The sequence below is a fragment of the Rhodoferax sp. BLA1 genome (genome assembly GCF_013416775.1).
Classification (GTDB): Bacteria; Pseudomonadota; Gammaproteobacteria; order Burkholderiales; family Burkholderiaceae_C; genus Rhodoferax.
Genome location: NZ_SZVI01000002.1, coordinates 1 through 57,671, shown reverse-complemented (window position 1 = coordinate 57,671; position 57,671 = coordinate 1). Strand labels below are relative to the sequence as shown.

Below are 57,671 nucleotides of genomic sequence, written 5' to 3'. Positions count from 1 at the left end.
GCTGTGGTGCACCGCGCGGGCGCGAGCTTGATGTGCCGGGCCGCCAGGAGGCCGCAGACCACATCCACATCGGCATCGAGTGGCTGGCCAATGTCTCGTTTGGCCACATCACGACCGTGGGTGAACGCGTGATTGTGCTGGGGGGTGGCAACACCGCGATGGACTGCTGCCGCTCGGCCCGGCGCCTGGGTGGCAAGGATGTCAAGGTGGTGGTGCGCAGCGGCTTTGAGGAGATGAAAGCATCACCCTGGGAAAAGGAAGATGCGCAGCACGAAGGCATCCCGATCCTGAACTACCACGTGCCCAAGTCGGTGGAGCACGTGAATGGCAAGCTCACTGCCATGACCTTTGAGATCGTGCGCGCCGAGTACGACGCCAAAGGCCGGCGCAGCCTGGTGCCCACCGGTGAGCCCGATGTGCGGCTGGAATGTGACACCGTGCTGGTGGCGATTGGCCAGGAAAACGCCTTCCCCTGGATCGAGGCTGACTGCCGCATCGCCTTTGACAAATGGGGTTTGCCGGTGCTCGGTGAAGGCACCTTTCAGTCGACCCTGCCCAAGGTGTTTTTTGGCGGGGATGCGGCTTATGGCCCCAAGAACATCATCACCGCCGTGGCCCACGGCCACGAGGCAGCGGTGTCGATCGACCGGCTGCTCAACGGTGAGGACGTGACCCGTCGTCCACCACCCCGAACCCATTTGTTGTCGCAAAAAATGGGCATCCATGAGTGGAGTTACCACAACGATGTGTCCAACGACACACGTTTTGCCGTGCCCTGGGCCAAGGCCGACGTGGCCCTGTCCAGCATCAAACTGGAGGTGGAGCTGGGTTTTGATGCCGCCACCGCTTTCAAGGAAGCCAGCCGCTGCCTGAATTGCGACGTCCAGACGGTGTTCAACCGGGGCACCTGCATTGAGTGCGACGCCTGTGTGGACATCTGCCCGATGGACTGCATCAGCTTCACGACCAACGGTGACGAAGCCGAATTACGCACCCGGCTCAAGGCCCCGGCACGGCACACGGCGCAGGCGCTGTATGTCTCGGCCGAACTCAAGACCGGGCGCATTTTGGTCAAGGACGAAGACGTTTGCCTGCACTGCGGCCTGTGCGCCGAACGCTGCCCCACCGGGGCTTGGGACATGCAGAAGTTTTTGCTCAACACCACCCAAGCGGGGCCGCACTGTCGAGACAGCAAGCCAAAGCCCTCGACCAGCGCCGCCAAGGAAACAGCATGAAACGTATTGAAGCCATCAACGACTTCGTCATCAAGTTTGCCAACGTCAACGGCTCGGGTTCGGCTTCGGCCAACGAGTTATTTGCCAAGGCGGTGATGCGCATGGGTGTGCCGGTGAGTCCGCGCAACATCTTCCCGAGCAACATCCAGGGCATGCCGACTTGGTACGAGGCCCGCGTCTGTGAAAAGGGTTACCACGGCCGCCGTGGTGGCGTCGACATGATGGTGGCCATGAACCCGCAGACCTGGGACGCCGATGTGGCCGAGGTCGAGACCGGTGGTTATTTGTTCTACGACAGCACCCGCCCCCTGCCCGCCAGCAAGTTCCGCGACGACGTTTTCACCATCGGCGTGCCGCTGACCGACATCGCCAACGAGGCCTACAGCGAGCCACGCCAGCGCCAGCTGTTCAAGAACATCATTTATGTGGGTGCCCTCTCGGTGCTGCTGGATGTCGAAGCGGAAGTTTTCGAGAAACTGTTCGCCGAACAGTACAAGGGCAAGGAGCGCCTGCTCGAATCCAATGTGCAGGCCCTGCATCTGGGCCGCAACTACGTCAAGGCGCACCTGCAGGCGCCGCTGGGCATTCGGGTGCAACGCGCTGACAACGTGGGTGACCAGATCTTCACCGATGGCAACAGCGCAGCCGGGCTGGGCCTGGTGTACGGCGGCGCCACCGTGGCCGCCTGGTACCCGATCACACCATCGACTTCGGTGCCCGAGGCGTTCCAGAAGTATTGCAGCAAGTTCCGGGTGGACCCGGACACCGGCCAGCACAAGTTCGCCATCGTCCAGGCTGAGGATGAACTGGCCTCGATTGGCATGGTGGTGGGCGCTGGCTGGAACGGCGCGCGGGCCTTCACCGCCACCTCGGGCCCCGGTGTGTCGCTGATGACCGAGTTCATCGGTCTGGCCTACTTTGCCGAGATCCCGGTGACCATCATCAACGTACAACGGGGTGGCCCCAGCACCGGCATGCCCACGCGCACCCAGCAGTCTGATTTGCTCAGTTGTGCCTACGCCTCTCATGGCGACACCAAACACGTGTTGTTATTCCCGCAGGACCCGCACGAGTGTTTCACCCACAGCGCAGCCGCGTTGGACCTGGCCGAGCGCCTGCAGACGCCCATTTTTGTCATGTCCGACCTGGACATTGGCATGAACCAGCGCCTGTGCAAACCCTTCGTCTGGGACGATACCCAAGCCTATGACCGCGGCAAGATCATGAGTGCCGAAGAGCTCGAAGCGGGCAAACCCTTTGGCCGTTACCGCGATGTGGACGGCGACGGCATCCCCTGGCGCACCTTGCCCGGCACCCACCCCAGCAAGGGGGCATTTTTCACACGCGGTACCTCACGCAACCCGCAAGCCATGTACTCGGAAGCCGGTCCCGACTACATCTACAACATGGAGCGCTTGCTGCGCAAGTTCATCACCGCCGCCACCCTGGTGCCACAGCCGGTGTTTCGACCAGCGCAACAGCCCACCCGGCTGGGTGTCATCTACTACGGCTCCACCAGCCCGGCCATGCGCGAGGCGCTCGACGTGCTGGAGCGCAACGGTGTCTACGTGGACGCCATGCGCCTGTGCGCCTTTCCGTTCCCGGACTCGGTCTCCGAGTTCATTGCGGCCCATGACAAGGTGTTTGTGGCCGAACAGAACCGTGACGGCCAGATGCGCACCCTGCTGATCAACGAGCTGGAAATCAACCCGGCCAAGCTGGTCCGGGTGCTGCATTACGACGGAACACCGATCACCGCACGCTTCATCATCCGGACCATCCACGACAGCGTGGCCAAGGAGCTTGTATGACCTTTATTGCCAAACCCCGGCTGCATCACCCCACGCTGCACACCAACCAGGTTGGCTACACCCGGCGTGACTACGAGGGCCGCATCTCGACCCTGTGCGCTGGTTGTGGTCACGACTCGATCTCGGCGGCCATCATCCAGGCCTGCTGGGACCTCAACATTGAGCCACACCGCGTCGCCAAACTCTCGGGCATTGGCTGCAGCTCCAAAACGCCGGACTACTTTTTGGGTGCCTCACACGGCTTCAACACGGTGCATGGGCGCATGCCCAGTGTGCTCACCGGCGCCAACCTGGCCAACCGCGAGTTGTTGTACCTGGGCGTGTCGGGTGACGGTGACTCGGCCTCGATTGGCCTGGGGCAGTTTGCCAATGCCATGCGCCGTGGTGTACGCATGGCCTACATCGTTGAAAACAATGGTGTTTATGGCCTGACCAAGGGTCAGTTCTCGGCCACCGCCGACCGCGGCTCCAAGAGCAAGAAAGGTGTTGTCAACAGCGAAAGCCCGGTGGACCTGGTGGGCATTGCCCTGCAGCTGGGCGCCACCTATGTGGCGCGCAGTTTCTCGGGTGACAAGGCGCAGCTGGTGCCCCTGATCAAAGGCGCCATGGAACACGGTGGCGCTGCTTTTATCGACGTCATCAGCCCTTGCGTGACCTTCAACAACCACAGCGGCAGCACCAAGAGTTACGACTATGTGCGCCAGCACAACGAGGCCGTGAGCCGCATTGACTTCATGGAGCCAGGCCAAGAAATCACGACCGACTACCCACCCGGCGCACTGGTGGAAGTGGAACAACACGACGGCAGCCTGCTGCGCCTGCGCAAGTTGCACACCGACTACGACCCGACCGACCGGTACGCCGCCATGAGCTACATGCAGACCCATGCAGCCCTGGGCGAAATTTTGACCGGCCTGCTCTACATCGACCCGCTGGCTACCGATTTACACACCGCGCTCAACACCACGGCCCAGCCCCTCAACACCCTGAACGCGGCCCAGCTCAACCCGGGCCAAAAAGCGCTCGACAAGATCAACGCCGCACTGCGTTAAACACAGACCCCCACATCCCAGCCTCTTCAACATCCCACCCATCCAGCCGTCACAAGGAGCCCTCACCATGCCCGAACGCACTGTTTCCCAATCGATGGCGCAACGCCACGTCATCAGTGTTTTGCCAACGGCCACGGTGCATGCGGCGGCCTGCGTGATGATGCGCACCAACAGCAGCAGTGTGCTGGTGATTGACACCAACAAGACCATGCTGGGTATCGTGACCGAACGCGACATGATCAACCGGGTGCTGGCCAAGACCGTCGACCCGAGCCGCACCACCGTGGCCGAGGTCATGACCCGCAGCCCGCACTGCGTCAACCCCGAAACCAAGGTGGCCGACGCGGTGCTGATGATGATTGAGCGTGGTTTTAGGCACCTGCCGGTGGTCAGTACCGACGGTCACAAGATCCTGGGTGTGTTCTGCCTGCGTGACGCGCTGCCGCGCGAGGTCCACGCTGCCGTCAACCTGGCTGAATTCAACGAACAGGTGAATGACGCCCTGGGTTGAGCGGCGCCAGCACCTCGGGTTCAGGTGGCTTCAGGGTAGATGATTTTGTAATTAGGAAATGAGAATTCAGTAGTTCCAGTTTGAACGGTTGTCTCCCAGAATCCGCCTCATTGCATCAACGCAATGTTTTCTGAGGATCCCACCGTGAACCCAAGTCTCCGCTTTTCTCGACACATCTCCCGACCCATTTCCCGCCGTATTTTTAATCTTGCCGCTGCGGCCGTCCTGGTCACAGGCAGTCTGGTTGCCCAGGCGCAGCAAGCCGTCACCCTGCTCAACGTCTCTTACGACCCCACACGTGAACTTTATGTCGAGTTCAATGCCGCGTTTGCCAAGTACTGGAAAGCCAAGGCCGGCCAGGACGTGACCATCAAACAATCCCACGGTGGTTCGGGCAAGCAAGCGCGTTCCATCATCGACGGCCTGGACGCTGATGTGGCCACCCTGGCACTGGCCGGTGACACCGACGCACTGGTCAAACATGGTGGCTGGCTGGCGGCAGACTGGCAAAAGAAGCTGCCGCACAACTCCTCACCCTACACATCGACCATCGTGCTGGCGGTGCGCCAGGGCAACCCCAAAGGCATCAAGGATTGGGATGACCTGATCAAACCCGGTATCAGCGTGATCACGCCCAACCCCAAGACGTCCGGTGGTGCCCGCTGGAACTACCTGGCGGCCTGGGAGTTTGCCAAACGCAAATACGGCGGTGACGCCAAGGCCAAGGAATTTGTCGCCAAGTTATTTGCCAATGTGCCTATTCTGGACACCGGTGCGCGTGGTTCCACCATCACCTTTGCACAGCGTGGCCAGGGCGACGTGTTGATCGCCTGGGAAAACGAAGCCTACCTGCTGGAAAAGGAATTCGGCTCAAAGTTTGACATCGTGGCACCGTCTTTGAGCATCTTGGCCGAGCCTGCCGTGGCGGTGGTCGATAAAAACGTGGACAAGAAGGGCACCCGTGCCGTGGCGCAGGCCTATCTGGAGTACCTGTACACCGAAGAGGGCCAGGACATCGCGGGCAAGAATTTCTACCGCCCGGCCGTGTCGGAAAAAGCCAAAGCCAAATACGCGCACCAGTTTGCCAAACTCAACCTGTTCACGATTGACCAGGCCTTTGGTGGCTGGGCCAAGGCGGACAAGGAGCACTTTGCCGATGGCGGCAGTTTTGATCAGATTTACACCAAGAAATAAGCACCCAGGCCGCACACACCTGTTCGCTGTCACCTATCAGGGTCCCTTGAAAGAAGAACAAAGGCACACGGTGCGCGGGCGGGAGCGCAAGGCGGCGGCTGCAGGTATTTCTGGGCATCGACCCACCCCGCCAGCGTGAACTCATTGAACGGTCAGCACAGCGGTGGCATCCACCATTCCTGAGATCATCCAGCACATTAAGCACACCCCCGGTTTCGACCCGGTTGGCGCACGCATGCTGTGGCACTGGAACGATGGACTGAACCGCCTGAATCAGCACATCAGCATACCGGTGCCTGACATCAAGGCACTGACCATAGAGGTCGGCGTCGCGAAACCCACGCCGCCGCAAAAGTTTGCTGCGCCCAGGTATGGCGAGTCGCCGTTGTTGGCGACCAAGCGCAGGGCAAAGCCGGTGCGGCCATCTTGACGATGTTTGCATGTCGCGGCCACTCAATCGCAATACAGCTCGCACACCCATTTCAGCGCGGTTGGTTAGCTGATTCACCCCATTCACCGGCGCGAACGCGTACATTTGTATTCCAGAGGTTTTCCGCCCGTAGCTGATCTACAAGTTGCTGACGATCTTGCGGGCTTATCTGGCTGTCGTATACGTCGAAGTACATGAAGTCTACGGACACAAGTTCACTGTCATAGGGCGCTATGGCAATACCAATGATTTCCCTAGCTTCATTGAAATGCAGCAGTGCACCTTCAGAATAAAGGTGCAATAGGTACTGGCGGTACTGTCGATATTCAGAGTGCTCCTGCTGATCAGGAAAAAAAGGCAGAAAGACAAAGCAATAGAGTCGCTTTCGGCCAGGCTGTACGACAGTTCGGAAAAAGCGTTTGTGATCTGATGAGATGGCTCTGCCTTCACGTAGAGTTGCCCCGAGCGGGCTCCTTGCACGACGGTTTTCGCTTGCCATTACACGTAACACGCGCTCGTTGCCATCTGCACGTTGCGACTCTCTTCCGACAAAAAAGTGATCGGTGCTGCCATGAATCACATGAGATGCTTGGTACTCGATTAAGTCATCCCAGAGATAGCTGAGGGAAGCTGCAGTCGCGCGTGATGTATACGGGCCGGTCTTGCGGAATTTTTCCCAAGAACCTTCTTGCATTACGATGGTTGAGTCCGCTTCGAAGTCAGGAAAACTGTGCGCGCCCTCTAGACTGACATTGGAGATGTAGGCCGTAAGCAAATCCTCCTCGCCGGGAATGATGAACTCACATCCAGCCTTTCCAAGGAGGGCCTCCTTCTTGGCTAGGTAGTCGGTGAAATCAGCGACAGTGTCAAGCTCTTCCAGTAGCAGCGAGAGGGTAAGGTCGTCAAGCACGTGGATGAACTTATTCCGACCAAGTGGCCAACCAATTTGGAACGGCGCATGTTCGTGATCTCTTCCCTCAAGTCCTGTGTTCAGCATCAGACTGCCGGAGCTGCCACCGCTCCCCCCATAGGCCTCCCAATAGCGCTCTGCAGCGCTAACCGCCCCATGAGCCACTGCGATTAAGTGCACGCGCATTTGTGCCGGATCGGGGAGGTTTAACGGTACTTTTGTTGTACACCTAGCATTTGTAAAGATTCGAGTCGTAGATCGTTTTAGCGATCCAGCTGCGCCGACAAGCTGCTTAGCAGATTTTTCAATGGCGTGCCGATACCAACGTGTCCATGAGACTCTGACGTCCGCATGTGTTGGAAATGCACAGTCCTTGTCCGAAAAGAGAAGGATGTCGTCACCGAAGATCACCATGAGATCGCAGAGCTCTTTGCCCGAACCACTGCTGGCTAACCCTTCGTCGGTGTAGGGACCGGGGATGCTCCACAAAGAGAGCATTGACTTTCGGACCAACTGTAAAAGCTTAGTCTCCGAAGCAGTCGCGCCAGAAGCGCTGCGGAGCCATCCCCACGAGTTTGAGTCCGAGTCAATAACCGTATCTGCATACGGTAACTCACGCTGTCGGGGGTGAGACCACCCTGTATCTAGATTACTCACGCTTGGTCACTCCCTAAAGCCACATCCTGCCGGACAACAAACCCAAACGGCAACTCAAACGTATAAAACCGCCTCAAAACTGACCATTGGGAGTTCTCACACCTAGTCATTGCCAGCCAAATGCAAGATTCTCCATAGCGTCAACTTCTTCTTCGGTTCAGATATTTAATCCTCTACGAGGAAAAATAGCCTAAAGCTATGTTGGATCAGCGTCCCCGATTGTTAACGGCCGCGCTCTAATCCTCTCCAATGCTTCATTGACATATTGGGGATACGCCCCACAAAAATACTCGAACGTCAAGGGATTGCCTGCAAAGTAGTGGCAACATAGTTCTACCCACGTTTGAACTTGCACCGGTCCATTTAACTTGAACAACTTGCGAGACCGGGACTTGATTTGTGCGTGATTTTTTGCGTTGTAATTGAAGTCGGAATCTCTGCGCAAGAAATATTCTTCTTTGGAGTAATACTGCATCGCCCCATCAAAGTGCCGAAATGTGTTTGCGTCGATATCAAATTCTGCGTGGATGTAGCGGGCGGGGAAAAATATCTTTCCCTCCATCTCCATCTTCACATCTTCGGATTTCATCTCCAGCGCTTGAAATGTCTTGATCGGGCCGTCCTGCGACCATTTGATGTCTAGACAGTACGAGTTTTCGAAGAAGGCGGACAGGTGGCGTTGATCAATGTCGAGAGGTGGTCTGAGCTTGCACATGCCGTTGGGTATGGCTGCAACACGCTCGTCGAATGGTGCACCAAACCACGTATCGAGTTCGATATAAGCTCTGCTATCTAAATTTATTCGGACGCGATCCTCATCCAGCGCGATGTACTTTGACACAGATGGATTTTCAAACTGCCAAAATAGGTCGATGAAGAGCGGGGCATAGTTATTCAGCTCGTGATAACCGCGACGAAAGTGAGGATGTGCTAAAAGTACAAATCGATCATTTCGAAGCAGTCCAGCCTGAAACGGAATACTCTGAAATTTTTTGGATAGAGTCTGGACGGCATACAAACCATCTCGCTCTTTCTCTATTCCCTGAAGGAGTTTGAGCGTGATTCCAGGCGCCGAGGCAAGGAGTCCAGTGATGTGTGTGTACGAGAAGCTCTCGTTGAAAAGTTCAACACCTTTCGTCAAGGCGTAGGCCTTGAAGTCTCGAATGACGTTTGCGTTTGCTTCGATTTCCCTACGTTGCTCCTCCTCTTTTGCACGACGGTAGCTTGAGAGAAAGTCCTCGTATTCTTGATCGTTCATAGTGGTAACGACTAGGGGTGCCTAACGAAATCAATTTCGCAAAACTTGCTGACAGATATGGGAATTGCGAAATAGACAGTTCATGAAGTTTCCCGGGAAGTGTCTTGTCCCCGGCAAACTATTTAAACGCCATCGACCGATCCAGTCTATCAGCTTGATTTGCAATAGTGGGGACCTTACCCTACGTAATCTATTGAAATCCGGGTGAGAGCATCGAGTTCCGACCTCCGAGGTCTTCCAACACAACGCCATATAGCTGCCGTTCGTGAAGGACTGCAACTAGGTCACAACCGCAGTTTGATTATCAGAGTCCAGAACCACACCGCTGACTGTCGATCTGATCGATGCCAATGCCCAGCCAGTTGCAATCTGATCAGCGGATGCAGCAAGCCCATGAAACCCCGCATATACGTTTCCAGCCATAAGGACATGACAAAACAGTCGTTTCGGTTTTGACTGAGTGCCTGCAAAATCGCACCCCCGCATTTTGTTATGCATGCGATCTCCATCGTCAGAAGTCACTCCACAGAACTACACCGCCAAGCGCAGCAGCCAACCCGTATGTTGACGGGCGCTGCGTTGTGGCAAACCCCCATGATTGAACTAGACAACATCCACCTCACCTACCCGGGCCATCCGGCGCCGGTGCACGCCCTGCGCGGTATTGACCTGCGGGTGCCTGCCGGTGAAATTTTTGGCGTGATTGGCCGCAGCGGTGCGGGCAAAAGCTCGCTGATCCGTGTCGTTAACCTGCTCAACCGACCCACCCAGGGCCAGGTGCGGGTGAACGGTGCCGACCTCACCGCCCTGTCCCAAACCGAGTTGCGCAGTGCCCGGCACCAGATTGGCATGATCTTTCAGCATTTCAACCTGCTCTCTAGCCGCACCGTGTTTGAGAACGTGGCGCTGCCGCTGGAGCTGGTCCATGAGCGCCCGGACGTGATCCAGCGCCGGGTGGATGAGCTGCTGGACCTGGTCGGTCTGTATGACTTGCGTGACCGTTACCCGGCCCAGATCAGTGGTGGCCAGAAACAACGTGTGGGCATTGCCCGCGCGCTGGCCAACAACCCCAAGGTGCTGTTGTGTGACGAAGCCACCTCGGCGCTCGACCCCGAAACCACCCGTTCCATCCTGGGCCTGCTGCGCCAGATCAACCGCGACTTTGGCCTGACCATTGTGCTGATCACGCACCAGATGCAGGTGATCAAACAGGTGGCCGACCGCGTGGCGGTGATCGATGCCGGTGCAATCGTGGAGCAGGGCGCGGTGATGGAGGTGTTCACCAACCCGCAACACGTCACCACCCGCAGCCTGATTGACGAAATCTTGCCGCAAGAGCTGCCTGAGAGCGTGATCACCCGCATCCGCCAGCTCATGAGCACTGAGCCCAGCAACCAGGGGCAGTTGCTGCGCCTGGCGTTTTCAGGGGAGGACGCGACCAAGCCGCTGCTCTCAGACGTGATCCGGCGCTTTGGGTTGGACATCAACATCCTGCACGGCCAGGTGGATGACATCCAGGGCCAGCTGTTTGGCTCACTCGCGGTGCACGCGCGCGGCGCCAGCGAGCAACTCAACGCCGCCATTGCCCACCTGCGCGAAGCTGGTGTGGTGGTGCACAACAAGGAACTGAGCCATGTTTGACACCTTCACCCCCCAACTGCTGGAGCTGTTTGCCACCTCGCTGTGGGAGACCATCATCATGGTCGCCATCTCCGGCGCAGTCGGTGCGGCGCTGGGCCTGCCGCTGGGCATCCTGCTGTACCTGACCCAAGCGCGTGGTGTGCTGGCGAACCCGCTGCTCAACCGGGTGCTGGGCACCACGGTCAACGCGGTGCGCTCCACCCCTTTCATCATCTTGCTGGTGGCGATCATCCCGTTTACCCGGCTGCTGACGGGCTCGTCGATTGGCACCATGGCCGCCGTGGTGCCGTTGACGATTGCTGCCGCACCGTTTTTTGCCCGGCTGATCGAGACCGCCTTGCACGAAGTCGACCACGGTCTGGTCGAGGCTGCCCAGTCCATGGGCGCCAGCACCCAGCAGATTGTGCTCAAGGTGCTGCTGCCCGAGGCCTGGCCCGGCATTGTGGCGGCGCTGACCATCACCCTGGTGAGCCTGACCGGTTATTCGGCCATGGCCGGTGCCATTGGCGGCGGTGGCCTGGGCGACCTGGGCATCCGTTACGGCTACCAGCGCTTTTTGCCCGAGGTGATGCTGGCCGTGGTGCTGGTGTTGATCGTTTTTGTGCAAGCCGTGCAAAGCCTGGGCGACTGGGCGGTGCGGCGGCTGAGCCACAAGTAGGCCGACCCAATGTTGCCCAACCCTTGCTGCAAGAGATATGTTTTTTATAGCTGTTGGCCCTGATTCAATAAGGGCTAGAGGCCAATTTATCTTAAATACTTAGTTATTCCACACTTTTCACTTTCACAGGACCCATCATGCAAAAACGCACCCTTCTCCAATCTGTCCTCGCCCTGGCTGTGACCGCCACCCTGAGCAGCCCGCTGCTGGCGCAGGACAAACCGATCAAGGTCGGTGTCACCGCCGGACCCCACGCCCAGATTCTTGAACAGGTCAAAAAAGTCGCCGAGAAAGACGGCCTAAAGATCCAGATCGTCGAGTTCAGCGACTATGTGCAACCCAACGCCGCTTTGGCCGCAGGCGACTTGGACGCCAACAGCTACCAGCACAAACCTTATCTGGACCAGCAGGTCAAAGACCGTGGCTACAAGCTGGTCAGCGCGGGTTACACCGTCAACTACCCGATTGGCCTGTACTCCAAAAAGGTCAAGAACCTGACCGACCTCAAGCAAGGCGCCAAGTTTGGCATCCCCAATGACCCGACCAATGGCGGGCGCGTGCTGCTGGTGCTGCAAGACAAAGGCCTGATCAAGCTGCGCCCCGAAGCTGGCCTGAAAGCCACACCGCTGGACGTGATCGACAACCCGAAGAAGCTGAAGTTTGTTGAGCTGGATGCCGCCCAGCTGGCCCGTTCGCTGGACGATCTGGACGCTGCCGCCATCAACACCAACTTTGCCTTGTCGGCTGGCCTGAACCCGGCCAAAGATGCCATTGCCCAGGAAAGCGCCAAGAGCCCCTATGTCAACATCATTGTGGTGCGTGAACAGGACAAGGACAAAGCTTGGGTGGCCAAGCTGGTCAAGGCCTACCATTCCGACGAGATTCGCAAGTACATCCAGACCGAATTCAAGGGTGCGGTGCTGGCCGGGTTCTAAGACCTGGCACGTTCTTACAATTTTCAAATAACACCGGTCTTCCCACTCTCACACAAGGAGCTCTTATGTCTGAATCCTGGAAATTTGAAACCAAATCGGTCCACGCGGGTTATTCCCCTGACCCCACCACCAAGGCGGTGGCGGTGCCGATTTACCAGACCGCGGCCTACGCTTTTGACAGCGCGCAGCATGGCGCCGACCTGTTTGACCTGAAGGTGCCGGGCAACATCTACACCCGCATCATGAACCCGACCAACGATGTGCTGGAGCAGCGTCTGGCCGCGCTCGAAGGTGGTTTGGCCGCGCTGGTGCTGGCGTCCGGCCAGGCGGCGGTGACCTACTCCATCCAGACCATTGCCGAGGCCGGTGACAACATCATTGCCAGCAGCGCGCTGTACGGCGGCACCTACAACCTGTTTGCCCACACCTTGCCACTCTCAGGCATCACCACCCGTTTTGCCGACCCGCGCAACCTGGCCAGTTTTGAAGGTCTGTTTGACGACAAAACCAAGGCGGTGTTCATCGAGTCCATCAGCAACCCGCAAGGTGCGGTGACCGACATCGCCGCCATTGCCGAGATCGCCCACCGCCATGGTGTGCCGCTGATTGTGGACAACACGGTGGCCAGCCCTTACCTGCTGCGCCCGTTTGAACACGGCGCCGACATCGTGGTGCATTCCCTCACCAAGTACCTGGGTGGCCACGGCACCAGCATTGGTGGCGCGATTGTGGACTCGGGCAAGTTCCCCTGGGCTGAGCACAAGGCCCGCTTCAAACGCCTGAACGAGCCCGACGCCAGCTACCACGGTGTGGTCTACACCGAGGCCCTGGGTGCTGCGGCCTACATTGGCCGCGCCCGCGTCGTGCCTTTGCGCAACACCGGTGCAGCGCTGTCGCCGTTCAACGCGTTCCTGATCCTGCAAGGCATTGAAACGCTGGCCTTGCGCATGGACCGCATCAACGACAACACGCTCAAGGTGGCGAACTTCCTGCAGAGCCACGCCAAAGTGGCCTGGGTCAGCTACGCCGCGCTGCCCAGCCACCCAGATCACGCGCTAGCCCAAAAATACCTGGGTGGCAAGGCCTCTGGCTTGCTGACCTTTGGTGTCAAGTCGGCGCCGGGTGAAGGCCGCAAGGCTGGCGCGGCGTTCCTGGATGCGCTGAACCTGTTCACCCGCCTGGTCAACATTGGCGATGCAAAGTCGCTGGCCACCCACCCGGCCTCCACCACGCACCGCCAGTTGTCCCCCGCAGAACTGATCAAAGCCGGTGTGCCCGAAGACGCGGTGCGCCTGTCGGTGGGCATCGAGCACATCGACGACCTGCTGGCTGACCTGCAGTCGGCGCTGGCAGCGGTCTGAGCACATCGGCAGGACAGGCCGCAACAGACACAACAGCCCACGGGAGGGCTGTGCTGGCGCGGCCTAGCCTACGTAGCGGGTGTGTGATGTGACAAGCATGTCTGAGTCGGTTGACTGGCTGGCAGACGGCTGCCCGTACAGCCACCGTTTTCAGGACAGATACCACTCCTGTACCGGTGGCCTGGTGCAGGCGGTGGGTGTTTTTTTGCGCGGCTGTGGTTTGCCACAGGGCTGGCACGGGCGTGAGCACTTCATCGTGCTGGAAACCGGCTTTGGCCTGGGCCAGAACTTTCTGGCCACCTGGGCGGCGTGGTTGGCCGACCCGCAGCGTTGCCAGCACCTGCATTTTGTTTCGGTAGAGGCCTACCCGGTGGCTGCGGTTGATTTGGTTCGTGCTGCGCGGGCGGCTGAGGCGGGACTGAGGGATCTGCACACCCCGATTGCGCCGCTGGCTGAAGAGCTTGCCAGTGTCTGGCAGAACCTGTCACCCGGCGTCCATCACTTTGATTTTTTACAAGGCCGGGTGCAGTTGACACTGGCCGTGGGTGATGTGGCCCAGGTGTTGCCGCAGCTGGATGGGGTGGCTGACGCGGTGTTTCTTGATGGGTTCAGCCCCAGCATCAACCCGGACATGTGGTCAGCGGCCACCCTGCAGGCGGTGGCTTTGTTGTGTCGGCCTGGAACAACCCTGGCCACTTACACGATCGCCCGGCGCGTGCGTGACGGCTTAAAAGCCGCCGGGTTTTCCGTCAAAAAATGCCCGGGTCTGCCACCCAAGCGGGACCGGCTGGAGGCGGTGTTTATCGGTTCGCCTCACTCCGGCACATAAAACGTGGTTTTCTCGCGCACCTTGACCAGCTCTTCATCTGGCCCAAGCTGAGTCACCTCCAGCTGGATCGGCAAGGTCTGCCCGGCCATGCTGCTGGCGTCGGTGAACGGCAGGCGCACACTCAGGGGCACGGTGCGGGCCTCGACCGGGCCGAGTTCCAGCTCCAGCGGTTCGCCCAGGGACAAATCGGGGTGACCCAGCACAGTCACCCGGTAACGCTGTACTTCTTCGGTGGCGTTCATGACATGTAAGCGGTAGACGTTTTCCACCGCGCCCCCATTCACCACCCGGGCCATCACACCGCGGTCACGCACCACATCCACTCGCATCGGGCTGCGCAGGGCGACACTGCTCACAAAGGCCAGCACCGCTGCCAACAGCAAAGCCGCGTAAATCAGCACCCGTTTGCGCAACACCCGCTTGCGCAAAGTCGGCTGGTCCCAGCCATTGGCCAGGCCGTTCTGGGTCGAATATCGGATCAGGCCCTTGGGGTAATTCATCTGCCCCATGACCGTGTCACACACGTCAATACAGGCGGCGCAGCCAATGCAGTTGCTTTGCAAACCGTCGCGGATGTCGATGCCGGTCGGGCAGACCTGCACACACAGGGTGCAGTCAACACAGTCGCCCAGGCCCAGCGCCTTGGGGTCGGCGCTGCGCGAACGTGCGCCGCGTGACTCACCACGTGTTGTGTCGTACCCAATGACCAGGGTGTCGCGGTCCATCATCGCGCCTTGAAACCGAGCGTAGGGGCAGGCGTGTTTGCACATCTGCTCGCGCAAGTAACCCGCATTGACATAGGTGGCCAGGCCATAAAAACCGACCCAGAACAGCTCCCACGGGCTCCAGGCCAGCGCCAGCACTGCTGCGCCGAGGGACTGGATCGGGGTGAAGTAGCCGACAAAGGTGAAACCGGTCCACAGGCTGATCAACAACCAGGCCGCCTGTTTGCCGCCTTTGCGCGCCATCTTTTCAGCTGTCCAGGGCATGGCGTCGAGTCGTTTGCGGGCGTGGTGGCTGCCTTCCAGGCGCTGCTCCACCCACAGGAAAATCTCGGTGTAGACCGTCTGCGGGCAGGCAAAACCGCACCAGATGCGCCCGGCCACGGCCGTCACAAAAAACAGCAACAAGGCAGCCAGCATCAACAACACCGCCAGGTAAATCAGGTCTTGCGGGTACAGCGCCAGGCCAAACAAATAAAAGCGCTGCTGCCCCAAGTCAAACAACACCGCCTGGCGGTCGTTCCAGGACAACCAGGGCAGGCCGTAAAACACCAGTTGGGTCAGCCACACCGCCGCCCAGCGCCAGGCGGCGAACCGGCCGGTGACGGCACGTACATAAATCTTGTTTTTGGCATCCATCACAAACAGGCCACTGTCGGTGGCACTGTCAGCAATGGGCAGGATGGGAATGGTCTTTCGTGACATACATCAAGGATGCCGCAGGCGCATCTGAAATGGTAGATTCAGTTTCTGAGAAAAAAACCATATCAGTTGCACCCATGAAACGTTACGAACACTATGCCCAGGACATCGCCCGGCTAATCAAGGCCCAGACCCTGCGCCCCGGTGAGCGCCTGCCGTCAGTGCGCCAGGCCAGTGCCAGCAGGCAGATCAGCCCGGCCACGGTGTTTGCCGCCTATTACCTGCTCGAAGCGCAGGGTTTGATCGAGGCGCGCGCGCGTTCTGGCTACTACGTCAAGACACAAGCCCAGCCGCTGCAGGCCGAGCCAAGCACCGCGCCGCCAGGCGCCGCCGCCACCGCCGTCAACATCAGTGATCTGGTGTTTGAGGTGCTGGAGTCCACCCGCCAGCCCGATGTGGTGCCGCTGGGTTCGGCCTTTCCGAGCCCGGCGCTGTTCCCGCTGGACAAACTGGCGCGTTGCCTGACACCCGCGATGCGGCAATTGGCGCCTGAACGACTGGTGGAAGACCTGACCCAGGGCAACGAGCGCCTGCGCCGCTTGATTTGCCTGCGTTATGCCAGCCACGGCACCACGCTGGCCATGGACGAGGTGGTGATCACCAACGGTGCGATGGAGGCCCTGAACCTGTGCCTGCAGGCCGTGACCCAGCCCGGTGATGTGGTGGCGGTGGAGTCACCCACGTTTTATTCGGCGTTGCAGGCGCTGGAGCGGCTCAAGTTGCGCGCGGTCGAGGTCGCGACCCACCCGCGCGACGGCATCGACCTGGCCTCGCTGGAGGCGGTGTTGCAGGCCCACCCGGTGAAAGCCTGCTGGTTCATGCCGAACTTCCAGAACCCGCTGGGCAGCCTGATGCCCGAACCCCGCAAACAGGCCTTGGTCCAATTGCTGGCAGAGCACCAGGTGCCGCTGATTGAAGACGACGTTTACGGCGAGCTGTACTTTGGCCTGAACCGCCCACCGCCCGCCAAGGCCTACGACCAGCAGGGTTTGGTGCTGCACTGCAGTTCATTCTCCAAATGTCTGGCGCCGGGCTATCGGGTGGGCTGGGTTGCGGCGGGCCGGTTTGCCCGGCAGGTGCAGCGTCTCAAGCTGATGACCACGCTGTCGAGTGCGATTCCTTCGCAGCTGGCGATTGCCGACTACCTGCAAGGTGGCCAGTTTGAGCGCCACTTGCGCCAACTGCGCTTGAGTCTGGCCCAACAACAGGAGGTCGCCTTGAAGGTGATTGCCGCGCATTTCCCGGCTGGCACCCGTGTCACCCGGCCGCAAGGCGGCTACTTCTTGTGGCTGGAATTGCCACCGCAGGCGGATGCCCTGGTGTTACAGCGCCGGGCACTGGCCGAACACATCAGCATCGCCCCTGGCCACCTGTTTTCTGCCGACCAACGCTTTTGCCACTGCCTGCGGCTGAACTACGGCCAGCTCTCCGATGCGCGCTTTGAAGACGCGCTCAAACGGGTTGGCGAGCTGGCGTGTGAGTTGCTGAGCGGTTAAGCATTACGCCTGCTTTGCTACAAAAGTCATAGCTACAAGCCCATTATGCAAAAGGGCTAGGGGTCAAAATAATGCCTAAAATGCAGGGCGACGCTTGTTCCACCTTGAGCCTCTTCTTGCCTGCCCGGTGTCGCCGCCACATGGGCGAGGGGGCCAGCACAAGCGTCGGCCCCCTTGCCACCAAGACCGCTCAGTGGTTCATACCGGGCATGGCGCCCATGTTTTGCATCACCTCCGGGGCTTGGCTCATGAGCAGCGACGGGTCCAGCATGCCAAAGATCATGGCCACGTGCGCCACCACCAGGAAGATCGCGACAAAGGTGGCGTGTAACTTGAGCTTGCCCTCCTCTGTGCGTCCTTTGCCGATCAGCCCCAGGTCAAGCAAGGCCAGGCCCAGCAGCGGCACGATGCCCGACAGGTAAAACCCCACGGCAATCACGTCTGCCGCACCACGCCAGCCACCCGAGGTGGTCAGCGGGATCACGGCGGTGGCCATCAGGTAGACAAACACCCCACAAAAATACACACCACCCACAATGCTGGCGCTGCGATTGATCTGGCGCACGCCGCCGTGGAATTGGCGAGAGAAAAGGATGTACAGCTCGGTGATGGCCACGGTTTCGGCCAGGATGACCGGGATGGCCATAAATAGGATCAGGTTCCAGGGCTGGTTTTGCGCCAGCAACTCCATGTAATGCGTCATAGACACGATGAATTCTCCAAATGTGAACGAGTGAAACGACCGCCCTGCAGCATGCAAGGGGGTCACAGCAAGAACAGGAGAATCAGACGCGAGGGGGTTTGAGTTCGGGCGCGGCAACTTGGCTGGCCATCGGCTCAGCTGTCCAGTTCGGCAGGGCCATGGCGCTTGAGATCGCCACAACGCTGCTCAGGGGTTTGGCCAAACCCACACACAGGCAGGCACACACCGCACAGCTGGTGCAACTGGAGCAGTTGGAGGTTTCCGTCTTGCAGGGCGCCTGAGCGTCAGCTGAACCAGCCACTGCCTGCAAGTCCGCCACGGGTGTCGCAGCCGGGTGGTGTGATGCCGCAGAAACGCTGGGCGAGGACATCAGTTCACACGCGCGAGCTGGCGCCGCCACCAGCACAAACAGGGTGACAAAGACAAAGAACAGTCTGGTGCAAAACGACATGCGGGCGGTGTTCAGAAGGAGCGCTCATTGTAGGAGTACGCTGACAAAGGGCGGACGACCAGACGTTTGATATGTCGGAATCCAGATAAGCAAATAGAAATTAAGTCGTTTGTGTTTGAACCGAGCCAACCCACAATGCGGCCTTGTTTCATATGTAGCTTCAGCAAACACCCCCCATCATGGTCCCGATCGTCATCGTTCCCGGCTGGCAAGACTCGCCACCCGGCCACTGGCAAAGCCTCTGGGCAGCGCAGTTGCCGGGTGCGGTGCGGGTGCAGCAGGACGACTGGCACACGCCATCGCGTGAAGCCTGGGTGGCGTCGATCAGCCGCACCATCCTGGCGCAAAACCAGCCGGTGGTGGTGGCGGCGCACAGCCTGGGTTGTATCGCCGTCACCCATTTGCCGCCTGAGGTGACGGCCCACATCCAGGGCGCCTTGTTGGTAGCACCAGCCGACCCCGAGCGCCGGGGTGTGTTGGCCGACTTTGCCCCGGTGCCTTACCAGCGCCTGCCCTACAGCAGCATCCTGGTGGCCAGCAACACCGACCCGTTCTGCCCGGTACGCACCGCTGGTGCTTATGCCCGTGCCTGGGGCAGTGAATTTGTTCGGCTGCAAAATGCCGGCCACATCAATCTGGACGCGGGCTTTGGCCCCTGGCCACTGGGGCTGGCGCTGCTGCAGTCACTGGTCATCGAGGCAGACAGCCAGACACCGCCGGTGGCTGTAGCCGCCTGATACCTATCGCAAGCCTTTTGACATCACCTTTTTTTCTGCCAAGGACACCCATGAAATTCAAACAAAATATGACTCTAGCCCTTGCGGCAATTGGGCTGACAGCTACAACTTTTGTGTCTGCACAGACCACCTTGTTGAATGCCTCCTACGATGTGGCGCGCGAGTTCTACAAGGACTACAACACCGCTTTTGTCGCCAACTACAAAAAAACCACCGGCAAAGACGTCAAGATTGACCAATCGCATGGCGGCTCCAGCGCCCAGGCGCGTGCGGTGAATGACGGGCTTGACGCCGATGTGGTCACCATGAACACCACCACAGATGTGGATTTCCTGGCCAGCAGCGGCATCGTGGCCAAAGACTGGGCCAAACGCTTCCCGCACAACGCGGCCCCCACCTCATCAACCATGCTGTTCCTGACGCGCAATGGCAATCCCAAAAACATCAAGGACTGGAACGACCTGGTCAAACCCGATGTGAAGGTGATTGTGGTCAACCCCAAGACCGGCGGCAACGGCCGCATGGCCTACCTGGCGGCCTGGGGTTATGTGCGCAAAACCGGCGGTACCGATGCCCAGGCAGCCGAGTTTGTGGGCAAGTTGTTCAAGAACGTGCCGGTGTTGGCCAAGGGCGGGCGTGATGCAACCACGATCTTTTTGCAACGCAATATTGGTGACGTGTTGATCACGTTCGAGTCAGAAGTGGTGTCGGTGGACCGCGAGTTTGGCGCGGGCAAGGTCGACGCCATCCACCCCTCGGTCAGCATCATTGCGGAGAACCCGGTGGCGGTGGTGGAGCGCAGCGTGGCCAAAAAAGGCACGGCTGAGCTGGCCAAGGCCTATCTGACTTACCTGTACTCGGACGAAGCCCAGGAAATTGCCGCCAAACACGGCATTCGCCCGAGCAACCCCAAGATCCTGGCCAAGTACAGCAGCACCTTCAAGCCGATCCAGCTGTTTGCGGTGAGTGACTACTTTGGCTCCTTGACCGAAGCGCAAAAAGTGCACTTCAACGACGGCGGCCAGTTCGACAAGCTCTACACGGTCAAGTAAATCGCCTTTTCTGATCTGTGCCACTGGTCAGTCCGCGCAAAGTGCGGTCTGGCCGAGCCAGCCTGGCTTACATGACGGCGGGCAGGATCAGCATGCACTGAACACCCCATGACCACCGCAACCATACCCATCTCGCCCCAAGCGCTGGCCGGACCTGACAAACGCCCGGCCAGACGCGTGCTGCCGGGCTTTAACCTGACGCTGGGCTACACGCTGTTTTACCTGAGCCTGATTGTGCTGATCCCGCTGTCGGCCTTGTTGTTCAAGACTTTCACCCTGACCTGGGCCGAGTTCTGGACCGCGGTGGCCAGCCCGCGTGTGCTGGCCTCGTACCGGCTGACCTTTGGTGCCTCGTTCCTGGCGGCGCTGTTTAATGTGTTTGCCGGGCTGCTGCTGGCCTGGGTGCTGGTGCGTTACGAGTTTTGGGGCAAGAAGATCATCGACGCATTGGTGGACCTGCCTTTTGCCCTGCCCACGGCCGTGGCGGGCATCTCGCTGACCGCCCTGCTGGCGGGCAATGGCTGGGTTGGCCAGTACCTGGAGCCACTGGGCATCCAGCTGGCGTTCAACGCCAATGGCGTGGTGATTGCGCTGATTTTTATCAGCCTGCCGTTTGTCGTGCGCACGGTGCAGCCGGTGCTCGAAGACGCCGAGAAAGAGCTTGAAGAAGCCGCCACCTGCCTGGGTGCCTCGCGTTTCCAGACCTTTCGGTATGTGATTTTTCCGGGCATTGCGCCCGCGTTGTTGACCGGTTTTGCCATGGCCTTTGCGCGGGCGGTGGGTGAATACGGCTCGGTGATTTTTATCGCTGGCAACATGCCCATGGTGTCCGAGATCACGCCGCTGATCATCATCGGCAAGCTGGAGCAATACGACTACGCCGGAGCCACCGCGGTGGCCACAGTGATGCTGGGCATCTCCTTTGTGCTGTTGCTGGTCATCAATGGCCTGCAAAGCTGGCAGCGCCGCCGCGCCGGAGGCAAGACATGAGCACACGCACACTGCGCCGCGCCGACGCCGGCACCACCGAGCCCACCTGGGTGCGCTGGTCACTGATCACGCTGGCCCTGGCTTTTGTCTTTTTGTTCCTGCTGCTGCCGCTGGCGGCGGTGTTCACCGAGGCGCTACGCAAAGGCCTGCCTGCCGCGCTGGAAGCGCTGCGCGAACCCGACGCCTGGAGTGCGATCCGCCTGACCCTGATCACCGCCGCCGTGGCGGTGCCGCTGAACCTGGTGTTTGGTGTGGCAGCGGCCTGGGCGGTGGCCAAGTACGAGTTCAAGGGCAAGGCGTTTTTGACCACGTTGATAGACCTGCCGTTCTCGGTGTCACCGGTGGTGGCGGGTTTGATCTACGTGTTGATGTTTGGCGCACAAGGCTGGATTGGCCCTTGGCTGGCCGAGCACGACATCAAGATTGTGTTTGCCGTACCCGGCATCATTCTGGCCACGGTGTTTGTCACCTTCCCGTTCATTGCGCGTGAACTGATTCCGCTGATGCAGGCGCAGGGCACCGACGAGGAACAAGCGGCCATTGTGCTGGGCGCCACCGGTTGGCAAACCTTTTGGCATGTGACGCTGCCCAACATCAAGTGGGGCCTGGTCTACGGTGTGATCTTGTGTAACGCACGCGCCATGGGTGAGTTTGGCGCGGTGTCGGTGGTCTCGGGCCACATCCGTGGCCAGACCAACACGCTGCCTTTGCATGTGGAGATTTTGTACAACGAGTACCAGTCTGTGGCAGCTTTTGCCGTCGCGTCCTTGTTGGCATTGCTTGCGCTGATCACTTTATTGATCAAGTCTGTGGTCGAGTGGCAGTTTGAACGCGACCAGAAGGCCGCTGCCGATTTGCCGCCTGAGCGTCCGGTGGTGTGAGAGGGAGCGTTTTTGATGTCTGTATCAACTGCGGCTGCGTCAAAACTATTTGGTTTTGTAGTTCCCCCCCTATCCCCCCCGCCCCTTTCCACCCCCGCCGGGGCGGAAAGGGGAGCCAACCGCCGTATGTGGCCAACACTGTTTTGTGAAGATGTACCAACCGTTTGGTCGGTGGCCTTGGCGCAACGGGACCCAAGAGGAAAGATTCAATTGCGGGCGACGCAAGGACCACTGGCCATATCAAGTTTTATAGCTACCAGTCCTTGTTATAAAAGGGCTAGAGGTCAATTTCTCATATATCCCAGCTTATCCAACTGTCGCCGTGCCTCGGGCCACTTGCCAATCCGTTCTCCTCTCAAATTGACCCTTGCCACCGGCCAGGCGGCGTGTACGTCTTCCAGAAATACACACGGCCAAATACGGCGGTTAGCTCCCTCTTCCGCCCGGCGGGGCGGGGGGTGTGAGTGGGGGTAAGCCAACCCATCACCACATCCACTCAAATAAAAAACACCATAGAAACCAAAAAACATGAGCATCGACATCCGCAACGTCAGCAAAGACTTTGGCACCTTTCACGCCTTGCGTGATGTGTCCCTTGAGATCAACTCCGGCGAGCTGGTCGCCCTGCTGGGCCCCTCGGGTTGTGGCAAAACCACCCTCTTGCGCATCATCGCCGGGCTGGAAACGGCTGACAGGGGTCACATCCTGTTCAACGGTCTTGATACCACCGACAAACATGTGCGCGAGCGCAATGTCGGGTTTGTGTTCCAGCATTACGCGTTATTTCGCCACATGAGTGTGTTTGACAACGTGGCTTTTGGCCTGCGCATGAAGCCCAAGGCGGTTCGTCCCTCAGAGGCGGTGATCAAGGACAAGGTGCACGAACTCCTGGGCCTGGTGCAGCTTGACTGGCTGGCCGACCGTTACCCGTCCCAGCTGTCGGGCGGGCAACGCCAGCGCATTGCCCTGGCGCGTGCGCTGGCCGTGGAGCCGCAAGTGCTGCTGCTGGACGAGCCCTTTGGCGCGCTCGATGCCAAGGTGCGCAAAGAATTGCGCCGCTGGTTGCGCCGCCTGCATGACGACCTGCATGTGACCAGTATTTTTGTCACCCACGACCAGGAAGAAGCGCTGGAAGTGGCCGACCGGGTGGTTTTGATGAACAGCGGCCAGGTCGAGCAGATTGGCTCACCGCAAGAGGTCTGGGACCACCCGGCCAGCCCGTTTGTGTATGGCTTTTTGGGCGATGTGAACCTGTTCCATGGCCGTGCTCATGAGGGGGAGATGCTGATTGGTGAAGACCAGCAGGGTCTGCGCCTCGTCACCCCCGAGCACAGCACGGTGCAAGACAGCAAGGCGTTTGCCTATGTGCGTCCGCACGATCTGGAGGTGTTGCCCTATGTGAGCAGCCCGGATGCGGCGCAGCCATCACGCGGCATTGTGGCCAAGTTGACACGTGCCATGGTGGTTGGCCCCACAGCACGACTGGAGCTGGTGCCCGCTGATGCCACCGCTGCCGGCAGTGGCGACATCATCGAAGCCCATATCCCGGCCCAGCTCTACCGCGACCAGGGCTTTCAGGAAGGTGACACGGTGTTGTTGACACCGCGCCGGGCACGGGTGTTTGTGGCAGAGGGTGAGGGGATTTAAGGACGCCAGGCCTCGACACGCGCCACCAGGGCAGCCACAGCCGGGTCGGCCAGCGGGGCAGCAGCCGGGTCTGCCAATGCCGCGCGTACCAGCCGCTCCAGGGTGTGAGCTTGTGGCGTGATCGTGCCAAAAAAGTGGGGCGCAGCACCCCGGCTCAGAAGCAGGGTGGGGAAGTTCTCGACATCGAGCGGGTCCAGCACCTCGGACTCGTCTTCGATGTCAAGCCAGAGAAATTGGGTGTGCGGGTGATCCGCCTGCACACTGGCTTGCACCTGGGTGAAGGTGCTGCGGTATTGTTCACAGACGTTGCACCAGGCGGCACACAGGCACACCACCAGCAGCGCATCGGAGTAAGGGGAAGTTGTTGACATCAGTTCAGAATGGTCCAGATCACATCAGGGCTGGGGTGCTGCCAAGAGTGCCGTGACCCGGGTGGCGACCGCGTCAAACTCTTCAGCTGGCACGGGCCGTGAAAAATAATAACCCTGTGCATAGTGGCAGCCCATGCGTTGCAGCGCGGTCAAATGGCTTTGTAACTCCACCCCTTCGGCGACGATGTCCAGGCCCAGGCTGCGTCCCATGGCGATGATGGCGCCCACCAGGGTGTGTTCGTTGCTGCCGTCTTGCATGTCACGCACAAAGGACTTGTCGACCTTCAAGGTGTCCACCGGAAACAGCTTGAGGTAAGACAGTGAGGAGTAACCGGTGCCAAAGTCATCCAGGTAGACCTTAAAGCCCAGTTCGTGCACCTCTTTGAGCCAGCCTAGCGATTTGTCGACATCGTGCAGCATCACCCCTTCGGTGATCTCCAGCGCCAGTTTCGACGGGGTGATACCGTAACGTCGTGCCATCTCTTGCAGCTTGGCCGGTGGTAACCCATCCGGGATCTGTCTGCCGGAGACATTGAGCGACAAGTTGTAGTCCAGGCCCTGGTTTTGCCAGCTGGCCAGTTGCTGGCAGGCCACGTCCAGCATCATCAGGCCCATCTCGACCACCAAGCCGGTTTTTTCGGCCAGCGGGATGAAGCTGTCGGGCATGACCAGGCCACGGGTCGGGTGGCGCCAGCGGATCAGGGCCTCGGCACCACACAGGCGTTGGGTCACCAGATCAACGACGGGTTGGTAAAACAGCACGAATTCCTGATTGCGGATGGCACTGCGCAGGTCACTCTCCATGTGGCGGCGTTGTTCTGCCGCTTCTGTCAGCAGCGGGTTGAAGAACACATGGCTGTCGCCGCCCGCCGATTTGGCGCTGTCCATGGCCAGCTCGGCTTGGCGCAGCAGCGAGGGCACATCAAAACCGTCACTCGGGAACAAGGCCACACCCATGCTGGCATGCAGGCTGATCGGTGAGCCGTCGACAAAATAGGGCTGCCGGATGGCCTGCGCGATGCGGCTGACAATGCGGTCCACCGCTTCACCCTGGGTGATCTGGTTCAAGATGATGCCGAAGTTGTCGGCACTCAGGCGCGCCAGGGTGTCGTCACTGTTGACACACGCCGACAGGCGGCGGGTGGTGGCCTGCAGGATGGCGTCACCAGCAGGCAAACCCATGCCTTCGTTGATACGCCGGAACTCATCCAGGTTGACCAGCAAAAGCGCAAAGCCCCCCTTTTTTGACGCGGCATAGTCCTGCACATGGGCATGCAGACGGTCTTGCAGGCCCTGGCGGTTGGCCAGGCCGGTGAGCGAGTCGGTGATGGCCAGTTGCCGGGCCGAGGCCTCCGACTCCTTGAGGTGGCTGACGTCATGCATCACACCTTGCAGCAGGTTGTCGCCCACGGAGCGCAGCACCATGTTGATCCAGCTGCGCCCACTGCCCGGCATCTGCACCTGCAGGTCTTGGGTCACCGCATTGTTCTGGCGCAACGCCTTTTGCAACAGCCCACCCATCTGATCCGGGCTGTGCCAGGGCAGCTGTTTGATGTTGAGCGCTGGCGACACCCCGTTGGCAGACTGCCGGTGGATGCCAAACAGCCTGGCAAAAGCCGGGTTCCAGGACGACAAGCCACCCTGGTTGTCCATGAGGAACAGGCCCGACTCGGCGTTGTCAAAAATGGTGTGGAATTTCTTCTCGTCGATCTCACCCTGCAAACGCAGTTCACGCTCGGTCGCCAGGGCGCCGGTCAGGCGGTCTGACAGGGCATTGATGTCCACCACCAGCTGGCCGATTTCGGTGCTGCCGTGCCGGGCCGGTATGGCGAGGCGCTCACCGGCCGTGGGGTCCATCCGGTGCAGGCGGTCCGACATGGCCTGGATCGGGCGCACGATGAACAGCAACATGATCAGCACCACCGCAAAGGTCACCATGCCCAGCTGCCAGCTGAGCTGAATCGCCGCGAGCCAAACCTCTTCACTGATGCGGGCGTTGATCACCTTGGGGTCGGGGGTCAGCACAATCCGACCGACCAGCATCTGCTTGTCAAAGGGGGAGTAGATCAGGCGTTTGAGCGAGGGTCCGCTGGCGGTGCCGGTGGACGGCCCACGGCGTTTGTCCGCCAGCAATTCTTCTTCGGTCGAGATGCTGACCGCCAGCACATCTGAGTTGTTCAACAGCCCCTGCGCCAGCTCGTGGGCCAGCGTCTGGTCCTTGACAAAACACGCCACCGCCAGGGTGCTTTCCATGGTGTCAAGCAGCTCGGCCAAACGTGTTTGTGACGCCAGGTGGGCGCGTTGGCTGGTGGCATGGGCGGTGTAGGCCACGGCAATCAGGCCGGCCAAAAGGGACGTGGCGATCACCGCCAAGGTCGAGCGCACCAACAATCCGCGCAGACGCCAAGCCGCCGTCAATGCGCGCGGGGGCCGCCTCATCGAGGAAATTCCATCACGATGCGAAAACGCCGGTCGACCTGGCTGCGATCCATGTAGGCAATGCCGCCCGGCTGATCCGCCAACAACAGCATCACCTCGTTGGCGTTGGCCGTCTGCAGCGGTGGTGAGGTTTTGCCTGAAAAAAGCAGGCGTGCCCAGTAAGCGCTGATCTCATTGGGTTCTTTGTTGACCAGCTTGCGGTAAAACTCGGTGCGCAAGGCCGTGTTCTCAGGCTGATCAATCGGCACCGCGGTGCCACCGCTGGGCAGTCTGCGGTAACGCCCCAGGAAAATATTGACCACATCGTCCTGGCCAAGCCGGGTGATGGTGCTAGCGGCATTCACCACCACCACCGGTTCCGCACAACCAACCGCGCCCAGACCCCACAGCGCCACGAACAAGGTCAATCGCCAGAGTTTCATGGCGGCTCAGAACACAAAATCCAGCGTCAGGCTGAAAACGGTCATGCGGCCATCCCAGTCGGACTGAACGGTTTTGAACGGGAACTTGGACGTTGGCTTGCCATGCACCCAGTCCACCTGTGCCTTGAGGGCCAGATTCTTCTGCACATCCCAGCGGCCACCCAAGGTGTAGGTGTGCTGGTTGGTAACACTTTGCGCCACCAACAAGGAGGTCAACGAATCGACCCCTGGGACAGCGCTGGAAGGCAAGGTGTCCATGTCGGAAAAACTGCGCGACACACCCAGGTAAGGTGTCACCGCGCCCATGCGGTAGGCGGCCTGCATGTAAGCGGCCTTGGTGTCGGCATAGGCTGCACCGTCGTGCTTGATCTGATTGAACATCAGCTGGACGTTCAGTGGTCCCTGGTCATACACCAGACCAAGGGAGTTGAAATTCGTCCGGCTATCTGCCATGGCCATTTGCGGCACCAAGGACAGATAGGACACACCCTGCAGGGGGTCGCCGATGGATCGCAACAAGGCGTCGACCGGCATTTCATGGTTAAAGCGCACCTGAACATGGCTCAAGCGAACCTGCCAGGAACCCAGGCTGTAATCCAGATTTCCCCCCACCAAGTTGGAGCCTCGCAGGTCCCACAAGATGCCGGGTGCATAGGGCGTCTTTTCAGGTGACTGCCCCCAGAAAACTTTGCCTGTGAGCAAACCCGACGCCACCGGCAGGGTGGCACTCAGGTCGACACCATCGATGTAGGAAAACACCAATGAACCGTAAAAATCCGGCGAAGGCCGCACGCTGATGTTGGAGTAACCCACCAGCCGGGAATCACCCAGCATGTAGAACTCGGTGCCCAAGCGCCCGGCGCGCACGGACAGGTCAGACGAAAAATCGTGCCGCAAAAAAGCCCAGGTCAGCTCTGGCCGGTAACTGGAGTCGGCGTGGTAGCGCGTCACCGCCTGCACCACAGCTTCTGTGCTGGGGCTGAACTGGACATTGGCCTGCAGGCCCAGCAGGCTGTCAACCTTGCTGGTCCAACGTGTGCCCGCACCATTGGGTTGCGACAGATCACGCACAAACTGGGCGCGGTCGGTGTCTGCGCGGGTGGCACCCAGGGTGCCAAAACCATGCAGGCTGATGCTGGGCCAGTCAGGCGCAGCAAACTCGTCCTGCGCCCAGACCCCGCCCGGACAGCACAGACTCAGAAAGACCGATGCGCTGGCGCCCAGCCGTTGCCAAAGCTGCCAAGGCTTGTTTGCGCGATATGGATGAGCGATGTGCATGCTGATAGACCAACCCCGTTGCCGACACCCTCTACAACAAGAGGTAGTGACGGCAAAAAGAGTGTACCGAAATTGAACAGCCATCGGGCCAGGAATTGACCCCTTTGCACACCCTTTCTCTGGCCTGCGCAACGCTCAGTTGCTCCCGAAAATCCCAGGCGCTGCGGGTGTCTCAAAGACACCCGTGGCTGCGCACAAGCTCAGTCGCCGAAGGCAATGCCCAGGTCACGCCCGGTTTGCAGGGAATCACAGTCCATCGGCACGTTGCGGATGTGGCCAGCCACTTCTTCCAACGTCACGTAGTCCACACCGTTGACACCGAGAGACACCATCACGCCGGTTTTGCCCGCATCCAGTGCCCGTACCGCAGCGGCACCAAAACGCAGGGCCGCCAGCCGGTCAAACGCGGTGGGGCTGCCGCCGCGCAACAGGTGACCCAGCACCACTACCCGTGTGTCCTTGCCGGTGCTCCGGCCCAAAGCCTCGGCAACGTTCTCACCAATGCCGCCCAGACGCTCGGCGCGCCCCGTCTCAGCCGGCGCCAGCAGTTCGCGTTTGCCGTCCTTGGCCAGTGCACCCTCGGCCACCACCACGATGGAATACAGGTGACCGTCGGCCTCGCGTTTCAGGAGCTTGGCCGTGACCTGGTCCAGGTCAAACGGGATCTCTGGGATCAGAATCGCGTGGGCGTTGCCCGCAATACCGGCGTGCAGGGCAATCCAGCCGGCGTAGCGGCCCATCACCTCGACCACCATCACACGCTGGTGGCTCTCGGCGGTGCTGTGCAGGCGGTCAATACATTCCGTGGCAAAACCCACGGCGGTGTCAAAACCGAAGGTGGTGTATGTTTTGTCCAGGTCGTTGTCAATGGTTTTGGGCACACCCACCACACGCAGGCCCTTGCGGTGCAGCGCGTCGGCAATGGTCAAGGAGCCGTCCCCACCAATGGACACCAGCGCGTCGATCTCGTGGGTAGCGAAATAGGTCAGCAGCTCGTCCGAGCGGTCGATTTCACGCACCGTGCCGTCGGGCATGTTGACCGGAAAATGCAGTGGGTTGCCCTTGTTGGTGGTGCCCAGAATCGTGCCACCCAGGTGGCCGATACCCCGCACCTTGTCACGGGTCAGGCGGTAGACGCCGCCTTCGGGGTAACGCTCGGGGAACATGATGCCGTTGAACCCGTCGCGAATGCCATAACACTGCCAGCCCATGTTGTCAGCGGCGATCACCACCGATTGAATCACGGCGTTCAGGCCGGGGGCGTCACCGCCGCCTGTGCAGACGGCAATACGTTTGATAGGTTTAGTCATGCGAAGGGTCCTCAGTTAAATTTGATCTTTGGTCCAGTGCCTGAATTGTGCCGCAAGCCCTCGGCCATTTGTACCCCGCCAGTTACATTCGTAAAACAACTTGATATCAAAAAAAGTAGCGACTTACCCTTTATTGATAAGGGCTAGATGCCATTTTGTCACTTTATTCACTGAGAACCCATAGGCTGCAGGCGGCCCAGCTTGTGCGCCAGTTCTATGGCTGAACTCACACCCATCTTCTCGAAAATGTTGGCGCGGTGAAATTCCACCGTGCGCGCCGTGATGCCCAGGTGCTCGGCAATGGTCTTGTTGTAGTGGCCGCGAATCAGCTCGTCGAGCACCTCGCGTTCGCGAGGGCTCAAGACCGCCAGCGCCTGGCGCAGGCGTTTGGCCTCGGCATCATCGTCCTGCACCGCGCTGGCAGCCACCAGCGCCTGCGCCACCCGGTCCACCAATTCGTTGTCCTGGAACGGCTTTTCCAGAAAGTCCCAGGCACCGTTCTTGACCGCCGCCACCGCCATGCTGACATCGCCATGGCCGGTCAGAAACAGCACCGGCCAGGGACAACGCAGCAGTTTGAGCTGCTCAAAAGTGGCCAGGCCCGACAAGGGCGCCATGCGCAGGTCCATCAAGACCACCGAGGCTTTCCAGTCGCCGGTGCGTTGACGCAACGCGTCGAGAAAAGGCGCCCCACCGTCCCAGGTGGTGGGTGCATAACCACGCGAGTCAAACAACCAGGCCAGTCCATCGCGGACGTCCGGGTCGTCATCAACGATATGCAATCCAGGTCGTTTCATGCTGTTCCCTTATGCAGTTGCGCCAGCCCTGGGGCCAGCGGCAGGTAGGCGGTAAACCGGGCGCCGCCCAGCACCGGGTCGCGCCCGACCTCCAGGCGTCCGTGGTGGGCCTCGACGATGGAGCGACAGATCGCCAGGCCCATGCCCATGCCACCTTGTTTGTGGCTGACAAAGGCGTTGAAGATGCTCGACAACGCCTCCTCGCTGACCCCCGGCCCGGTGTCGGACACCGACAGCGCGGCCAGACCGTGTGTAAGGTCCTGGCGCAAGTCGATCCACACCTGGGCCGGGGTGCTGCCGTGTGGCGCCCAGTCCTGCGCGTTGCCTACCAGGTTGTTGACCAGATGCTCCAGCAGCAATTCGTCGGCCTCCACCCACATCGGCTGCGCTGGCGCCAGCCACTGTGCGGGCGTGCCGTCGCTGTCGCTGCGCGCCGCCAGCACACGGGTCAGAAAAGCCACCAGATCCAGCCGCTGGCGCACCAGTTCACGACGCCGGGCAAAGTCATTCACACGGCGGATGATGCCGCCAGCGCGGTCCGCCAGGCGCGCCATGCGCTGCACCACCGGCAACAACTCGGTCAGAGTGATGTTGCCGTCGGCCAGGCGGTTGAGCAGGCCATTGGCAAAACTGCTGAGGGCACCCAGCGGCTGGTTGAGCTCATGTGCCAGCGTCGAGGCCACCTCGCCCACCGCAATCAGGCGGCCCGACGCCTCCAATTTTTCCTGCTGCTGGGCGGCCATACGCTGGGCGCGTTTGCGCTCGCTGATGTCCAGCACCGAGCTCATCCAGCCAATCTGCTCACCATCAGCGGTCGTCAGCGGTGATTCGTGGATCAACACATCGATCAGGTGACCATCGCGGTGGGCAAACTGCACCTCCACCCCATTGCCCGAGGTACCGCGCGCGATGATGCCCTCGTGCACTTGAACCAAAAAATCATGCTGATCGGGTGGCCAGTACGGGAACGGCATCTTCAAACCCAGCAACTCGTTGGCGCTGAAGCCGACCAGGCGTGTGAAAGCCTCGTTGACATACAGGATGTGGCCCTGCAAATCCCAGGCGCGCAAACCCGTGGTGACCGAGTTTTCCATCGCGGTGCGCAGCGCCACCTGGGCCTGCAGCAAGGCCTGCACCTGGCGGCGTTTGACAAAGTCGCGCCGCAGCGCAAACAGGGCCACCAGCATGCCCAGCAAAAACAGCAGGGCCACCAGGAAAAAGATGCGTGGCACGGTGGTGGGCTCGGCCTGGGTGCGATCGACCTGGACAAACAAATCGGTGCCCGGCAGGTTCAGCGCCACACGGTAGCCGGAGCGGCTGGCAGCGGCGTCATCATCGGCGACCAGGCGCACCTGGTGGTCTTGTGAAAACCAGGTGGGCACCAACGCGGCCAGGGCGCGCTCCAGCGACACCGCCGCCAGATAGTTGCCAACAAACTGGCCACGGTCAAAAAACGGCACGGCCAGCCACACCACATCGGTCGGGGTGCCGTCAGCGCGCAGCATCACACCGGCAAAAGCGGCCCGGCGCAAACCTTCGGTGGTGGCCTGCATGGTCTGTTGGGCCTGGGCGTTGACTGGGTGGGCGGTGGCGTCGGTGAACCAGCGCGCTGGCCCGCCAGTGGCTGCCACGGACTGGCCGACAGCGATCCAGCCGCGGTCCAGCAACACCCCCGGCTCCAGTGACAACAAACCCCCTTTGGGCACCGGTGCTGGCGTCAGGCTAGCGGCCGGGCTGGCCGCCTGGCGCGCCAGCGCCAGCAGGTCATCTTCCAGGCGGCGAAAGTGGAACTGCACACTTTGCTCCAGCCACTGCGCGTCCGCTGCACGGCGCCGGGCTGACTCTTCGGCCTCAAAATTGTTCAGGTACAGCAGCAGCGTGACCACCGAACCCAGCAGCAGCGTCAGCAGCCCGAGCAGCCACCACACCGCCCGGCGGTTGCGCCCAGGCTGGCGCGACACCGACTGTTGCAACAAGCCAAAGTCAAGTGAGGAGTCGCGGTTGGGGGGAGCGATCATGGCTTGGTCACCCCTTTCCATGCAGCGCTGGTATTACCGAGTCCACTTGCCCGGTTAGGGACACGGGTGGCAACAAAACATGCATATGGGAGGCACGCCCAAACATGCAACAGGGTCGGCCTGGGTGCTGCAGCCCGCCGAACTGACATGGTTTGGCCACCTGTGTTCTGGTGGCGAAGGCGGGTGCAAAGACTTGTGGTGCATGGATCAACCCGGGATGAACACATGGAGAAGAAGGAAAGCGCGCCAATCAAATTGGGCAATTTCAGTATACGTCGTGCCAATTTGTCAGCGGCATGGTGGTCGTTGGTTGACTAGTGGACTGAATGCACAAATTACATTTGGTAAAATGTAATTTGTTATGTCGAGCGCAGTGACGGTTACTGAAGCTCGCACCACCTCTGAGCGGCTTTACTCTGAACGACATCATTGGTGCGATGGTGTCACCCAAGGCAGAGCAACACATGCCAGGCTCAATGAACCTATAGGAGAACGGCGTGAAGAAATACATCCGGTTCCTGCTTCTGTGTGCTGGCATTGCCGTGCTGGCTGGCGTGGCGATGTTCTGGTGGCCAGAACAGCCACCTGATACCCCGTCAACTTCAGCCACGCCAGTGGCAAGCGCCACCGACCCGACGCCAACGGCACCAAGCCCTTCGCCGTCGGCACCCACGATGCCAGCACAGATCCTGCATCCGATAGAAGCGATCACCGTGCCACCGACACCGAACACAGAACCCGTTCCCCCATTGGCATCGGCAGAGCGCTATGTGCAGCAGGCCCTGGCCGACATGCTGTCTGATGCTGACATTGCGCGCTTTTTGCAGTTAGGCGATTTTGTCCGCCACCTGGTCGCCACGGTCGACAACTTGCCGCGTGAACACGCCCCCGCCCTGATCTGGCCGATCAACCCGATAGCAGGACACTTCAGCACCGGAGCGGGTGATGACCGTCACCCCGTGGGACCAACCGCGATCCACCCCAAAAACGATGTGCGCTACAGCGCGTTTGTGAGTTTTGTTGAATCAGTTGACACGGCCAAGGCAGTCGCGCTGTATGTGCGCTTGTACCCACTGTTTGAACAAGCCTACGTCGAGTTGGGCTACCCCAGTGGCCACTTCAACAACCGACTGGTCACCGTGATCGACCATTTGCTGGCCACGCCGCTGATGGTTGGTCCCCTGATGGTGGAGCGGGTTGATGTCAAGGGGCCCTATCCGGCGTTGAGACCCTGGGTAAGTTATCAATTTGTAGATCCTGCCTTGGCTCAGCTGTCTGCGGGGCAAAAGATGCTGTTGCGCTCGGGCAGCGCCAATCAACAGCGTTTGCTGAACAAGCTGCGGGACTTCCGGGCACTGCTGACCAAAGCCCCGGTGAGCCCGACTTCACCATCCACTTCATCACAGCAAGGTTGAGACACCGCAACGTCTGCTGTTCACTGCAAGGAGACTTTTTTATGACACCCACCCGACACATGCACCCCTTCCGACGGGCAAGCACACACTTGTTGAACAAACTACCCGCCCTTGCTCTGGCGCTGAGCTGCGCCGCATCGAGTGCCTGGGTTCAAGCACGAGAGTTGGTCAGTGTGGATCGGCCTCAGATCAACATGCGATCGGGCGCGGGTACGCAGCACGGTGCTCTTTGGTCGCTGAGCAAGGGTTATCCGTTGGAGGTCAAAGGCCGTCAAGGCAACTGGCTGAAAGTGCGTGATTTCGAGAACGACATTGGTTGGGTCTACCGTCCGCTGGTGAGCAAAAAACCGCATGTGATCGTGAAGTCAAAGGTGGCCAATATCCGGTCGGCGCCCAGCACAGGCAGCCGCATCCTGGCCCAGGCGGAACATGCAGAAGTTTTACGCCATCTTGAGCAAAAACAGGGCTGGGTCAAGGTACAACGCGACGACGGGCTCAAAGGCTGGATTGTTCGCCGTCTGTTGTGGGGCTGGTGACGCCCAACAATTGGGCGCGTCGACGGGTGTCCCGCCCTATGTGTGGCAGTCTGAGGGTGGCAGCGGTGGTCTGAGGCACGACGCCAGTGCCTCAGTTGCGGCTGACGAATCTGATGGATTTTCTTTGCATGTGCGATTGCAGACAAAATGTGCCTCTAGGCCTTATTTAAAAAGGGTATAAAGCTATTAATTAGATAGCATCTATACAAACCATACGACAGCTGCCAGGCCAAACGACCTGGCCATAATGGCAGCCATGTCAGCTCACCCACCGCAACAGATCCCACGTCGCCAATGGCTCGCCACCTGCGCTGGCGCGGCGCTGTTGCCTTTTGCCCAGGCCAGCGCGGCGCAGCGCGACATCACCCTGCGTTTCTCCCATGTGGTGACCGAAGACACGCCCAAGGGCCGGGCCGCCAGCCGCTTCAAGGCGCTGGTGGAGGCGCGCTCCAGCGGACGCATCACGGTACAGGTTTTTCCGGACGGCCAGCTGTATGGTGACCACGACGAGATGCAGGCGCTGCAACTCGGGGCGGTGGACATGGTGGCACCCTCGCTGTCCAAGTTCGGACGTATTGGTCTGCCGGAGTTTGAGCTGTTTGATTTGCCATTCCTGTTTGAGGACCTGTCGGAGGTGCGGCGTGTCACCCTGGGTGCGCTGGGCCAGCGCCTGTTCAACGGCTTAAAACGCCAAGGGCTGGTAGGGCTGGGCTTTTTTGACAACGGCTTCAAACAGATGAGCGCGAACCGGCCCCTGCTGGCACCAACCGACTTTGCTGGCCTGCGCATGCGGGTGCAGGCCTCTCGGGTGATTGCCGACCAGATGCGGGCCCTGGGTGCGCGCCCGGTGACGCTGGCCTTCAGCGAAACCCGCCGGGCGCTGGCCACCGGTGTGGTGGACGGCACCGAAAACCCGGTCTCCAACTTCTGGACACAGGGCATGCACCAGGTGCAAAGTGACCTGAGCCTGACCAACCACGGCTACCTGGGTTATGCGGTGGTCACCAACCAGCGTTTCTGGGAACACCTGCAGGCCGATGACCGTGAGCTGATTAACCAGGCCCTGCAGGAGGCCCTGGAGGACGCACGCCAGATTGCCGACGTCCAGAATGAGGCCGCCCTGGCGGCGCTGCGCCGCTCCAACACCACGCGTATCCACCGCCTGAGCGCCGGCCAACGCGTGCGCTTGCAACAGGCCGTGCTACCGGTGCACCAGGCACTGGCGCGGCGCATCGGGCCCGACTGGTTCCAGGCGCTGCAAGACGCGCTGGCGCAGCCCAGCGCCTGAGTGAAATCACTTTAGGGGTTTTCCCTAGCTGTTGAAGGCCACAGTTGTGGCGTTTTGGGGCAGCCAGTACGCTCACGGCTGCTCGCAAAACCCATCCCTACAACAGGAGACAAACATGAAACTCAAAACCATCCTCGCCGCTGCCTTGCTCGCCGCTGGCATGAGTGTCAGCGCCCAGACCGTCATCAAATTCAGCCACGTGGTGGCGGCCGACACCCCCAAGGGCAAGGCTTCGGTCTTTTTCGCCCAGAAGGCTGCTGAACTGACCAAGGGCAAGGTCAAGGTCGAGGTGTATGCCAACAGCGCCTTGTACAAAGACAAGGAAGAGATGGAAGCGCTGCAAATTGGCTCGGTGCAAATGCTGGCCCCTTCGCTGGCCAAATTTGGTCCGCTGGGTGTCAAAGAGTTCGAGGCGTTTGACCTGCCTTTCATTTTTGACGACACAGCCGACCTGCACAAGGTCACCCAAGGACCGGTGGGCGCGGCGCTGCTGGCCAAGCTGGAACCCCGGGGCATCAAGGGCCTGGCCTACTGGGACAACGGTTTTAAATCGTTCTCGGCCAACACCCCACTGAAGGCCGTGGCCGATTACAAGGGCAAGAAGTTCCGCATCCAGTCCTCCAAGGTGCTCGAAGAAGAGATCCGCTCGGTGGGTGGCATTGCCCAGGTGATGGCTTTCTCGGAGGTGTACCAGGCGCTGCAGACCGGTGTGGTGGATGGCACCGAGAACCCGATCTCCAACTTCTACACCCAGAAGATGCATGAGGTGCAGAAACACCTGAGCTTGACCAACCACGGTTACCTGGGCTACGCGGTGATCGTCAACAAGAAGTTCTGGGACGCTCTGCCCGCCGATGTGCGTGGCCAGCTGGAACAAGCCATGAATGAGGCCACGGTCTACGCCAACAAGATTGCCCAGGAAGAAAACGACCTGTCTCTGGACGGTGTCAAGAAGAGCGGCAAAACCACCGTGTACGTGCCCACCAAGGAAGAACGCATGGCTCTGAAAAAAGCCATGGCGCCGGTGCACACCAAGATGGCTGATCGCGTTGGCAAAGAGACCCTGCAGCAGATCTACCAGGCCACTGGCTTTGACCCCAGCACGCTCTGACGTGATCTGATCTTCATCGCGATAAAGACGTTTCTGCCGTGTTTGCTCCCATGAAACTCCTCGATCACCTGGAAGAATGGCTGGTGACTTTCCTGATGGCTGGCGCCACGCTGATCATCTTTGTGGCGGTGTTGCACCGTTATGCTGCGGGCCTGGCCATACCGGGCCTGCAGGACTGGCTGTTGTCGATCAGCATGAGCTGGGCGCAGGAGCTGACCATCATCATGTTTGTCTGGATGGCCAAGTTTGGCGCGGCCTACGGTGTGCGCACCGGCATCCACGTCGGTGTGGATGTGCTCATCAACCGGCTGGGCAAACCCATGCGTGGCAAGTTTGTCATGTTTGGCCTGCTTGCCGGCGCCTTGTTCACCGCCATTGTGGCGGTGCTGGGCAGCCGTTTTGTCTGGGAAAACGGCGCCCACTACGACATCTACACCTGGCTCGGGCTGACACTCACCGATGTACCCGAAGGCCCGACCACGCCCGACCTGGAGTGGCCGACCTGGATGGTCTACAGCGCCATCCCGCTGGGCACCAGCCTGATGTGTTTTCGTTTCCTGCAGGTGCTGGTCACCTTTGCCAAGACCGGCGAGTTGCCACACCATGACCATGGTCATGTCGATGGTCTGGAAGAGGACGAACCCATTGCCGTGGACGCCAACCCGTATGCCATGAGCGACAACCTGCACCCGCGTGACCTGCATCACCGCCCGGACGGCAGCTTGCACGCCGCCAGCCAAAAAGCCCGCGAAGAGGGCCAACGCAAATGAACGCTGCCATCATTTTTATCCTGCTGCTGGCGCTGATGCTCACCGGCATGCCGATCTCGATCTCGCTCGGCCTCACTGTTCTAACCTTCTTGTTTGGCTTTACCGAGGTGCCGCTGGAGTCGGTGGCGCTCAAGCTGTTCACCGGCATCGAGAAGTTCGAGATCATGGCGATCCCGTTTTTCATCCTGGCGGGCAACTTCCTGACCCACGGCGGTGTGGCCCGGCGCATGATCAATTTTGCTTCCAGCATGGTCGGGCACTGGTATGGCGGTCTGGGGCTGTCGGGTGTGGTGGGATGTGCCTTGTTTGCTGCGGTATCGGGCTCCAGCCCGGCCACCGTGGTGGCGATTGGCTCGATCCTGCTGCCCGCCATGGTCAAGGCCGGGTTCCCGAAGAGCTTTGGTGCCGGTGTCATCACCACCTCAGGCGCTTTGGGCATTCTGATTCCGCCGTCGATCGTGATGGTGATGTATTCGGTGGCCACCAACACCTCGGTCGGCGCGCTGTTCATGGCTGGTGTTATTCCGGGTTTGGCGCTGGCCGCCACACTGGGCGGTGTCACCTGGTACCGTGCCCGCAAGTACAACTACCCGCGCCTGCCCAAGGCCAGCTGGGGTGAACGCTGGTCCACCTTCAAGGCCTCGGTCTGGGGCCTGCTGCTGATCGTGATTGTGATGGGCGGCATTTACAGCGGCATGTTCACACCGACGGAAGCGGCGGCCGTGAGCGCGGTGTATGCGTTCATCGTGGCGGTGTTCATCTACAAGGACATGGGTCTGAAAGACGTGCCCAAGGTGCTGTTGAACTCGGCCAACATGTCGGCCATGTTGCTCTACATCATCACCAACGCGGTGTTGTTCAGCTTCATCATGACCAACGAAAACATCCCGCAGGCGCTGGCCGACTGGATGCTGGGCAACGGTCTGGGCATGGTCACCTTCCTGCTGGCGGTGAACGTGATCCTGCTGCTGGCGGGCAACTTCATGGAGCCCTCGAGCATCGTGCTGATCTTCGCGCCGATCCTGTTCCCGGTGGCGATGAAACTGGGCATTGACCCGGTGCACTTCGGCATCATCATGGTCGTGAACATGGAGGTGGGCATGTGCCACCCGCCGGTGGGCCTGAACCTGTACGTGGCCTCGGGCATCACCAAGATGGGCATCACCGAGCTGACCGTGGCGGTGTGGCCGTGGCTGCTGTCCATGCTGGCTTTCCTGGGCCTGGTGACTTACTGGCCCGCGATGTCGACCTGGTTCCCGCGTATGCTGGGCATGATGTAGCCACGCTTGGCACCCACAAAAAAGCCCGGAACCTCCGGGCTTTTTTATGAAAAATTGGCATCTAGCCCTTTATCCAAAAGGGCGAGTAGCTATTCAATATGAAGCATCATTGGTCGGCCACATAAGGGTTGCTGCGCCGCTCCCGGCCAAATGTGCTCTCGGGCCCGTGACCGGGAATGAACACGGTGTCGTCGCCCATCGGCCACAGACGGTTTTTGATGCTGGCGATCAGCGTGGCGTGGTCTCCCTGCGGAAAGTCGGTGCGGCCAATCGAACCCGCAAACAACACGTCGCCGACAAACGCACGTTTGGCCTCGGGTGAATAAAACACCACATGCCCCGGCGTGTGTCCCGGGCAATGCCGCACCTGCAGCGTGCAGTTGCCCACCGTGACCGTGTCGCCATCGTGCAGCCAGCGTGTGGGTGTGAACAGCTGGGCGGGCGGAAAACCGAACATCTGGCTTTGTTTGGGCAGGCCGTCGATCCAGAACTGATCGCCCTCACCCGGGCCGATGATCGGCAAACCCAGGCGCTGTGCCAGCTCACCGGCGGCGCCCGCGTGGTCGATGTGGGCGTGGGTGAGCCAGATCTGACCCAGCGTCAGCCCCAGGCGCTTGACTTCGGCCAGGATCAGGTCGAGATCACCACCCGGGTCAATCACAGCGGCCTGTTGCGTCTGGTCACACCAGACCAGGGAGCAGTTTTGATCGAACGCGGTGACGGGAATGGTGAGGTACTGGAACATGGTTCAAAAAAGGGGTTGCTGATAACAAATTCTCAAAATTTATAACAAATTCTCAAAACTCGACTTTTGACAACCGAACGTTGACATAACAAATTCTCAAAACCCATTGAGAAAAAAGAACTTTTTAGGGTTTGAGTATGCACCGAAGTTATGGTGGAAGATTTTTAACCCAACCATCCCAAAGACATTGAGCACGCTGCGAAACCTCAGCTGCCGCGATTTGTGCTACCAAAGCAAAATCGAAAACCTTACGCAGAATGATTACTTGAAGGCCAATGTCAATTGAGGAGAATGGAGGTCAGGGAGAGTCGACATCGCGCGTGAAAGTCGATTGTGGTCATACTGACGTAGCCAGCTGACAGCCGCTTTGCAGTCCCGATGAACGTCAGACCTTGTGCATTCGGGATGATCCTTGATATAGGTATGGATCTCATTGACAGCGACTTCTTTGCGTTGGTCACGGCCACGCTCGAAACGAAAATCTCCCAAGCTCACACCAATTTCAGCGAGCCCCTTGCGCAGCGTGATTGGCGCCATACCCAGAATTTTGGCAGCTTCCGCCACACTGGTGGCGTTGGCAACGATTTGGCTAATTTCACCAGGCAGCCTGTTATCTGAATATCCCCATATTTGACCCTGTCCGTTGGCATCCCAACGAAGCGATGTCATTGGCGCGAAGAATCGGTCAAGACTGGCCCCGCCTTCTTGTTGCGCAAACAGGGAACACCATAGCAACATCCATTTCAACGGATGATCACCACTGCGATTTCGCAAAAAGCTGTGAATCCAAGCGCCCGATGACAGCTGACTTTCAGGACCGCAACATTTTTGTAACCATGAGCTCAAGGTCGTGCCAATAAACCATTGTTCCAGTGTGCGCTTATCCATTGGATGTGCCCATCCGGTCACCCCTTGATCTCGCAGACCTGTAATAGCCGCCTGTCGGATCGACTCCAAATCCAGAGGACCTGCATCAATCAATCGATTGGCAAGCTTGGCCAACCAAAGCAAAACGCTAATTTCGGCTGGCGTGCAGGACACCGTATCGGCGTCGCTGGCAACTGTTGGTGGGATTAGCCAAGTTGAAGTTTGGGCCTTCAAGGGCTGCAGCAATGTGCCGTGATCCAGGCATATCCAGCATCCAGCCAACTGATGTGGCACTCGCCACCGGGGCAGCCCCCAAGTCCGCAGGTCGTCAGCGACACAATCACGGCAGAATTTCAGCAAATCGGTACCGGACAAGCCGCTGGCGGACATGCTAAATAGCGTTTGCCAATTCACTTCATGTTGCCCAGCCATACCTTGTTCCATCAAGATCCGCCGGTACTCCGGCAGGAACGGGTAATACGAGCCGAGCGGGGTCCGCCGCAATAGGATGTCACGTGCGTCGCCTAACAATCCACTGCTGACTGATAAGAAATGCTGAAGATTTGCCGGGGCCTGTCGCTCCCGGCAAGCGTGGCTGACACCGAAAAGCCGGGTTCCAGTGTCTTTCGCGGAGCCGTTGCCACATAAGACGTGGAACCCAGCTACCCAAGAGTACAAGGTTTCATCACCCCGCCACGGAGGAACAAATCCATGGATCGCATTCACGATGGTCACTTGCACTTTTACTTTTATATAGTGAGGTTCACACCCTTAGTCATTTGGTTCACCATGTTTTCTTGGAATTCCTTGGACCGAATGTCTTCCGGAGAAAATTGACTGGGTGGCGTCGGATTTGCTTTTGTAGCGCGAGGTTTCGCTGCTAATCGACTTTTGCTCTTCTTTGCTTTGGTTGTGATTGGTTTAGGCACGGAGCTTCTGTCAACCTGGTGCTGTGACAAGTCCTCAGATGTGGTTTTGCCAGCTGGACTCCAAAGGCGTCGGTAGTGGTCCTCAGATATATCTAGGAATTGATTCAGTGCACGCCAATCTTTGTTGACGAAGGCTTCAATCCGAGCGTGAAGTGGGACCATCTTGGCGCTGGTCCTGTAGACCTCGTCGATCATCGCGGGTGTCACTTGTGTTGCCTTTGAACGCAACGCAAACTCTTGGACCGCACGGCGCAGTCTGCAAATGTAACGAGGAAAACCCGCAGTTCGACGCCAAATGAACCCGTGCAGCGTGGAATCTAGCGGGTGGTCGGAGAACTGAGTGTAAGTGGCGTCTGGATTGTCAAGGAGAGTGGGCAGCCACAAACCTGGAATCAACCCTTTTTGCCAATGTTCGGACGTCGGGTCCATTTCGGGTTCTAGCTGAAACCACCCGCTGTCTGAAAACCGATCAACATCCTGTGAGTGCGCACGCAAATTGGAGAAAGCCAATGGGTTGCCGATCAGCACTGTAGGGATGCCCCAGTTGAGGACCCGCAGGAAGAAATTGATGAAGTCCCGGGCAAACGGCGTTAGGTTCAAATTTGTCTCCTGCGCCTCCTCGATGATCAATACGCCGCATCGGTGCACCGCAAGCAGGTGCAAGAAGACGACGAGCAACTTTTCAACGGTCCAACGGACGCCCTTGTATTGAGAGGCGTAATCGGTCTGAAGCGCTTCGTCCAACGCCATCAGACCGTTGAGCAGAAATCCGCCTCTACTTCCATCCGAGGACATATGAACCTTGAGCCAGACCAGTTGCTTGAGTTGGAGCCAACCGCAGGCTTCGTTCTTGCCATGTTCTATGACCTGGGGAAACAGGCTAAGCGTTCGATCGATCACCTGAGACTTTCCCACGCCGCTGATGCCTTCAATGACCATCCCTGATGCGAATGAAGGCCACCACGCCACTTTGTCCATCGCTGCACCAACCTGCTGACCAGATTGATAAATGAACTTTCTGGATAGGTTTTGCCTGGGGTCACGTTGGCTTAAACCATCTTGGAGCATGCGTTGAAAACAGTATGCAATATCTAGCGTCAACGAATTCGGTATAAATATCCGCCTGTATTGGTTGCTCAAATGGTGGCGTTCGGCCATGGGAATGGCTCGAATATGCTCTGGGGTTATGGGCCGGTAACGAAGTTCTTTCGCCAAATTGAGTGGATCGAGCATGGGTGGCAAGGCACCTAAAAGAGGGTTAGTGACCATTTGATCAAGCGCGTTCCGAAGGCAGTTTTGGGCGTTGTTGTCCATGATTACGACTCGTCGTCCTTATAGAGGGCAGAAATGACATCACCCATCCCAGCTTTGGCTGATGGAATTGGGTTTGCTATTTGCGGCGTGTTTGCAGATGGAATATCTGCCATTGGACCTGGCAATTTGTGTTTCGGTGGCTTTGGCAAGCCTGTCTGTACGGCCGACTCCACCGCCGTGTTGTCGCGACGGTTGGCCTTAAGTTCATTTTTTGTCAGAGGCGTGCCACGCTGCTTGATTTCTGCGTTGCGCTCGCGATTGGCCTTTTTGACATCGCGATCTATTGAGGCAACTTGATTGGAGCGCTGTTTAGTTTCGTCGACACGGGATAAAAACCCCTTCAACCGATCATCGCGGCTGATGATGAGCCAATCCAGCAGGCAGAGTTCTAACATGTCTGGGTCGGCCGACACCAATGTCAAACATTTCAGACCGTTCAAGTTGACCCAAACCTGGGAGAGGTCACTGGGATTCAAATGCACATCCAGGTGGACACGCTTCATCGCCGATTTGGCAAGCATTCCGGATCGCATCAGCCAGTCACTTCGATATGCCAAATTGGGGATCAGGCGCTTGCCTGCAAAAGTGGGATCAAATAAATGAAGGCCGTCGGCCTGCATGGATCCTTGAAGAAGCGGCAAGCTTTTCACCCTTAGTGCTTGCAGGTCGACCGGGCTGGAAGACACATAGCCTTTTTCCAGAAGCCATTCCAATACGCCGCGCCTCGTGGGTTCGACATCGTCCCGGCGCATTTCCAAAGAGGGCAACACGATCCGTTCAACGTTGTTGTGATGCAGGACTCTTTCGATCAAACGGGGCATGTACTCAAAAAAGTTGAGACGAGCCATAACGGAACGGTCAGGCTCACCGCGCCGCTTCCGACGCCCCATGGTAGACCCCGGCAACTGGTGGTCAAGTTGCTTTTGCGTTCGACGATGGCCGGACTCCAGTGGTGCTTTGTTGATCGCGTCATAGGCGGGGCCAAAACTGGCGCCAGATTCAATTTCTTCCAGCGTTTTCAGGGACAGTTGACCTTTGCCCTCGCCGTTGTCGGTGAGGATTTTTTTGAATGTCATTGAGTGCCAATCACGAGGTGCAATCTTGATCCCATATCGCGCGCAGTACCCGACTTTGTCCTCTGCTGCATGCAGAATGCTCAGCAGCGCGGTCATGGCGCTCGGACTTTCAAAACCCACGTGATGTCCAAAGATGTAGTCAATCGACGCACCCATCACATCGGTTCGCCAAGGCGCACTGAGAACCTTGAGCCGAGAAGCAGATGACACCAGGGTTTGATCTGTGCTGGTGCTGTCCAGGAAGGCCTCTCCGTTCGCCGATAAAAAGCGATCCTTCATCTTGTTTTGGCGGCGCAGGTAAGTTCGCCTCGCTGCTGTTTCTCCTTGCTCAATTTGAGTAGGCGTTAGCGCATCCTCACCAGCTCGGCCCCATCGGGAGAATTGCTCGGCCGTGAACTTGAAGGCCTCAGGTTTGAGTGCGACCTTCGCGGACGTTCCATTCCACGCCACAGATTTCGCAAACCAGCTGTTCAGAGTTTTTGTAAAAGCCGTCTGAACTGACACGCCTGGCTTTTTGAATTTCCTCCAGCCCATGGCGAATATTTGCCTCACTTTGAGGTTGCAGTTTTTGCCGACAAGTTGGTTTTTCGGGGCACCACTGAATTCGGTGGGGCGGCCGGTCTTGCGAGTGGACAATTTCGGTTTGCCAGAACCACCGTTGCGAGTGAACCATGGCAACAGCCCGCCCCGCAGTCCCATCGCCAGCAGGTAGGCGTTGAGGTCTCGCTGGACCTGTGAAGCGCCATGCAACCCCAACTCTTGCGCACGTTTTGCCGGCCAGCCTGAGAAACTTGGATCCATGATGATCTCGTCAATGCCTCTGCCGTGAACAAACGGTCGGATTCGGCCATACGCCTTGGCACGAACCCGCACCCACTTCCTGAGATCGCGCCGAGTCTTGCCGATGGCTCCGGTAGGTTTGTTTGCCCTCAATTGGGCAGGCGTTAACAACCAGTGCGATGGGGTTGGGAATTCAGTCACACTGAGGCGCAATTCGTCTACTTGAGCCTGCAATGCTGAGAGTGACAGGAACAGTGGGCGCATCACATAGTTTTTTTGATAACCAGCCTTGTTCTTGCCGGGGATACGCATCACGCATGCAAGATCCTCTTTCAGGTCGATGTAAATGACACGGCAATACATGGATGGCTCACCCTTTTCGCCGTGGTGAAGCAGCGCGTCGCCAATTTGAATCTTAGGCATGGTTGCCTCCCAAGTAACGAGTGCGAAGTTTGGCCAATACACCGTCGCGCCCACGCCGAATCGGTTTGGTCATCTGGATGCGACGGGTTAAGTCAATGTCGATGTGATGCAGCCAAATGCCGAGTCGCCAATTCAAAAAGGCTTCAGAACTGTCCATCTGACAGACTCGGCCAGCAGCAAGCGCAGCATCACAAATGGGACGTTCGGCAGCGAAAGCTTCAAATGCAGCTGAAAATTCCTTCAGTCTGGTTGTACCGCGGTGGCTACGAATTTCGCTGGTCAGGGGGCGCAACCATATAAACTGCTGCAGCAACATTTGGTTGAACCCCTTTCCGCTTTCCAGGATGTGCTCAGCGCCGATGGCTTGGCAGTAGCGACGATCCAGTTCGACGCGTTCCTTTGCACGCGCGCTTTGCAAAATGATCTCAGCTGGTTTGCAACTTACCCCGACCAGATGTCGGGTATCTCCAGATTTGACCGCGGCCAACATGTCGATCGTCCCTATGTACGGCACTTTGGTACCAACAAAACAGCCATGGTCAATACCCGCGTTTTTGGCGATTTCCATCAGCCCGCATATCGTGTCTGGCGGCCTTTGGGAATCATTGTCAAATTCTTGGTCGGGGTGAGGATGGGGATAGGGCCACATTGGCAAACATTCCCTCAGTTCTTCTGCACCGAGGTAGGCTATTTGCAGAGCAGTGTGGTACTCCAAATAACTCAAAAAATGGTGGTTTCGCTTGTGTATCCCGACCGATTCAAACACCTGATTACTGACCGGACTTGAGAAATTTCGCCGGATGCGAATCCATGGCTTGAATTCATCTCGTCTGCCTTGTCCATGCCCGTCAAAGATGGCGCGGCTGACCGCGGTGAGTTTCCTCTGAGAGTACGTTTTCACTTTTGTTAGGCGGCGCTGGATGTCCTCGTCCAAAAGGTAGAGATATGGCGCGCTATAGCCAGCCTGGATGACTATCGAGTTCGCGGGCTTGTGTTGGTCGGCATCGACGAAAGATTCTTCGATGCCGTTCTTGGCGTTAATGTCTCTCATAGTTCAGTCTGTCTTTTCATGTGACATGGACGTACAACGGCAATAGCCCGTTGTCACGTGCCAGATGCTTTTGAATTTCAATTTGTTTTGGGGTGAGAGGACACCCATTGCCCGTTGATCTCGGGCAATCAGCCTAGATGTCGATATAGGTCAGTCAGTGGTCACATAGATGTCCATCAATGGACATAAATGGTCCAGGCGCGATAGCAATAGGCGATTCCGGAATTCGTGATGCCTTGACTTCGGTCAGAAAACTGCAGATACTGGAAGCGCAAAAATTCAGAAATGCAATTTCTAGACCGTACCTATCCTTAACTGGGTGGTGCGGTTTTCTTTTTTAACCCATTTTGGATCTCCCGATTGGTGGCACTTGGCGACTGCCTAAGGAATGAATCATGGTGGCGAGCGCTGCCAATTCTTCGGGTGTCATCCGACCTGCCGCCTCCAACACTGCCAACGCAACCTCAACCCCTGGGAAATGAATAGCGCTACCGACAAGCTCATGGGACATGCGGCTGAGGCTGGCGGCGTATTTCATTTCTGATTGCTCGCTTTCAGTTGCTGCCAGTGCAACGAACAGTTTTTTCATGACCTCAACGCGCGGCGGTAACCGGCGGCCCCGTTCGAGTGCCGCTAAATAGCTTGCTGTTGGTCATCTGGATGCGACGAGTTAGATCAATGTCGATCAGGTGCAACCAGATGCCGAGTCGCCAGTGCAAAAAAGCTTCGGAACTGTCCATCAGACAGACATTGCCAGCGGCAAGTGCAGCATCAAAAATGGGGCGTTCGGCAGCAAACATTTCAAAAGCCGTTGAGAAATCTTGAAGTTGGGCTGAAGCGCGGTGCGTCCGAATTTCAGTGGTTAGCGGACGAAGCCATATCAACTGCTGGAGGAATATTTCAATCAACCCCATTCCGTCCTCGATTGAATGATGTGCTCCAATGGCGTGACAGTAGCGACGATCCAGTTCAATGCGCTCTCTGGCCCGGGTGCTCCGCAAGATGATCTCAGCAGGTTTACAACTTACCCCAACCAAATGTCCGCGATTACGAAATCGGATCTTGGTCAACATGTCAATGGACGCTACATAAGGCACCTTGGTCCCGACAAAATAACCATGTTCTATCTCCGCGATTCTTGCGATTTCAATCAAGCCGCTCACGATTTCCGGAGGCCTTTTGCTCTCGTTGTTAAATTCCTGGTCGGGGTGGGGATGGGGATACGGCCACATTGGCAAGCCTTCCCTTAATTCTTCGGCACCCAGGTAGGCGATCTGTAGACCAGTGTGGTATTCCAAGGAACTCAAAAAATGATGGTTTCGCGTGTGGATCCCGACTGATTCAAACACTTGATTGCTTACTGGGCTGGAAAAATTTCGCCGGATACGAATCCAAGGCTCATAGTCATCACGTCTGCCTTGCCCGCACCCTTGAAAAATGGCGCGGCTTACTGCAGCAAGTCTTTTCTGTGTGTAGGTGCTAGATTTCGCAGGGAGGATTTCCCCATCTTCTTGCAAGAGGTAAAGGTAAGGAGCGCTATAACCAGCTTGTGCGACCACGTTGTTAGCCGGTTGGGCATACATCTGTTTACCAAATGTCGCTGTTTGTTGTGATAGCAACGGTGGTGGGGCTCGCCGCTCGATTTGAGGCTGTTTAGAAATAGTTGGTTGATGTTCGACATTCAGTGAAGCTAGCGGCACCAGATCTACCGGCTCCTTCTGCGCGGGAGCACCACCGAAGACGTCGGCGGCATGCTCCAGCAGTTGGCGTTTCCACTCGGTGATCTGGTTGGCATGCAGTTCAAACTGGCTGCAAAGCTCGGCCATCGTCTTGTCTTCGCGCAAGGCGGCCAATGCTACCCGGGCCTTGAATGCTGGTGTGTGCGTGCGACGGGTGCGTCGCGCTGATTTCTTGACCATCAAAAACTCCTTCTTGCCCAGCCCTCTTTGGCCAGGCTTTCGGCCCAGAGTTCCCACTTATCACGCTGTTCAAAATTGCGGAGCCACTTCTGTGGCGGAACTGGCCACGTGGGTCGTCACAAAATAAGGTTGGGCCGGTCATGACTTCTATTTTGCGGTAAAAAATGCGCATCGCTTGAGTTCTTCAACGACTCAATGTGGGCGTTCGCGGGGCGAATATCTACTTCACCGTTGGGCTGTTGTTTTGTTTCCAAAATCCGTTTCTACGTCGACGGCGCGTTGCATTACAGCCGCTCCCACAGCAGGTCGCGAAGCCTTTCGGTGTCGTTGACAAACCAGAATGACCGTTTTGAGAATTCGGTTCGGCCAATGGCTGCAATCAGGCAACTGGTTCCAATGTCGGGACCTGGTCGAGTCCGGGTACTGAGTAGGGTGAAATCATCGCCAGTTTGCCGACCGTCGAAGGCATAGCTGACCGGCCGGTTTGGATGTGGCAGTTCGGCAAACGCTACTACCGCATAACAGCCTTGAAGAGTCAGCCACGGTCGCCAGATGCTGGGTGCCGAGGTGGGTGTCAGGTTTGGCGAAAGTTGCAAACCCGGATCGCAGCGAGTTCAGTCACTCACGACGGGCAGCTTGCGGGTGGTGCAGTCGAACTCCAGTCAGAAGCCATTGGTGAAATGGGACAAAATTGGCTTATACCTTGTGGTTTGACTTTTTCAAACCAATCCGCTTGTCCTGAACCTTGCGAACAATAAAGGAGTTGGCAATGGACATGACGCTTGCGCCAGATCTGTCTCGCGTGCGTGAACAGGTTAGCTCGGCCAAGTGGCAGCAACGGGTGAATCTGGCCGCCTGCTTGTCGTCTCGTTGCACGTCACAGAGTGGCGTAGTGCGAACCATCGGGATGTTTGCCGCGTTTTGACTCGTGCAATCAATTTCTAGGAATCGGTCCAGGGAGGACTGGGTGACTCCAAGGCTGAAAGCCGACTTTCAAAAATCCAGACAGCATCCATCCAGATACTATGGTTTCGCGCTGCAACGTTTGGCTTGACGCCCAAGGAGTACAGCTCGGGCAACAGCCGCTACCTGGGGCATATCTCCAAACGTGGGGATCGGTACCTGCGTATGTTGCTCACGCATGGCGCACGCAGTGTGCTGCGCTCATCCAAGGTGACGCAAGACGCAGAGCGGGAGGTGTGTGGCGTGCGCCGCTGGGCGTTGGATGTGCAAAGCAGGTCAAATCACAACAAGGCGGCCTGTGCGCTGGCCAACAAACTGGCACGTATTTGTTATGCCACGCTGCGCGACAAGAAACCATTTGGCGAAGACCAGCGGTTGAACAAGAAAATCAACAGGGAGAGTTTTGTGATGCCAGCTTGATTGCCCGCATTCAAACAGCCGTTATCAAGAAGAAGTTGAACATCCCCATCCACGCTTGCGATGAGATTGATCGACCATCATGGCCAACCGGGTTCACCCCACACTGACAGACGCCGATAACCCTTCCGGCAGCTTGCCTGCCGCGTGTAACGATTGGCGCATCAGTGACGCAGATTCCATGTCGGCACGGACCACAGCAGAGTCCACCACAGATGCCGGATATACGACTTCGGGCGCTTCCCCAACAGCCAAACTATCGGTCAGTTTCTTGCGCTTTGGGGGGAGTCCATATACGAGGGGTTAGACCTCTCTGAGCCTGACCGAGAAGTTTTCCATGGCATCTTCCCGCACTTTGTCAATGTACGGCCGTAAGCATCCAATGCATGCTCATTACTGTGCTGTGGGAAAGAAGACTTCAGGAATCGAACGCTTTGTGATCGGGGCGTATGCATCGGCCATGGAGCAGGGCATCATGATCGGCTATACACGGGACAAATTCCGCATCACCCGCCATCTTGCCGAGTCACTTGCGGCACCACAAACTCGCGTCGGTCTTGGTGAGCCTTCCGCTTTGTTATGTGTGATCGAGGCAAACAGCCAACATTGCCCAGGCCTCTACCTCACCACACACAAGAGTCTCTTTTCATGGCCGGACGGGAGGGCCGCCACTCCTATCGACCTCTACCACTCATGGCATGATTGTTGAGGTGTGCCATGAGTATTCGCACCAATTCCACCAGGGATTCGGATAGCAAGACCACCAAGCAATCTCATCTACACGAGCACGGGGCTTTATCTATCAATAATGACTAGGGTGCCGTGACTTATTACTCAATTGAAAATAAGGCAAGCGCGCCACTGGTGTTGGTGCCAAAATATGATCGACCAGAGTTGTTTCCATCTGCCGATTGCGGACTGACCACCTCAAAAGGGCTTCAAACCATAATCAGGCCTTCATCGACGATTGGATCCGATCGTCAATGCCGAATCGGCGCGCGCAAGCAATTTCGAGTCGACAGCAAAAGGGATGCATCCAGCGGCATGAGCGAATTGAACCAAGGCAGAAACAATGAGCACGGCAACCCCGCCAAACAATTTCCAGTCCTCGCTCGACGAAGATTTAGCATGGGACTCGATGGCACCAGTAGGTCGTGAATTCGGAAGCCCTGATTACGACAGGTTGATCGAAGAAGACGCAAAGAAATTTGCGTCAGATTTAGGCAGATGGATCGAACAAAGCAGTGCCGCTCATGCTGGACTGCAACTGGAAAAGGACGAGGTATCAGACGCACACAATGTCCAACTAGCTTTGCGTGAACTCGGGCAAGACGTCAGTATTGATGTCGCCGCTTCTGTTTGGAAGCACTATTCACAGTCGTTGATGGCGGGCTGGATGTCCGGTGCGGAAACGGTCGAGTCTGCAGCCAGTACCCTATATTTGCAATGTCCCAGAGTGTCGGCAACCATGGAAAAATTACTTGATATCGCTAAAGCAATCGTTGAAAACTCAACGGCAGAAGATGCCGTTGGATTTGATCCTGCCGCCTGGCTGGATAGTTGGCTTGAGATTCCACAGCCATCTCTTGGCGGTCGCAAGCCTGCGGATCTCATCGATACGCCTGCCGGCTTGGAAGTGGTTACCAGGTTGCTGGGCGCCATTGAAAGTGGGTCGTATCAATGATCTTGACGGGTTAATGGCGGCCTGTTGTATTCACCGCAATATTTCGTCCACAGGGAGTGGGTTAGGGACGGAATATCGCGGTTGAATCACATTACGCTAGTTGTCGATCAAAGGCAGCTGCTTGAATGCCGCGTCCTCCACAAAGGGTTCGGGGTGAGTGACACCTGCATATTCCGGGCAATAAAGGCCGCCAATCCGACTCAAAGATGCCACTGATTCCGGTGCCGACCGTGCCAGTCATTCCGATTCAAAAAAGCCACCCGTGGGTTCTCTCATCACCGAAAACGTAGGGCGGCAACAGGCTGGTTGCGGGTGTTCACGACGGGCAGCTTTATGGTGGTCCAGCTCAGACCCAGTCAGCAGTCATTCGTGGCATTCGGCTTCGTGCCCATAACGGCCAGCCACCGCTTGCGGAAGCAGCCATTCAAACTCGTGCATGGGAATCAGAAAGCTGACACTCATCGTCACCGTGCCATTTCCGCTGACTGTGCGACTCTTGAGCAGTGGGAGCGGTCTTTCAGTCACATCCCCCAAATGGGGGATACCCAGACGTCGAACTCGCGGTCAAAATTGCAGCGGCTGTGGACACTCAGTGAAACATTTCAAATTTTTGAACGTCACTGAGCTATTCCTCACATAGTCATTCATCCAAGTATCGATGCCTACTCATCTCATGAAATTTATGGCGCTGTCTGACCAGCGAGTCGCATCAGTACAAACAGCCGACGGCGGTGAGGCATTGGTACCAATCCTAGGCATTGAACCAAGACTATTGATAGACGAAACTGCGGCAAATATCGCTGGCTTGGGTTACGTTCCTGAGTTTTTGGTTAGACAGTCGGTGGCCGATAAATTGATAGCTGCGGCTCAAACTTTGCCCAACAATTTGCACCTATTGGTGAAGGAAACCTTGCGTCCGCTGTCGTTCCAAAAGTTCCTCTTCAATAGAAGACTCGGCAGACTTGCCGCCGAACACCCAGAGTTGCAGGAGAAGCAGTTGATTGAACTAACTTCCAAATTCACTGCGCCCCCTTGGGTTGCGGGGCATCCGACAGGTGGGGCATTTGATGTCACTGTCTGCAACGAGAACGGTCAGGAGTTAGAAATGGGTTGCGCCTATGATGAGGATGAAAAGGCCTCACAAGGTCGATGTTTCTCCTTCGCCGAAAATCTGACCGAACAGGCCAGACAAAATCGGAATACTCTTTTTGATTGCTTGAACGGGCAAGGATTTATTAACTACCCGTTCGAGTGGTGGCACTGGTCGTATGGAGACAAGTATTGGGCTGCTGCAACAAATTCACCGTTCGCACTTTACGATGCTGTTGTGTGAATTTGGTCAAACCAATTGCTGGCTTGTGAACAGCTGGGCTGGTGCTATGGGCACAATTGAGGTTCGTTGTCTGGAACATTGAGTTTCGACATCGAGCTTGAAACAAACACCTGCATTGCAGAGGGAGCTGAGCGCCACGAAAGTAAGCTTACGGGAAGTACAGATCTGTGGATAGTCAACTCGTACATTTACTTCACTTTGATCTACGAATGAATAGACGCACATGATCCGCCCAAAAAAAGTGGGGTTTGAACGCGGTTCAGTGACGTCAACAAACCGGTGGTTTGTTTGTAAAAAAGTCAAAATTTTGGAGTAGGATACATTTAAAACTGACTGAGTGTTTTTAACAATGGACAGCAAGGCACGCTTTCGTAACCTAAAATTGAAAAGCTTTATGTGATAGTTTCGATTTAACTGTTCACCACGCAGATAAGATTTCAACCTACAAAATGTATTGTATCTAATTAATGCACGATCATATTAGATAACGATTCTTGCATGCTATCCCAAAAGAATATGCTAAAAAATGCATAGCTTTACCGTGCCTTTGCAACACATTTGAGAAAACCCTAAAATTCAGGATATAGACGTGGATTTCAAATCAAAACAACAGTTGATAGAAAACATCAAAGCTGAGGTCGCTGACCTACACCCTCTGCTCAGATCGGTTTTTGGGCATCTTGAAAATATTACAAAAGTTGAGACAACACACGGGACACAGGAAAAGGGTGCCGACTTTGTTTTGACTCGATTTGATCCTGCACTTAGCACGTACTCGCATGTGGGTGTCGTTGTAAAGGTTGGCAAGATCACAAATGACATTACCGATATTGAACGGCAAATTTATGAATGCACACTACCAAGATTAATTGAAGGCGGTAAAAATAGAGTTCGCCTTTCAGAGGTTTGGGTTGTAAATACGTCTTCAATTAGTTCAAATGCAAAAGATAAAATTTATGATAAATATTCAAAACAACGCATTGAATTCATAAATGGTGAAGCTCTAACACAGTTAGTTAATAAGCATGCAGATTATTTTTGGCATCAAATTCCATCTAATTTAGGCGAGTATTTAGATCGCTTAGGAAGAAAAATAGATGCATTAGAAAATAAATCAGGAAACATCGGCGGCGTTTCTTTTCAAGATTTTTATATCGAACCAGATATTCAAGAAATAGAGAAAGTAACTTATTTAAGAAAATCATCAAGACCAAGTAGACCTCGATTGGTAAATCTTGTTGATGAAATAAACAATGGGAGCATATCTATCCTAGAAGGAGATATGGGATTCGGAAAATCCAAAATAGCCAGAAAGATAATTCAGTACCATTGCTCGCCCGAGCGATTCAATGTAAATAAAATTATTCCAATCCATTCATCTTTTCGTAGCTTTTATGAAGAAAAACTGACTCTTTTATCTTTAATTGAAAGAGACTTAGAGCATGTGCTAGACGAATTGAAAGAGGTTGAATACTCGATTTTAATAGTCCTAGATGGAATCGATGAGGCAGCAACCAATGGAAAGTGGAAAGATGCACTTCGCAAACTCATTGCGGAGGCTAAGTCTGACAAAAGAATTCGTGTACTGCTCACTACACGTCCCTTACGAGTGATAGACGAGGATGTTGACATTTATTCGGGAACTCGCCGTTTCTATATACGACCACTGAGTCTATCCAAAGTGATTCAGTTCGTTGAAAAAGCATGCTCCGCAATTTCGGTTCCGAGGAAAATTTACGATGAATTAAAACGATCTGACCTATTTAAGCAACTTCCTCAAAGTCCGATAGCTGCTGCGTTGTTGTCTAGTTTAATTGCACAGAATCAGAATGATCTTCCTTCAAATTTGACTGAACTATATTCAAAATCAATAGAACACATGCTTGGAAGATGGGATGTTCAGAAAGGAATGACCCCAGAAAAGGAGTATCAAGCAACTGATCGCGTTACGCTCATGTTGGCTGAATACATTGTCTCAAATCAACTTATCTGGATGAGTTTTGATGAAGCAAAGGCAATGGTCGAAGATTGGCATAAAAAGAGAAATACGGGTGTTGATATTCAAAGACTGATTGATCGCGTCTTTCACATGAGTGGAATTTTCTCGCTTGATTCCGATAACCAAACAATATCTTTCCAGCATAGATCATATGGAGAGTATTTATATGCCAAAGCTGCTAAGGCTAACTCGAATTTATTGCCAATAGATTATGCATTTCAGGCTTACTGGATGGAATGCACATTCTTTTATATTGGAATGGTAGGTGATTGCCCAGAATTACTTTCGGAATTATTCGACAAAGATCCACGCAATGAAGAAGAGACTTGGTTAAAGCTGCTTGCTTTACCTGACTATGTTCTAGCTGGATATCAAACAGAATATTCTATTGTTGAAAACAATCTTTATCGTTTATTTATCAGTGCTGCCATTCTATACAGAAATATACGTGAAGGTCAAACACATAGTCGCCTAACTGAATTGTCGGAATTTCATCTACTGTGGTTTTTCCAGCGCATAATTCGACATTGCTACAACTATGAATTCTTGAGACCTGCAATAAGTCAAACAATCTTAAAAATTGATTCAGCGTCGATTGACTTTAATGACAAGTTATATGCATTATTTTTTGCATCTTGTTTTGCCTCGCAACTAAATGACTTCAGTGGATTTGAGTATGTAATCGAAACCTATCATACTGACAAACTCCCACTTTCAATATCAATTGCGATAGAATTGGAAACTAAAGGTAGCAAAGATTTTTCCAAGCTACCCTTAGTTAAGAATCATGAAAAACGGTTGCGTCAATTAATGATGCCATCGTCTAAAGACGCTGCCATACGAAAACGTGAAATAAGTTCGATGGAAAGAACGGTGACTGAACTATTTGACAAACCTTTAAAGTCGCGTTAATAGGTTCTTGCCTGTTCCTCAAAAATAGAAATGAATAATTCTATAGATTAATCTGAGTGTGCGAGCACTCTTTGTTCTTCAGCCCTAGACAGGTCACGAGGTTTCAACTCAGCCTAGTAGCTGAGTTTCTTTTTGTGCCGCGCTCAAGTTGTGTGCTTGAGGGCAAGTCGGTGCTCTGATCAGTTCATGGGACATAAGCTGCTTCGTTGCAGCTAGCCTAGTACAAAAGCTTGGCGATCAATCCGTCTGACCAATTACCTTGAGCACCACTTCTATTTGAAATCTCAGGTTGAATGAGTCAATCATTTTTGTGCATTTTTGATAATTTGTATTCACATATAAATATATGGTAATACGCACCGACCTGCATGACACATCGATTGGCTTGAACAACTGAGATGCGATGCGCATTATGAAGTGTTCAGTGGCGATCAATCAACCGATGGCACAACTATTGTGGATTGAGTAATTTGAGAACAACACTAATCTTAAAGCCAATTTTCATGAAAATTCCAGTATTCCATGAGGAGGATTTCTCTTGTATTTTAGATATTTATGCAAAATCTAAAATTAATGTATAGATTTTATATTCAGCAGGATTTGACCTTTATTTCTCTCGATGAGGATAACCCTCGATTGAAGGTGCTTAGCGAAGAAAACAGAATAATTGACCATTGCACTCTGTGTGATTCAGAAATAATTGCGCTATTTGCTCACCCAAATAGTCGAAGCAAAGGTATAGGTATGATGAAGTTATAGTAATTTATTGTAAACTAACCATTAATCTGAAGCCCTCTTTATGGCGAAAACAAATTGCTCAGCAAAAAATCTCTGTAAAAAATTCTGATTTCAGGTGACGGAAGAATTTGAAACTTCATGCAATGGCGTTCATGTGTAAACTAAAAAAATGCTTTGCACCTAACAGGCTTATCAAATGAAAAGAGATTGGGATCTGATACGCAAACAGCTGACGGCTATTGAAGAAGAAAACGATCTGTTTTCTGATATCCCGCCAGAACCGAAATGGCTGAATCAGGATTGGGATACATATGAAAAACAGTTAAAGGAGTTTCAAACTATCGAAGGACGAATATGTGGCCACCTTGAGTTGCTAATTGATGCCGGGTACGTCGATGGTGTGACAATCATCAGGTCGTTGGACGGGAAATTCTCCTGCGGCATTCACAGCCCGAGGCTAACTATGGTAGGTCACGACCTCCTTGATACGATGAGATCAACCACGATCTGGGAAAAGATCAAGGCAACAGCGAAAAGCAAAGGCATCGAATTGACCTTCGATGCGGTTAAAGCATTAGGAGCGTTTGCGTTAAAGAGCGCATTAGAGTGAGCGCATTTGTGCCCAACTTTGCAGTCAAACTGGCCGCTGAGATCCACATGGCGCATCGAATCACAGGACTTTTGTGGCCGCTGTCTGAAAATTTGGCTGTCGGCTTCCAGCCTTCAACAGTCGGCCGCCCGGAAAACTGGTCAACCTTCAGGCCTGTGACTCTTCAAGGCTGATTGCCGACTTTCAAACTGCTCGTTAGCAGTCAGCCCCAGAGGACTATTTACTCCTTACACAATACTGAGATGAATAGGATGGTTCGATGCGTCTGTAGAAGACGAAATCTTTGGTTATTGATGCGTTTTCCTGCTCGCGGTCCAGTTCATTGAATTTTTTACCATTGGATTCCAGTGGAGGCAAACCGACGACTAGATTAGTTGGCAAGTCGTAAAGCCAAGTGTCAATCTTGTTAGGCCATGTCCATCTCCTGCCGTTTTCGCCGGACTGAAATTGAACGTAGTAGGGTGCATTACACGGATACTTGTTTTTATTTCCCCAACCCGATTCATCGGCCACCGCAACTAGGCTTGGCTTTCCGTCAGGCGAAATCGCCAAGACCATAGGAAACGCTTCGCTGGTATGGACATAGTTCTTGCCCTTGTACGTGAACTTAATCGTTGAGTGCCACTCAGGGCTGTAGCCACATCCTGTGCCTACCGCAATTTCACATTTGAATGAGTATGTTCCGCTGCGCTTGACGACTATGGTTTCATCAGTATTTAGCAGGACCTCCTCCTCCCATTGCACGGTTTTGGAGCAAGCAGCTAGCGAACATACCCATGTCAAAACAAGGATTTTCGCAAGCAAAGGGTTCAAGTTCATAGCACCATTGTGATTGCAAATAATCCTGTCTGTTGCTTCATTGGGCGAGTAAATCGTATGACCGCTTCCGCTGTGCGCCGTGAAAAGGCGGCGCTTTCCTGTGGGTGTAAGTCCCACCTGGCCACGGCTCCAGCCAGTAGCAACCGGAGCGGCTATGGAGGTAACGATATGGCTGAAGCCTTCGGGTAAAGAGC

At 56.6% G+C, this 57,671-nt stretch carries 48 protein-coding genes and 2 pseudogenes (1 of these 50 running past the window's edge); 30 read left to right on the top strand and 20 right to left on the bottom strand.

Annotation, left to right across the window (positions count from 1 at the left end; genetic code table 11):
- From FDG13_RS03385 to FDG13_RS03360, 6 genes are all read left to right on the top strand, one after another.
- A protein-coding gene (locus tag FDG13_RS03385) for an FAD-dependent oxidoreductase (protein ID WP_180125410.1) crosses the window boundary here: on the top strand, positions 1–1,235 show its 3' portion. The gene continues 607 nt to the left of window position 1, outside the view; 1,235 of the gene's 1,842 nt are visible here — the last part of the coding sequence; its start codon lies off the left edge, out of view; the stop codon is at positions 1,233–1,235.
- The gene (locus FDG13_RS03380; RefSeq protein WP_180125409.1) at positions 1,232–3,046 is read left to right on the top strand and encodes a 2-oxoacid:acceptor oxidoreductase subunit alpha; all 1,815 of its coding nucleotides are present in this window, start codon (positions 1,232–1,234) and stop codon (positions 3,044–3,046) included. Before FDG13_RS03385 ends, FDG13_RS03380 begins: the two co-directional genes overlap by 4 nt.
- Positions 3,043–4,098 carry a 2-oxoacid:ferredoxin oxidoreductase subunit beta gene (locus tag FDG13_RS03375; RefSeq protein ID WP_078364997.1) on the top strand — a complete coding sequence of 352 codons (1,056 nt, stop codon included), beginning with the start codon at positions 3,043–3,045 and terminating at the stop codon, positions 4,096–4,098. Before FDG13_RS03380 ends, FDG13_RS03375 begins: the two co-directional genes overlap by 4 nt.
- Positions 4,099–4,165: 67 nt before the next feature.
- Entirely contained in the window at positions 4,166–4,609 is a 444-nt protein-coding gene (locus tag FDG13_RS03370) for a cyclic nucleotide-binding/CBS domain-containing protein (protein ID WP_180125408.1), read from the top strand.
- A 198-nt stretch (positions 4,610–4,807) separates the two neighbouring features.
- The gene (locus FDG13_RS03365) at positions 4,808–5,803 is read left to right on the top strand and encodes a sulfate ABC transporter substrate-binding protein (protein WP_370528153.1); all 996 of its coding nucleotides are present in this window, start codon (positions 4,808–4,810) and stop codon (positions 5,801–5,803) included.
- Between the two features lie 163 nt (positions 5,804–5,966).
- The gene (locus tag FDG13_RS03360; protein WP_180125407.1) at positions 5,967–6,233 is read left to right on the top strand and encodes a hypothetical protein; all 267 of its coding nucleotides are present in this window, start codon (positions 5,967–5,969) and stop codon (positions 6,231–6,233) included.
- Positions 6,234–6,285: 52 nt separating this feature from the next.
- On the opposite strand, the gene FDG13_RS03355 is transcribed toward FDG13_RS03360, so the two are convergent.
- Together FDG13_RS03355 and FDG13_RS03350 are read right to left on the bottom strand one after the other, a co-directional pair.
- Positions 6,286–7,641: a hypothetical protein gene (locus FDG13_RS03355; RefSeq protein ID WP_180125406.1), complete on the bottom strand. Its 1,356-nt coding sequence runs from the start codon at positions 7,639–7,641 to the stop codon at positions 6,286–6,288.
- 355 nt (positions 7,642–7,996) lie between these two features.
- Positions 7,997–9,058, bottom strand: coding sequence for a hypothetical protein (locus tag FDG13_RS03350; RefSeq protein ID WP_180125405.1), 1,062 nt, complete (start codon positions 9,056–9,058; stop codon positions 7,997–7,999).
- Positions 9,059–9,652: 594 nt separating this feature from the next.
- Between FDG13_RS03350 and FDG13_RS03345 the strand changes: the two genes are divergently transcribed.
- The 5 genes from FDG13_RS03345 to mnmD all read left to right on the top strand — a co-directional run bounded on the left by FDG13_RS03345 (position 9,653) and on the right by mnmD (position 14,482).
- The gene (locus tag FDG13_RS03345; RefSeq protein ID WP_180125404.1) at positions 9,653–10,699 is read left to right on the top strand and encodes a methionine ABC transporter ATP-binding protein; all 1,047 of its coding nucleotides are present in this window, start codon (positions 9,653–9,655) and stop codon (positions 10,697–10,699) included.
- Positions 10,692–11,357, top strand: a complete 666-nt coding sequence (locus FDG13_RS03340; RefSeq protein WP_180125403.1) for a methionine ABC transporter permease — start codon at positions 10,692–10,694, stop codon at positions 11,355–11,357. Before FDG13_RS03345 ends, FDG13_RS03340 begins: the two co-directional genes overlap by 8 nt.
- A gap of 137 nt (positions 11,358–11,494) precedes the next feature.
- Positions 11,495–12,292 (top strand): MetQ/NlpA family ABC transporter substrate-binding protein, encoded by a 798-nt coding sequence (locus FDG13_RS03335; RefSeq protein ID WP_180125402.1) that lies wholly within the window; start codon positions 11,495–11,497, stop codon positions 12,290–12,292.
- A 65-nt stretch (positions 12,293–12,357) separates the two neighbouring features.
- Positions 12,358–13,653 (top strand): O-acetylhomoserine aminocarboxypropyltransferase/cysteine synthase family protein, encoded by a 1,296-nt coding sequence (locus FDG13_RS03330; RefSeq protein ID WP_180125401.1) that lies wholly within the window; start codon positions 12,358–12,360, stop codon positions 13,651–13,653.
- Between the two features lie 97 nt (positions 13,654–13,750).
- Positions 13,751–14,482 carry a tRNA (5-methylaminomethyl-2-thiouridine)(34)-methyltransferase MnmD gene (gene mnmD / locus FDG13_RS03325; RefSeq protein ID WP_180125400.1) on the top strand — a complete coding sequence of 244 codons (732 nt, stop codon included), beginning with the start codon at positions 13,751–13,753 and terminating at the stop codon, positions 14,480–14,482.
- Here the strand turns inward: mnmD and ccoG are convergent.
- The gene (gene ccoG / locus FDG13_RS03320) at positions 14,467–15,909 is read right to left on the bottom strand and encodes a cytochrome c oxidase accessory protein CcoG (protein ID WP_180125399.1); all 1,443 of its coding nucleotides are present in this window, start codon (positions 15,907–15,909) and stop codon (positions 14,467–14,469) included. The genes mnmD and ccoG overlap by 16 nt on opposite strands.
- A 74-nt stretch (positions 15,910–15,983) precedes the next feature.
- On the opposite strand from ccoG, the gene FDG13_RS03315 reads away from it, so the two are divergent.
- Positions 15,984–17,402, top strand: coding sequence for a PLP-dependent aminotransferase family protein (locus tag FDG13_RS03315; protein WP_180125398.1), 1,419 nt, complete (start codon positions 15,984–15,986; stop codon positions 17,400–17,402).
- Positions 17,403–17,592: 190 nt separating this feature from the next.
- Here the strand turns inward: FDG13_RS03315 and FDG13_RS03310 are convergent, their stop codons facing one another.
- Together FDG13_RS03310 and FDG13_RS03305 are read right to left on the bottom strand one after the other, a co-directional pair.
- A complete protein-coding gene (locus tag FDG13_RS03310) occupies positions 17,593–18,105 on the bottom strand; it encodes a DUF6803 family protein (RefSeq protein WP_180125438.1) in 513 nt (170 codons plus the stop codon).
- 82 nt (positions 18,106–18,187) lie between these two features.
- The gene (locus tag FDG13_RS03305; protein ID WP_180125397.1) at positions 18,188–18,556 is read right to left on the bottom strand and encodes a hypothetical protein; all 369 of its coding nucleotides are present in this window, start codon (positions 18,554–18,556) and stop codon (positions 18,188–18,190) included.
- A 179-nt stretch (positions 18,557–18,735) separates the two neighbouring features.
- Here FDG13_RS03305 and FDG13_RS03300 point away from each other — a divergent pair, with 179 nt between their 5' ends.
- From FDG13_RS03300 to FDG13_RS03280, 5 genes are all read left to right on the top strand, one after another.
- On the top strand, positions 18,736–19,293 hold the full coding sequence (locus tag FDG13_RS03300; protein ID WP_180125396.1) for an alpha/beta hydrolase: 558 nt from the start codon (positions 18,736–18,738) through the stop codon (positions 19,291–19,293).
- 68 nt (positions 19,294–19,361) lie between these two features.
- On the top strand, positions 19,362–20,345 hold the full coding sequence (locus tag FDG13_RS03295; protein WP_255435078.1) for a sulfate ABC transporter substrate-binding protein: 984 nt from the start codon (positions 19,362–19,364) through the stop codon (positions 20,343–20,345).
- 108 nt (positions 20,346–20,453) lie between these two features.
- On the top strand, positions 20,454–21,335 hold the full coding sequence (gene cysT / locus FDG13_RS03290) for a sulfate ABC transporter permease subunit CysT (protein WP_180125394.1): 882 nt from the start codon (positions 20,454–20,456) through the stop codon (positions 21,333–21,335).
- On the top strand, positions 21,332–22,216 hold the full coding sequence (cysW, locus tag FDG13_RS03285; RefSeq protein WP_180125393.1) for a sulfate ABC transporter permease subunit CysW: 885 nt from the start codon (positions 21,332–21,334) through the stop codon (positions 22,214–22,216). Before cysT ends, cysW begins: the two co-directional genes overlap by 4 nt.
- 528 nt (positions 22,217–22,744) lie before the next feature.
- Positions 22,745–23,863 (top strand): sulfate/molybdate ABC transporter ATP-binding protein, encoded by a 1,119-nt coding sequence (locus FDG13_RS03280; protein WP_180125392.1) that lies wholly within the window; start codon positions 22,745–22,747, stop codon positions 23,861–23,863.
- Here FDG13_RS03280 and FDG13_RS03275 read toward each other — a convergent pair.
- The 7 genes from FDG13_RS03275 to FDG13_RS03245 all read right to left on the bottom strand — a co-directional run bounded on the left by FDG13_RS03275 (position 23,860) and on the right by FDG13_RS03245 (position 32,498).
- Positions 23,860–24,234: a thioredoxin family protein gene (locus FDG13_RS03275; RefSeq protein WP_180125391.1), complete on the bottom strand. Its 375-nt coding sequence runs from the start codon at positions 24,232–24,234 to the stop codon at positions 23,860–23,862. The genes FDG13_RS03280 and FDG13_RS03275 overlap by 4 nt on opposite strands.
- A 24-nt stretch (positions 24,235–24,258) precedes the next feature.
- Complete coding sequence (locus FDG13_RS03270) at positions 24,259–26,673, bottom strand: bifunctional diguanylate cyclase/phosphodiesterase (protein WP_180125390.1); 2,415 nt, start codon at positions 26,671–26,673, stop codon at positions 24,259–24,261.
- A complete protein-coding gene (locus FDG13_RS03265; RefSeq protein ID WP_180125389.1) occupies positions 26,670–27,095 on the bottom strand; it encodes a hypothetical protein in 426 nt (141 codons plus the stop codon). The genes FDG13_RS03270 and FDG13_RS03265 overlap by 4 nt, the downstream gene beginning before the upstream one ends.
- Positions 27,096–27,101: 6 nt before the next feature.
- Positions 27,102–28,373 (bottom strand): porin, encoded by a 1,272-nt coding sequence (locus FDG13_RS03260; protein ID WP_180125388.1) that lies wholly within the window; start codon positions 28,371–28,373, stop codon positions 27,102–27,104.
- A gap of 200 nt (positions 28,374–28,573) precedes the next feature.
- Positions 28,574–29,683 carry a 6-phosphofructokinase gene (locus FDG13_RS03255; RefSeq protein WP_180125387.1) on the bottom strand — a complete coding sequence of 370 codons (1,110 nt, stop codon included), beginning with the start codon at positions 29,681–29,683 and terminating at the stop codon, positions 28,574–28,576.
- Between the two features lie 167 nt (positions 29,684–29,850).
- Positions 29,851–30,480: a response regulator transcription factor gene (locus tag FDG13_RS03250; protein ID WP_180125386.1), complete on the bottom strand. Its 630-nt coding sequence runs from the start codon at positions 30,478–30,480 to the stop codon at positions 29,851–29,853.
- Entirely contained in the window at positions 30,477–32,498 is a 2,022-nt protein-coding gene (locus FDG13_RS03245; protein WP_180125385.1) for a nitrogen regulation protein NR(II), read from the bottom strand. The genes FDG13_RS03250 and FDG13_RS03245 overlap by 4 nt, the downstream gene beginning before the upstream one ends.
- Before the next feature lie 497 nt (positions 32,499–32,995).
- On the opposite strand from FDG13_RS03245, the gene FDG13_RS03240 reads away from it, so the two are divergent.
- From FDG13_RS03240 to FDG13_RS03215, 6 genes are all read left to right on the top strand, one after another.
- The gene (locus FDG13_RS03240; RefSeq protein ID WP_180125384.1) at positions 32,996–33,913 is read left to right on the top strand and encodes a DUF3014 domain-containing protein; all 918 of its coding nucleotides are present in this window, start codon (positions 32,996–32,998) and stop codon (positions 33,911–33,913) included.
- A gap of 41 nt (positions 33,914–33,954) precedes the next feature.
- A complete protein-coding gene (locus FDG13_RS03235) occupies positions 33,955–34,449 on the top strand; it encodes an SH3 domain-containing protein (RefSeq protein WP_255435074.1) in 495 nt (164 codons plus the stop codon).
- Positions 34,450–34,705: 256 nt separating this feature from the next.
- On the top strand, positions 34,706–35,737 hold the full coding sequence (locus FDG13_RS03230) for a TRAP transporter substrate-binding protein (RefSeq protein WP_180125383.1): 1,032 nt from the start codon (positions 34,706–34,708) through the stop codon (positions 35,735–35,737).
- Between the two features lie 115 nt (positions 35,738–35,852).
- A complete protein-coding gene (locus FDG13_RS03225) occupies positions 35,853–36,848 on the top strand; it encodes a TRAP transporter substrate-binding protein (RefSeq protein WP_180125382.1) in 996 nt (331 codons plus the stop codon).
- Between the two features lie 50 nt (positions 36,849–36,898).
- Positions 36,899–37,618, top strand: a complete 720-nt coding sequence (locus tag FDG13_RS03220) for a TRAP transporter small permease (RefSeq protein WP_180125381.1) — start codon at positions 36,899–36,901, stop codon at positions 37,616–37,618.
- Positions 37,615–38,898: a TRAP transporter large permease gene (locus tag FDG13_RS03215; RefSeq protein ID WP_180125380.1), complete on the top strand. Its 1,284-nt coding sequence runs from the start codon at positions 37,615–37,617 to the stop codon at positions 38,896–38,898. Before FDG13_RS03220 ends, FDG13_RS03215 begins: the two co-directional genes overlap by 4 nt.
- Positions 38,899–39,004: 106 nt before the next feature.
- On the opposite strand, the gene FDG13_RS03210 is transcribed toward FDG13_RS03215, so the two are convergent.
- From FDG13_RS03210 to FDG13_RS20995, 7 genes and pseudogenes are all read right to left on the bottom strand, one after another.
- Entirely contained in the window at positions 39,005–39,643 is a 639-nt protein-coding gene (locus FDG13_RS03210; RefSeq protein ID WP_180125379.1) for an MBL fold metallo-hydrolase, read from the bottom strand.
- Positions 39,644–39,904: 261 nt separating this feature from the next.
- Complete coding sequence (locus tag FDG13_RS03205) at positions 39,905–41,251, bottom strand: TniQ family protein (RefSeq protein WP_180125378.1); 1,347 nt, start codon at positions 41,249–41,251, stop codon at positions 39,905–39,907.
- A gap of 8 nt (positions 41,252–41,259) precedes the next feature.
- On the bottom strand, positions 41,260–42,753 hold the full coding sequence (locus FDG13_RS03200; RefSeq protein ID WP_180125377.1) for an AAA family ATPase: 1,494 nt from the start codon (positions 42,751–42,753) through the stop codon (positions 41,260–41,262).
- Positions 42,754–42,755: 2 nt separating this feature from the next.
- The gene (locus FDG13_RS03195) at positions 42,756–45,032 is read right to left on the bottom strand and encodes a hypothetical protein (protein ID WP_180125376.1); all 2,277 of its coding nucleotides are present in this window, start codon (positions 45,030–45,032) and stop codon (positions 42,756–42,758) included.
- A complete protein-coding gene (locus FDG13_RS03190; RefSeq protein WP_180125375.1) occupies positions 45,025–46,083 on the bottom strand; it encodes a TnsA endonuclease N-terminal domain-containing protein in 1,059 nt (352 codons plus the stop codon). Before FDG13_RS03190 ends, FDG13_RS03195 begins: the two co-directional genes overlap by 8 nt.
- 337 nt (positions 46,084–46,420) lie before the next feature.
- Positions 46,421–46,672 carry a hypothetical protein gene (locus tag FDG13_RS03185; RefSeq protein WP_180125374.1) on the bottom strand — a complete coding sequence of 84 codons (252 nt, stop codon included), beginning with the start codon at positions 46,670–46,672 and terminating at the stop codon, positions 46,421–46,423.
- Positions 46,673–47,804: 1,132 nt separating this feature from the next.
- Positions 47,805–48,002, bottom strand: a pseudogene (locus FDG13_RS20995) (transposase); the annotation flags it as partial.
- A gap of 769 nt (positions 48,003–48,771) precedes the next feature.
- On the opposite strand from FDG13_RS20995, the gene FDG13_RS03175 reads away from it, so the two are divergent.
- From FDG13_RS03175 to FDG13_RS03145, 7 genes and pseudogenes are all read left to right on the top strand, one after another.
- The gene (locus tag FDG13_RS03175; protein WP_180125372.1) at positions 48,772–48,927 is read left to right on the top strand and encodes a hypothetical protein; all 156 of its coding nucleotides are present in this window, start codon (positions 48,772–48,774) and stop codon (positions 48,925–48,927) included.
- A 110-nt stretch (positions 48,928–49,037) separates the two neighbouring features.
- Positions 49,038–49,385 (top strand): annotated as a pseudogene (locus FDG13_RS03170) (transposase); the annotation flags it as partial.
- 334 nt (positions 49,386–49,719) lie between these two features.
- Complete coding sequence (locus tag FDG13_RS03165; protein WP_180125371.1) at positions 49,720–50,091, top strand: hypothetical protein; 372 nt, start codon at positions 49,720–49,722, stop codon at positions 50,089–50,091.
- 363 nt (positions 50,092–50,454) lie between these two features.
- The gene (locus FDG13_RS03160) at positions 50,455–51,066 is read left to right on the top strand and encodes an MbcA/ParS/Xre antitoxin family protein (RefSeq protein ID WP_255435072.1); all 612 of its coding nucleotides are present in this window, start codon (positions 50,455–50,457) and stop codon (positions 51,064–51,066) included.
- A 658-nt stretch (positions 51,067–51,724) separates the two neighbouring features.
- Positions 51,725–52,399, top strand: a complete 675-nt coding sequence (locus FDG13_RS03155; protein WP_180125370.1) for a M15 family metallopeptidase — start codon at positions 51,725–51,727, stop codon at positions 52,397–52,399.
- Positions 52,400–52,988: 589 nt separating this feature from the next.
- Complete coding sequence (locus FDG13_RS03150) at positions 52,989–55,310, top strand: NACHT domain-containing protein (protein WP_180125369.1); 2,322 nt, start codon at positions 52,989–52,991, stop codon at positions 55,308–55,310.
- Positions 55,311–56,244: 934 nt separating this feature from the next.
- A complete protein-coding gene (locus FDG13_RS03145) occupies positions 56,245–56,658 on the top strand; it encodes a DUF2513 domain-containing protein (RefSeq protein WP_180125368.1) in 414 nt (137 codons plus the stop codon).
- Between the two features lie 216 nt (positions 56,659–56,874).
- Here FDG13_RS03145 and FDG13_RS03140 read toward each other — a convergent pair.
- A partial coding sequence (locus FDG13_RS03140) for a hypothetical protein (RefSeq protein ID WP_180125367.1) occupies positions 56,875–57,671 on the bottom strand: 797 nt, incomplete at its 5' end.

Bases quoted from the DNA above. Each gene is read 5' to 3' on its own strand.
- FDG13_RS03380 (WP_180125409.1), top strand. From the start codon at position 1,232: ATGAAACGTATTGAAGCCATCAACGACTTCGTCATCAAGTTTGCCAAC.
- FDG13_RS03375 (WP_078364997.1), top strand. From the start codon at position 3,043: ATGACCTTTATTGCCAAACCCCGGCTGCATCACCCCACGCTGCACACC.
- FDG13_RS03370 (WP_180125408.1), top strand. From the start codon at position 4,166: ATGCCCGAACGCACTGTTTCCCAATCGATGGCGCAACGCCACGTCATC.
- FDG13_RS03355 (WP_180125406.1), bottom strand. From the start codon at position 7,641: ATGCTCTCTTTGTGGAGCATCCCCGGTCCCTACACCGACGAAGGGTTA.
- FDG13_RS03350 (WP_180125405.1), bottom strand. From the start codon at position 9,058: ATGAACGATCAAGAATACGAGGACTTTCTCTCAAGCTACCGTCGTGCA.
- FDG13_RS03345 (WP_180125404.1), top strand. From the start codon at position 9,653: ATGATTGAACTAGACAACATCCACCTCACCTACCCGGGCCATCCGGCG.
- FDG13_RS03340 (WP_180125403.1), top strand. From the start codon at position 10,692: ATGTTTGACACCTTCACCCCCCAACTGCTGGAGCTGTTTGCCACCTCG.
- FDG13_RS03335 (WP_180125402.1), top strand. From the start codon at position 11,495: ATGCAAAAACGCACCCTTCTCCAATCTGTCCTCGCCCTGGCTGTGACC.
- FDG13_RS03330 (WP_180125401.1), top strand. From the start codon at position 12,358: ATGTCTGAATCCTGGAAATTTGAAACCAAATCGGTCCACGCGGGTTAT.
- mnmD (WP_180125400.1), top strand. From the start codon at position 13,751: ATGTCTGAGTCGGTTGACTGGCTGGCAGACGGCTGCCCGTACAGCCAC.
- ccoG (WP_180125399.1), bottom strand. From the start codon at position 15,909: ATGTCACGAAAGACCATTCCCATCCTGCCCATTGCTGACAGTGCCACC.
- FDG13_RS03315 (WP_180125398.1), top strand. From the start codon at position 15,984: ATGAAACGTTACGAACACTATGCCCAGGACATCGCCCGGCTAATCAAG.
- FDG13_RS03310 (WP_180125438.1), bottom strand. From the start codon at position 18,105: ATGACGCATTACATGGAGTTGCTGGCGCAAAACCAGCCCTGGAACCTG.
- FDG13_RS03305 (WP_180125397.1), bottom strand. From the start codon at position 18,556: ATGTCGTTTTGCACCAGACTGTTCTTTGTCTTTGTCACCCTGTTTGTG.
- FDG13_RS03300 (WP_180125396.1), top strand. From the start codon at position 18,736: ATGGTCCCGATCGTCATCGTTCCCGGCTGGCAAGACTCGCCACCCGGC.
- FDG13_RS03295 (WP_255435078.1), top strand. From the start codon at position 19,362: ATGACTCTAGCCCTTGCGGCAATTGGGCTGACAGCTACAACTTTTGTG.
- cysT (WP_180125394.1), top strand. From the start codon at position 20,454: ATGACCACCGCAACCATACCCATCTCGCCCCAAGCGCTGGCCGGACCT.
- cysW (WP_180125393.1), top strand. From the start codon at position 21,332: ATGAGCACACGCACACTGCGCCGCGCCGACGCCGGCACCACCGAGCCC.
- FDG13_RS03280 (WP_180125392.1), top strand. From the start codon at position 22,745: ATGAGCATCGACATCCGCAACGTCAGCAAAGACTTTGGCACCTTTCAC.
- FDG13_RS03275 (WP_180125391.1), bottom strand. From the start codon at position 24,234: ATGTCAACAACTTCCCCTTACTCCGATGCGCTGCTGGTGGTGTGCCTG.
- FDG13_RS03270 (WP_180125390.1), bottom strand. From the start codon at position 26,673: ATGAGGCGGCCCCCGCGCGCATTGACGGCGGCTTGGCGTCTGCGCGGA.
- FDG13_RS03265 (WP_180125389.1), bottom strand. From the start codon at position 27,095: ATGAAACTCTGGCGATTGACCTTGTTCGTGGCGCTGTGGGGTCTGGGC.
- FDG13_RS03260 (WP_180125388.1), bottom strand. From the start codon at position 28,373: ATGCACATCGCTCATCCATATCGCGCAAACAAGCCTTGGCAGCTTTGG.
- FDG13_RS03255 (WP_180125387.1), bottom strand. From the start codon at position 29,683: ATGACTAAACCTATCAAACGTATTGCCGTCTGCACAGGCGGCGGTGAC.
- FDG13_RS03250 (WP_180125386.1), bottom strand. From the start codon at position 30,480: ATGAAACGACCTGGATTGCATATCGTTGATGACGACCCGGACGTCCGC.
- FDG13_RS03245 (WP_180125385.1), bottom strand. From the start codon at position 32,498: ATGATCGCTCCCCCCAACCGCGACTCCTCACTTGACTTTGGCTTGTTG.
- FDG13_RS03235 (WP_255435074.1), top strand. From the start codon at position 33,955: ATGACACCCACCCGACACATGCACCCCTTCCGACGGGCAAGCACACAC.
- FDG13_RS03230 (WP_180125383.1), top strand. From the start codon at position 34,706: ATGTCAGCTCACCCACCGCAACAGATCCCACGTCGCCAATGGCTCGCC.
- FDG13_RS03225 (WP_180125382.1), top strand. From the start codon at position 35,853: ATGAAACTCAAAACCATCCTCGCCGCTGCCTTGCTCGCCGCTGGCATG.
- FDG13_RS03220 (WP_180125381.1), top strand. From the start codon at position 36,899: ATGAAACTCCTCGATCACCTGGAAGAATGGCTGGTGACTTTCCTGATG.
- FDG13_RS03215 (WP_180125380.1), top strand. From the start codon at position 37,615: ATGAACGCTGCCATCATTTTTATCCTGCTGCTGGCGCTGATGCTCACC.
- FDG13_RS03210 (WP_180125379.1), bottom strand. From the start codon at position 39,643: ATGTTCCAGTACCTCACCATTCCCGTCACCGCGTTCGATCAAAACTGC.
- FDG13_RS03200 (WP_180125377.1), bottom strand. From the start codon at position 42,753: ATGGACAACAACGCCCAAAACTGCCTTCGGAACGCGCTTGATCAAATG.
- FDG13_RS03195 (WP_180125376.1), bottom strand. From the start codon at position 45,032: ATGCCTAAGATTCAAATTGGCGACGCGCTGCTTCACCACGGCGAAAAG.
- FDG13_RS03190 (WP_180125375.1), bottom strand. From the start codon at position 46,083: ATGAGAGACATTAACGCCAAGAACGGCATCGAAGAATCTTTCGTCGAT.
- FDG13_RS03185 (WP_180125374.1), bottom strand. From the start codon at position 46,672: ATGAAAAAACTGTTCGTTGCACTGGCAGCAACTGAAAGCGAGCAATCA.
- FDG13_RS03175 (WP_180125372.1), top strand. From the start codon at position 48,772: ATGGACATGACGCTTGCGCCAGATCTGTCTCGCGTGCGTGAACAGGTT.
- FDG13_RS03165 (WP_180125371.1), top strand. From the start codon at position 49,720: ATGGCATCTTCCCGCACTTTGTCAATGTACGGCCGTAAGCATCCAATG.
- FDG13_RS03160 (WP_255435072.1), top strand. From the start codon at position 50,455: ATGAGCACGGCAACCCCGCCAAACAATTTCCAGTCCTCGCTCGACGAA.
- FDG13_RS03155 (WP_180125370.1), top strand. From the start codon at position 51,725: ATGCCTACTCATCTCATGAAATTTATGGCGCTGTCTGACCAGCGAGTC.
- FDG13_RS03145 (WP_180125368.1), top strand. From the start codon at position 56,245: ATGAAAAGAGATTGGGATCTGATACGCAAACAGCTGACGGCTATTGAA.